Annotated in this window: 58 protein-coding genes, 1 tRNA gene and 1 pseudogene; 7 read left to right on the top strand and 53 right to left on the bottom strand. The window is 30.9% G+C overall.

Annotated features, from left to right (window positions below):
• Positions 1-193: 193 nt before the first annotated feature.
• The 3 genes from EI71_RS04110 to EI71_RS04095 all read right to left on the bottom strand — a co-directional run bounded on the left by EI71_RS04110 (position 194) and on the right by EI71_RS04095 (position 2,562).
• Positions 194-493 carry a type II toxin-antitoxin system RelE/ParE family toxin gene (locus tag EI71_RS04110; protein ID WP_119015984.1) on the bottom strand — a complete coding sequence of 100 codons (300 nt, stop codon included), beginning with the start codon at positions 491-493 and terminating at the stop codon, positions 194-196.
• Positions 483-740 carry a type II toxin-antitoxin system prevent-host-death family antitoxin gene (locus tag EI71_RS04105; RefSeq protein WP_211321030.1) on the bottom strand — a complete coding sequence of 86 codons (258 nt, stop codon included), beginning with the start codon at positions 738-740 and terminating at the stop codon, positions 483-485. The genes EI71_RS04110 and EI71_RS04105 overlap by 11 nt, the downstream gene beginning before the upstream one ends.
• Positions 741-1,608: 868 nt before the next feature.
• Positions 1,609-2,562 (bottom strand): pectin acetylesterase-family hydrolase, encoded by a 954-nt coding sequence (locus tag EI71_RS04095; protein WP_211321029.1) that lies wholly within the window; start codon positions 2,560-2,562, stop codon positions 1,609-1,611.
• A 322-nt stretch (positions 2,563-2,884) separates the two neighbouring features.
• Here EI71_RS04095 and EI71_RS04090 point away from each other — a divergent pair, with 322 nt between their 5' ends.
• Positions 2,885-3,400 carry a TetR/AcrR family transcriptional regulator gene (locus EI71_RS04090; protein ID WP_119015981.1) on the top strand — a complete coding sequence of 172 codons (516 nt, stop codon included), beginning with the start codon at positions 2,885-2,887 and terminating at the stop codon, positions 3,398-3,400.
• A 733-nt stretch (positions 3,401-4,133) separates the two neighbouring features.
• On the opposite strand, the gene EI71_RS04080 is transcribed toward EI71_RS04090, so the two are convergent.
• The 9 genes from EI71_RS04080 to EI71_RS04045 all read right to left on the bottom strand — a co-directional run bounded on the left by EI71_RS04080 (position 4,134) and on the right by EI71_RS04045 (position 11,833).
• Complete coding sequence (locus tag EI71_RS04080) at positions 4,134-4,898, bottom strand: EFR1 family ferrodoxin (RefSeq protein WP_119015979.1); 765 nt, start codon at positions 4,896-4,898, stop codon at positions 4,134-4,136.
• Between the two features lie 11 nt (positions 4,899-4,909).
• Positions 4,910-5,476 carry a TetR/AcrR family transcriptional regulator gene (locus EI71_RS04075; protein WP_162849753.1) on the bottom strand — a complete coding sequence of 189 codons (567 nt, stop codon included), beginning with the start codon at positions 5,474-5,476 and terminating at the stop codon, positions 4,910-4,912.
• A 129-nt stretch (positions 5,477-5,605) separates the two neighbouring features.
• Complete coding sequence (locus tag EI71_RS10335) at positions 5,606-5,884, bottom strand: hypothetical protein (RefSeq protein ID WP_211321028.1); 279 nt, start codon at positions 5,882-5,884, stop codon at positions 5,606-5,608.
• 12 nt (positions 5,885-5,896) lie between these two features.
• On the bottom strand, positions 5,897-6,121 hold the full coding sequence (locus EI71_RS10330) for a KilA-N domain-containing protein (protein ID WP_211321027.1): 225 nt from the start codon (positions 6,119-6,121) through the stop codon (positions 5,897-5,899).
• 623 nt (positions 6,122-6,744) lie between these two features.
• Entirely contained in the window at positions 6,745-7,791 is a 1,047-nt protein-coding gene (locus tag EI71_RS04065; RefSeq protein ID WP_119015977.1) for a Fic family protein, read from the bottom strand.
• Positions 7,792-8,238: 447 nt separating this feature from the next.
• Positions 8,239-8,994, bottom strand: a complete 756-nt coding sequence (locus tag EI71_RS04060; RefSeq protein ID WP_119015976.1) for an N-acetyltransferase — start codon at positions 8,992-8,994, stop codon at positions 8,239-8,241.
• 307 nt (positions 8,995-9,301) lie between these two features.
• A tRNA-Leu gene (locus tag EI71_RS04055) sits at positions 9,302-9,387 on the bottom strand.
• A gap of 53 nt (positions 9,388-9,440) precedes the next feature.
• Positions 9,441-11,144 carry an arginine--tRNA ligase gene (gene argS, locus EI71_RS04050; RefSeq protein WP_119015975.1) on the bottom strand — a complete coding sequence of 568 codons (1,704 nt, stop codon included), beginning with the start codon at positions 11,142-11,144 and terminating at the stop codon, positions 9,441-9,443.
• 50 nt (positions 11,145-11,194) lie between these two features.
• Complete coding sequence (locus tag EI71_RS04045; protein ID WP_119015974.1) at positions 11,195-11,833, bottom strand: hypothetical protein; 639 nt, start codon at positions 11,831-11,833, stop codon at positions 11,195-11,197.
• Between the two features lie 267 nt (positions 11,834-12,100).
• Here EI71_RS04045 and glgA point away from each other — a divergent pair, with 267 nt between their 5' ends.
• Together glgA and glgC are read left to right on the top strand one after the other, a co-directional pair.
• Positions 12,101-13,519 (top strand): glycogen synthase GlgA, encoded by a 1,419-nt coding sequence (gene glgA / locus EI71_RS04040; RefSeq protein ID WP_119015973.1) that lies wholly within the window; start codon positions 12,101-12,103, stop codon positions 13,517-13,519.
• 15 nt (positions 13,520-13,534) lie between these two features.
• Positions 13,535-14,779 carry a glucose-1-phosphate adenylyltransferase gene (glgC, locus tag EI71_RS04035; protein WP_119015972.1) on the top strand — a complete coding sequence of 415 codons (1,245 nt, stop codon included), beginning with the start codon at positions 13,535-13,537 and terminating at the stop codon, positions 14,777-14,779.
• Between the two features lie 38 nt (positions 14,780-14,817).
• Here the strand turns inward: glgC and EI71_RS04030 are convergent, their stop codons facing one another.
• From EI71_RS04030 to dinB, 3 genes are all read right to left on the bottom strand, one after another.
• Positions 14,818-15,705: a DegV family protein gene (locus tag EI71_RS04030; RefSeq protein WP_119015971.1), complete on the bottom strand. Its 888-nt coding sequence runs from the start codon at positions 15,703-15,705 to the stop codon at positions 14,818-14,820.
• Between the two features lie 2 nt (positions 15,706-15,707).
• A complete protein-coding gene (locus tag EI71_RS04025) occupies positions 15,708-17,021 on the bottom strand; it encodes a DEAD/DEAH box helicase (protein WP_119015970.1) in 1,314 nt (437 codons plus the stop codon).
• 87 nt (positions 17,022-17,108) lie between these two features.
• Positions 17,109-18,302 carry a DNA polymerase IV gene (gene dinB / locus EI71_RS04020; protein ID WP_162849752.1) on the bottom strand — a complete coding sequence of 398 codons (1,194 nt, stop codon included), beginning with the start codon at positions 18,300-18,302 and terminating at the stop codon, positions 17,109-17,111.
• Between the two features lie 83 nt (positions 18,303-18,385).
• Between dinB and EI71_RS04015 the strand changes: the two genes are divergently transcribed.
• On the top strand, positions 18,386-18,565 hold the full coding sequence (locus EI71_RS04015; protein ID WP_119015968.1) for a hypothetical protein: 180 nt from the start codon (positions 18,386-18,388) through the stop codon (positions 18,563-18,565).
• 43 nt (positions 18,566-18,608) lie between these two features.
• Positions 18,609-19,421 (top strand): Cof-type HAD-IIB family hydrolase, encoded by an 813-nt coding sequence (locus tag EI71_RS04010; protein ID WP_162849751.1) that lies wholly within the window; start codon positions 18,609-18,611, stop codon positions 19,419-19,421.
• A gap of 5 nt (positions 19,422-19,426) precedes the next feature.
• On the opposite strand, the gene recN is transcribed toward EI71_RS04010, so the two are convergent.
• The 5 genes from recN to nusB are packed head-to-tail and all read right to left on the bottom strand — an operon-like array spanning position 19,427 to position 23,694.
• Entirely contained in the window at positions 19,427-21,112 is a 1,686-nt protein-coding gene (gene recN, locus EI71_RS04005; RefSeq protein ID WP_211321025.1) for a DNA repair protein RecN, read from the bottom strand.
• On the bottom strand, positions 21,109-21,864 hold the full coding sequence (locus EI71_RS04000) for a TlyA family RNA methyltransferase (protein WP_162849749.1): 756 nt from the start codon (positions 21,862-21,864) through the stop codon (positions 21,109-21,111). Before EI71_RS04000 ends, recN begins: the two co-directional genes overlap by 4 nt.
• Position 21,865: 1 nt before the next feature.
• Positions 21,866-22,087 carry an exodeoxyribonuclease VII small subunit gene (gene xseB, locus EI71_RS03995; RefSeq protein ID WP_162849748.1) on the bottom strand — a complete coding sequence of 74 codons (222 nt, stop codon included), beginning with the start codon at positions 22,085-22,087 and terminating at the stop codon, positions 21,866-21,868.
• Positions 22,077-23,285 carry an exodeoxyribonuclease VII large subunit gene (gene xseA, locus EI71_RS03990; RefSeq protein WP_162849747.1) on the bottom strand — a complete coding sequence of 403 codons (1,209 nt, stop codon included), beginning with the start codon at positions 23,283-23,285 and terminating at the stop codon, positions 22,077-22,079. The genes xseB and xseA overlap by 11 nt, the downstream gene beginning before the upstream one ends.
• A gap of 16 nt (positions 23,286-23,301) precedes the next feature.
• Positions 23,302-23,694: a transcription antitermination factor NusB gene (gene nusB / locus EI71_RS03985; RefSeq protein WP_119015962.1), complete on the bottom strand. Its 393-nt coding sequence runs from the start codon at positions 23,692-23,694 to the stop codon at positions 23,302-23,304.
• 186 nt (positions 23,695-23,880) lie between these two features.
• Here nusB and EI71_RS03980 point away from each other — a divergent pair, with 186 nt between their 5' ends.
• Positions 23,881-24,606 (top strand): undecaprenyl pyrophosphate synthase, encoded by a 726-nt coding sequence (locus tag EI71_RS03980; protein WP_162849746.1) that lies wholly within the window; start codon positions 23,881-23,883, stop codon positions 24,604-24,606.
• Positions 24,603-25,469 (top strand): 4-hydroxy-3-methylbut-2-enyl diphosphate reductase, encoded by an 867-nt coding sequence (gene ispH / locus EI71_RS03975; protein WP_119015960.1) that lies wholly within the window; start codon positions 24,603-24,605, stop codon positions 25,467-25,469. The genes EI71_RS03980 and ispH overlap by 4 nt, the downstream gene beginning before the upstream one ends.
• A 137-nt stretch (positions 25,470-25,606) precedes the next feature.
• Here the strand turns inward: ispH and EI71_RS10030 are convergent, their stop codons facing one another.
• From EI71_RS10030 to EI71_RS10125, 33 genes and pseudogenes are all read right to left on the bottom strand, one after another.
• Entirely contained in the window at positions 25,607-26,446 is an 840-nt protein-coding gene (locus EI71_RS10030; RefSeq protein ID WP_147387557.1) for a hypothetical protein, read from the bottom strand.
• Positions 26,443-27,297, bottom strand: a complete 855-nt coding sequence (locus EI71_RS03965) for an RHS repeat-associated core domain-containing protein (RefSeq protein WP_483964152.1) — start codon at positions 27,295-27,297, stop codon at positions 26,443-26,445. Before EI71_RS03965 ends, EI71_RS10030 begins: the two co-directional genes overlap by 4 nt.
• A gap of 240 nt (positions 27,298-27,537) precedes the next feature.
• A complete protein-coding gene (locus EI71_RS03960; RefSeq protein ID WP_119015957.1) occupies positions 27,538-28,638 on the bottom strand; it encodes a hypothetical protein in 1,101 nt (366 codons plus the stop codon).
• 570 nt (positions 28,639-29,208) lie between these two features.
• On the bottom strand, positions 29,209-29,631 hold the full coding sequence (locus tag EI71_RS03955) for a hypothetical protein (RefSeq protein WP_119015956.1): 423 nt from the start codon (positions 29,629-29,631) through the stop codon (positions 29,209-29,211).
• Between the two features lie 3 nt (positions 29,632-29,634).
• On the bottom strand, positions 29,635-32,391 hold the full coding sequence (locus EI71_RS03950) for an RHS repeat domain-containing protein (protein WP_119015955.1): 2,757 nt from the start codon (positions 32,389-32,391) through the stop codon (positions 29,635-29,637).
• Positions 32,392-32,394: 3 nt separating this feature from the next.
• A complete protein-coding gene (locus EI71_RS03945; protein WP_119015954.1) occupies positions 32,395-33,783 on the bottom strand; it encodes a hypothetical protein in 1,389 nt (462 codons plus the stop codon).
• 110 nt (positions 33,784-33,893) lie between these two features.
• A complete protein-coding gene (locus tag EI71_RS03940) occupies positions 33,894-34,802 on the bottom strand; it encodes a hypothetical protein (RefSeq protein WP_211321024.1) in 909 nt (302 codons plus the stop codon).
• 108 nt (positions 34,803-34,910) lie between these two features.
• Positions 34,911-35,135 carry a DUF1146 family protein gene (locus EI71_RS03935; protein WP_119015952.1) on the bottom strand — a complete coding sequence of 75 codons (225 nt, stop codon included), beginning with the start codon at positions 35,133-35,135 and terminating at the stop codon, positions 34,911-34,913.
• Between the two features lie 42 nt (positions 35,136-35,177).
• Complete coding sequence (locus tag EI71_RS03930; protein ID WP_119015951.1) at positions 35,178-35,570, bottom strand: F0F1 ATP synthase subunit delta/epsilon; 393 nt, start codon at positions 35,568-35,570, stop codon at positions 35,178-35,180.
• The gene (gene atpD, locus EI71_RS03925) at positions 35,570-36,982 is read right to left on the bottom strand and encodes a F0F1 ATP synthase subunit beta (protein WP_119015950.1); all 1,413 of its coding nucleotides are present in this window, start codon (positions 36,980-36,982) and stop codon (positions 35,570-35,572) included. Before atpD ends, EI71_RS03930 begins: the two co-directional genes overlap by 1 nt.
• On the bottom strand, positions 36,982-37,857 hold the full coding sequence (gene atpG / locus EI71_RS03920; protein WP_119015949.1) for an ATP synthase F1 subunit gamma: 876 nt from the start codon (positions 37,855-37,857) through the stop codon (positions 36,982-36,984). The genes atpD and atpG overlap by 1 nt, the downstream gene beginning before the upstream one ends.
• An 11-nt stretch (positions 37,858-37,868) precedes the next feature.
• Positions 37,869-39,377: a F0F1 ATP synthase subunit alpha gene (gene atpA, locus EI71_RS03915; RefSeq protein WP_119015948.1), complete on the bottom strand. Its 1,509-nt coding sequence runs from the start codon at positions 39,375-39,377 to the stop codon at positions 37,869-37,871.
• A gap of 9 nt (positions 39,378-39,386) precedes the next feature.
• Positions 39,387-39,899, bottom strand: coding sequence for an ATP synthase F1 subunit delta (atpH, locus tag EI71_RS03910; RefSeq protein ID WP_162849743.1), 513 nt, complete (start codon positions 39,897-39,899; stop codon positions 39,387-39,389).
• A gap of 2 nt (positions 39,900-39,901) precedes the next feature.
• Positions 39,902-40,483 carry a F0F1 ATP synthase subunit B gene (gene atpF, locus EI71_RS03905; protein ID WP_119015946.1) on the bottom strand — a complete coding sequence of 194 codons (582 nt, stop codon included), beginning with the start codon at positions 40,481-40,483 and terminating at the stop codon, positions 39,902-39,904.
• A 50-nt stretch (positions 40,484-40,533) separates the two neighbouring features.
• Positions 40,534-40,812 (bottom strand): ATP synthase F0 subunit C, encoded by a 279-nt coding sequence (gene atpE / locus EI71_RS03900; RefSeq protein ID WP_245951353.1) that lies wholly within the window; start codon positions 40,810-40,812, stop codon positions 40,534-40,536.
• Between the two features lie 20 nt (positions 40,813-40,832).
• Complete coding sequence (locus tag EI71_RS03895; protein ID WP_119015945.1) at positions 40,833-41,519, bottom strand: F0F1 ATP synthase subunit A; 687 nt, start codon at positions 41,517-41,519, stop codon at positions 40,833-40,835.
• A 4-nt stretch (positions 41,520-41,523) separates the two neighbouring features.
• A complete protein-coding gene (locus EI71_RS10130; protein WP_162849742.1) occupies positions 41,524-41,925 on the bottom strand; it encodes a hypothetical protein in 402 nt (133 codons plus the stop codon).
• Positions 41,909-42,169 carry a hypothetical protein gene (locus tag EI71_RS03890; protein ID WP_119015944.1) on the bottom strand — a complete coding sequence of 87 codons (261 nt, stop codon included), beginning with the start codon at positions 42,167-42,169 and terminating at the stop codon, positions 41,909-41,911. Before EI71_RS03890 ends, EI71_RS10130 begins: the two co-directional genes overlap by 17 nt.
• Positions 42,169-42,792, bottom strand: a complete 624-nt coding sequence (gene upp, locus EI71_RS03885; RefSeq protein ID WP_119015943.1) for a uracil phosphoribosyltransferase — start codon at positions 42,790-42,792, stop codon at positions 42,169-42,171. The genes EI71_RS03890 and upp overlap by 1 nt, the downstream gene beginning before the upstream one ends.
• A 2-nt stretch (positions 42,793-42,794) precedes the next feature.
• Positions 42,795-43,241 (bottom strand): ribose 5-phosphate isomerase B, encoded by a 447-nt coding sequence (gene rpiB / locus EI71_RS03880; protein WP_119015942.1) that lies wholly within the window; start codon positions 43,239-43,241, stop codon positions 42,795-42,797.
• A 147-nt stretch (positions 43,242-43,388) separates the two neighbouring features.
• Complete coding sequence (locus EI71_RS03875) at positions 43,389-44,501, bottom strand: hypothetical protein (RefSeq protein WP_119015941.1); 1,113 nt, start codon at positions 44,499-44,501, stop codon at positions 43,389-43,391.
• Positions 44,502-44,579: 78 nt separating this feature from the next.
• Entirely contained in the window at positions 44,580-45,179 is a 600-nt protein-coding gene (locus EI71_RS03870) for a hypothetical protein (RefSeq protein WP_119015940.1), read from the bottom strand.
• Positions 45,180-45,181: 2 nt separating this feature from the next.
• Positions 45,182-45,847, bottom strand: a complete 666-nt coding sequence (locus EI71_RS03865) for a hypothetical protein (RefSeq protein WP_119015939.1) — start codon at positions 45,845-45,847, stop codon at positions 45,182-45,184.
• A gap of 13 nt (positions 45,848-45,860) precedes the next feature.
• Positions 45,861-46,964 (bottom strand): ABC transporter ATP-binding protein, encoded by a 1,104-nt coding sequence (locus EI71_RS03860; protein WP_119015938.1) that lies wholly within the window; start codon positions 46,962-46,964, stop codon positions 45,861-45,863.
• A gap of 15 nt (positions 46,965-46,979) precedes the next feature.
• The gene (locus EI71_RS03855) at positions 46,980-47,585 is read right to left on the bottom strand and encodes a hypothetical protein (RefSeq protein ID WP_119015937.1); all 606 of its coding nucleotides are present in this window, start codon (positions 47,583-47,585) and stop codon (positions 46,980-46,982) included.
• Positions 47,578-48,318: a hypothetical protein gene (locus EI71_RS03850; protein WP_119015936.1), complete on the bottom strand. Its 741-nt coding sequence runs from the start codon at positions 48,316-48,318 to the stop codon at positions 47,578-47,580. The genes EI71_RS03855 and EI71_RS03850 overlap by 8 nt, the downstream gene beginning before the upstream one ends.
• A gap of 25 nt (positions 48,319-48,343) precedes the next feature.
• Positions 48,344-50,716 carry a type 2 periplasmic-binding domain-containing protein gene (locus tag EI71_RS03845; protein ID WP_119015935.1) on the bottom strand — a complete coding sequence of 791 codons (2,373 nt, stop codon included), beginning with the start codon at positions 50,714-50,716 and terminating at the stop codon, positions 48,344-48,346.
• 10 nt (positions 50,717-50,726) lie between these two features.
• Positions 50,727-51,605: a carbohydrate ABC transporter permease gene (locus EI71_RS03840; protein ID WP_119015934.1), complete on the bottom strand. Its 879-nt coding sequence runs from the start codon at positions 51,603-51,605 to the stop codon at positions 50,727-50,729.
• Positions 51,606-51,621: 16 nt separating this feature from the next.
• Positions 51,622-52,686: an ABC transporter permease subunit gene (locus EI71_RS03835; protein ID WP_119015933.1), complete on the bottom strand. Its 1,065-nt coding sequence runs from the start codon at positions 52,684-52,686 to the stop codon at positions 51,622-51,624.
• Between the two features lie 20 nt (positions 52,687-52,706).
• Positions 52,707-53,498: a hypothetical protein gene (locus tag EI71_RS03830; RefSeq protein WP_119015932.1), complete on the bottom strand. Its 792-nt coding sequence runs from the start codon at positions 53,496-53,498 to the stop codon at positions 52,707-52,709.
• A gap of 194 nt (positions 53,499-53,692) precedes the next feature.
• Complete coding sequence (locus tag EI71_RS03825) at positions 53,693-54,820, bottom strand: class I SAM-dependent methyltransferase (RefSeq protein WP_119015931.1); 1,128 nt, start codon at positions 54,818-54,820, stop codon at positions 53,693-53,695.
• A 71-nt stretch (positions 54,821-54,891) separates the two neighbouring features.
• A complete protein-coding gene (locus EI71_RS03820; RefSeq protein ID WP_119015930.1) occupies positions 54,892-56,781 on the bottom strand; it encodes a YegP family protein in 1,890 nt (629 codons plus the stop codon).
• Between the two features lie 16 nt (positions 56,782-56,797).
• A pseudogene (locus tag EI71_RS10125) lies at positions 56,798-57,671 on the bottom strand (hypothetical protein); the annotation flags it as partial.

The following is a 57,671-nucleotide window of genomic DNA, read 5'->3' as shown; positions in this document are numbered from 1 at the left end:
CATGTTCTATTATTATAAAAGAAAAGCCTATGATAACAGTATTCATCATAAGCTATTAATTATATATAATTAAATTATTTCTTTTCTTGGTGGAGCACTCCTAAAGATAAAGAGCATACCGTCTCAACATGAGTCTTTGAAACCCACAAAAAAGTTATCTCATTAAAAAAGAATCAAGTAAAACACCTGATTCTTATAAAATTTTATTTTGCTTTGAGTATTTAAATCTTAAAAATATTATCTTATTATCATAAATTTTAAAAACAAGAATATAATTTTTAATTACTGCATGTCTAATAGAATCATCTTTAATTAAATAATAGTTACAATTTGAATAAGATAAAGGAAATGCACATATATTATTAATGCAAGCCTCTATGTTATTCATCAGGTCAATCGCAGCTTTTTTATTGCATAATTTATTAGAAATATAGTTTAAAGTATCATCTATATCTTTTATTACTAAGTCAGTTAACTCATAACTATAAATCATATTTCTTCTTTAACTCCTCAATGGCAGAAGGTCCATTTTTAATTTTACCATCATTGACATTTTGAAGTCCTTCAATAATAGCTTCATACATTTCAATTCTTTCTAATTTTTCTTCATATGTTTTAATACTCATTACAACCATATCACCATAACCATTTTTGGTTATAAATATAGGTTCATTAGTCTCATTACATAAATCGGATATTTTATTAGTATCTCTTAAATCCTTAATAGGTAATATTTGCATAAAAATACCTTCTTTCTGACATAATTATAGCATAATTATGACATAACTGCAATAGTTGTTTTATGTTTATAATTTAAAACCTATGGGGTGATAGAACATCTAATGATAACTAAGCGATTATCTCTATATTATGACTTTCTATATTTGAAAAAGCCTATGATAACAATATTCATCATAAGCTATTAATTATATATAATTAAATTATTTCTTTTCTTGGTGGAGCACTCCTAAAGATAAAGAGCATTTATTACATTTTTCCAACCCATTTTGATGGCATAAGTTGCATTTTTCCAACCACTTTTGTCATTTATATTGCATTTTTCAATACATTTAATAATACTTATTAATTATATATTCAATTAATCTAGAATTATTTAAGAATAAAAATGACCTATAACTTTTTGTAAATCATAGATCATTAACTTAAATTTAATTATATTATATATAATTACTTACTAGACTTATTTTTCAAAATTTTTCCGTGAAAGTAGGCATACCGTCTCAACGGGTTTACATTCATTCTACAGACCCCAAAATATTTGTAAATATATATCTACTAAATGAAAAAAAGGATTGATTTTTTTTGTATCAATCCTATTGTTTCTTAATGTATAATGACAACTATGGTAATACAAATGAAACACCCCTTAAATTTTGAAACACCCTTGAAACACCCTATTGCAAAAGGAATCAACAATAAATGGACAAGATTGATTATAAAAGTATTTAATCAATACATTTTTGCTTCAAGATAAGTATCATCTCATCAAAACGTTAAAACCAAACCACCAACGATAGAAAGAGGAATAATCCATCTTTTTTTGCTTTTTTTCTTAATTACTTTTTCTTCTTCCATCATTTGATTCTCCTACTTATCTAATAAGTTAAGACCATATGTTTTTACATTCCCATTAACGGCATCAATTAACCAATCTGCAACACTTTTCTCTGCTTCTAACTTAACTAAGAAATCGCTGGGAATAATCGTATGCTGCGTATTTTTTGTTGATGAATCAGCTTTATAGTCCCAAATATAAATACCAACATTAGGAATATTTGTTTGTAACCCATTAACCATATCTTTTAAATCCTTTTGGAATAAATCTCCATTGGCTTTACTTTTCTCCATTTTTCCATAATAAATGTAGGCTTGATATTGTTGTAAAGTGTCATCTCTATAAGAGCAATCGAAAAGGATTTTTACTTGATTGCCACGTTTTTCATGTAATGCGGTTAAGCTATCCAAAACAATATTGTTGGTTGATAATCGATCTGATATTTCTTTCGGACTCTTCCATAAATTTGTGGCGCTTTCTTTCCACCCGTCATATAAAAGTAAAGAACTATCAACGCAGACGGTAATATTATTTGCTTGTGGGAAATAGTTGATAACATCATCTGCGAGTAATGATGTTGCAAATCCTCCAGCGGAAAAACCAGTCACCAATAAAGAATCTGATTCTTCTACATATTTAAGAACTGATTCCATCAATAATGAATAATTCTTATATCCTTGGTGATATATCGTTTTTTCTTTACCATTTTCAGTGTATTTAAATTCAGCTGTTCCACTATGGAAATCTCCTGTTGCATATGGGACAATAACAAAATTCCAATCTTTGAACGGGTTGGCATCTGCGTCGCTACCGATTCCGCCTTTAGCTACGAAATCCTGGGCTGTCATATCAACAGCATAAAATTCCTTGCCGCGTTTAGATGTTTCCTCAGTAATACTTACTCCGCCACCAAAGAAATACACAACTGTCTTGTTTTCGCTGCCTTTTTTGAATATTCCATGCCACTGTTTTCCAGTAGAAGTCAAGGCGCCTTCAGGGCTGACATCATAATAAGTTCCAATATTAGGTTCACCTTTTAATTCTGGAAATTACATTAAAATAGTATTTTTTAGTAACACAAAAGCCACAATGCCAAGAGTGGCGATTACGCCAACAATGACTAATGGAATGATCCACTATTTTTTTCTTCTTTTAACTTGTTCTGCCATAAATTGCTCCTTTTTGTTGCGTTTGTTTGTATTTTATGCTACAATTGTATCATAACATTTGGATTTTATCTATTGTTTGAGCCTAAATAATAATAAAAGTACAAACGCGTATGTTTTGTATCATAAGGAGGAGAATCAAATGCCAAGAAGAAAAGATATAGTTGTTGTAGACCAATTGGAAACCGCCATATTTAATCTACTTAAAGAAAAAGAATATAAAGATATATCAATATCTGAATTATGCGATAAGGCCTGGGTATCAAGATGCACGTTTTATAGAAATTACAATGATATGGATGACATTATCTATCAATTTTTCATGAGAAAATCAAAAAAATGGTGGGATGAAAACTACAATACTTTTTTAAAAGAAGAAAAAAATGTGAGCGTAAGCCTTTTTCAATATCTTTTATCTTTAAAGGATGTAATCTTACTTATCTATCAGAAAGGTCTATCACATATATTTGAAAAGCACATTTTTGACTCTGCTATAAACGGGAGAAACGTTTTTGATAAAGAACAGTCTTATTCTTCAGCAAGAGTTTCAGGTTCAATAGTTGGTCTTACTAATGAATGGGTAAGAAGGGGCATGCAAGATTCGCCTGAATACCTTGCTAAGTTTTTAAATAAGGAAATTGAATACAAGACAATATAAAAAGTCCCAACCTTTTAGGTCGAAAGACAAATGACCTACTACTGTTTCCGTAGCCAAATGTGCGCTACCTTTTTTCCGTGGTCCTAAGCACGACACTATCAACGTGTTTGCATTAATTCTACTGACCACAAAATATTTGTAAATATATATATATATACTAAATAAAAAGATCAAGAAATCTCTTGACCTAATTATATCAAATTAAAATGTTTTAATGCATCTTCAATTGCATTTGCCTTTTCAGGAGGGCAATAAATATGTCTTGCATCATCTATAGTTCTATAGCTTTGCATATCTAGACCATGCTTTCTTTTTATTTCTGCAATATACACTGAATGAATATTTAAGCCATATTTAGACTTAACATATTCTTGTGATTTTTTTTACTTTAAATATATAACTAAAACTAGACAACCGCCTGATTTGTACATCTTGACGGTTTCGAGTGCCGTATCTTCTGGTGGACCAACAAACAATCAAAATCGGCATAGTTAAGCCATTTATTTAGTAGACTTATCATTTTTGGGGTCGGTAGAGCAATTGAACAACCGTCTCAACGTGTGATATGACATAATTCAATAGTCTATGTCAAGATGAGGAATACCATCTTTATCATAGTATCTTTCCTGATGCACAATACCACCTTTTCTAAATTGTCTATATTCATACAAAACTCCTAATTTATTTAAGTACTCAATTGTTAGTAACTATATCATAATTTTAAAAAACATATTTATTTTTTACAATATTTCTCAAATCTACATTGTTCATATACTTTCTTTCCAAGCAAAGTAATTGCCTTTTTAGGACATTGGCTAATACAACGATAACACATAGTACATTTATTTAATGATACTACCTTACCATTTTTAATTATTAAATTACTCATTGGACAATTTTTCACGCATAGTCCACATTCTATACAGTCATTATTAATTTTTAATTTTTTACTATATTTATTTGTTTTATTAAAAAAATATAAACGTTGTCCAAACAATCCCAACAAGTGTGAAAAAAAGCTAAGTCCTTCTTTTGGATATTTTTTATTAATAATGTTTTTTGATGCTATTTCTATTTTTTTATCAGCCTCCATTATTATTCTTTGATTTTCCTCAAATGTCTTTTTTAACATTTTACTATCTGCCACTGCGTCAGGCATATGTATTTGTAATCCACCAATAATCTTAGCTCCATATTTCCTTAAAATTCTTTTCGCACAACCTGTTCCATCACCAGAAAAAGCTCCCATTGTTGTTAATAAAAATATATTTTTCCCCTTCCATATATCCTTATTTTTTTTAATAAAATCCCTTACCATATAAGGTATATTAGAAAATTGAGTTGGGTAAGCCAAATAAATTGTTTTGTTTTCTTTTATCAAATTAATTGAGTCATTATTTTCAATAGGAACAATAACACTTTCTTTATCAATTAATGATAATAATTTTTCTATACAATGTTTAGTATTACCAGTACCACTTAAATAAACACCTAGCATAATACAACCTCCTAAATTTCGATTGAACATAATATATCTTCAATTTCTTTTTCTATATCATCACTAGAAATAATAGATTTTATATTATTAGCCTGTGATAAGCCATGAACCATAGCCCACATAACTATTATTTTATTATCAATATTTTTAGTACTTATTTCACCTTTATACTTTTCTTCCAATATTTTTGAGGCAACAGTTTTAAAAAATACAAAAGGCGGATATGTACTAATACCAATTGTCCTTCTTATAAATAAAAACTGATAATAAAGTGGATTGTTATAAAAAAAACAAATATAGCCTTTTCCAAGCTCAAGAATTATTCTTGAATTATCATTACAATGATCATATATATCTTTTAATACATTAGTTAATTTATTTGTAATATATTCTTGAATAGAATCTAAAAATGCTTCTTTATTTTCAAAATGAGCATATGGAGCAGCATTACTAACCCCTATTTTTTCAGCTAGTTTACGCATTGATAAGCTTTCAACTCCATATTTATCTATTAATTCTAATCCATTTTCTATTAAATCATTTTTTAAATTGCCATGATGATATTGTTTTTTTTCCATATTAGTTCTCCTAATCTTAACACTGCTTAGATTATACATCACAATCTTATCACTGTAAAGATTAAAAAATAATTTTTTCAATTATGACATTTTTAATTGCAGGTTTGTTGCACATTGAATGATATAATCTTACCATTCATCTTCCTCTTCGTCATAGTCATCATCAAAAAAAGATACATACCGTCTCATTCTTCTTTCTTTTTGATTAATTCCATCTTTAATTAATAATGAATTATGGTATTCAAGATTAGAAAGAATTGCTAGTTCTATAGTTGAAGCACAATCTCTAATATTTCCTTTCTTATTAGGATTGTTATCCTCCCATTCTTTTGCTCTCATACCAAACAAAGCAACATTTAGCATATCAGCTTCACTTGCATATATAAAAGACTTTTGAACTTCTGTCAATTCAACTGGAATTCAATATGTTTTGATTGCATCAGTATGAATCAAATAGTTAATTTTTGTTAATAATCTCTTACCTTGCCATTCAAGTTGTTCACTTTCTTCTACTTTTAGTCTTTGAAATTCTTTAATTATATACAATTTAACTTCGGCTGAAATCCAACTTGCGAATTCCAAGGCAATCTCTATGAGCAAATGTGCCACCATTTTTTCCAGATTTGACTCTAATACCAATAGCATTTGTTAGTTCAATCCATTTTTTTTGTGAAATTGTAAAAGCATTTTCTCCAGGTTTACTCTTAAACCCCTCGAAATCGGTGGGTTTAAAATTAATATTGTTTATCTGTTCCCATAATTTTAAAAACTCTAATGTATCTACTTTTCACATCCAATTTGCAATTACCGGATTTGTTTCACCATCGGTTTTAAATCTTGCAATATCAGTTAATGAGACATAATCATGTCATTAACACCTGTTACATTAATTATTTTATCTTTAACTACTATATTTTTCATTTTCTTACCCTCTAAGTTTATTATGCAATTGAGTAGATTTAAAGTCTACTTTGCCTTTTCAAAAAAACTATAGGCCATTATTATAACCTATAGTTTCATACCTGTTATTTGTGGAGCACTCCTAAAGATAATGTGCATACCGTCTCAACGTGTGCCTTTGAAACCCACAGAAAAGATATCACTTTTATAAATATGTATATGGAAATTTGTAACATACATATCTATTAAATACTGAAAGTTTTCAATTGCTTTTGGAAATAACTTTTTTAAGGCATCAATATATGTAAATTGTAATCTTTCTCCTAAAAATTCGACAATCTAGGAGAATAATTCTTTTTGTTAGGAGATTAATTCTTTCTTAAATACGCAGTTGATCTACCAGAACCAACTCTATCAATTACACCATCTTCTACTAATTCCTTTAGTACATTTTCAACCGTTGCTCTTCCAATTTCTGGGCATAATTCCAATATGTCTGATTTTGTAAATTTACCAAATTTAGTATTTATTGCATTCACAACCATTTCTTTTGATGTTAATTTCTTAGAAACTAAATTAACCCTTTCTTCAAAATCTCTATATGCAGCTAATATTGTACCTAGTAAATATTTTATAAATGGAGTTTCATCATTTGTTTCTTCCATCCAATTTTTTGATGATGAGCTTAATGCATTATAATACTCATTCTTAGTTATTTGAATCTTTTTTTCTAACGAGATGTATTTTCCTACTACGTAGCCACTTCTATATAATAAAAGGGTTGTTAGTAAACGAGACATTCTACCATTACCATCATTAAATGGATGTATACATAAAAAATCATGAATAAAAATAGGAATGACGATAAGAGGATCAATATCATAGTTAGATATAGCTTTATCATATTCATCACATATATCCCTAATGGCATCAGGTGTTTCAAATGGTTCTAATGGTTTAAATATGCATACTCTACTTCCGTCCTCTAATGTTGCATCAATTTCATTGGGTGTATTTTTGAATTTTCCACCATAACTAACATCCATAAAGGAATATAGTTCCTTGTGTAATTGCAAAATATAATTAGATCGAATAGGAATATATTCATAGTTTTCATGTATTATATTTAATACATTTCTATATCCTAATATTTCCTTTTCATCTCTATTTTTAGGAGTCGTTTTATCTGAAATTAATTGTTTCAATCTAGCTTGTGTAGTTCTAATTCCTTCTATTTCATTAGATGCTTCAGTGGACTGTCTTTTGGCAATTTCAACTAATCTATAAAGTTCATCAGGTTTTTGTGCCAAATACAATTGCTGTCTACCTTTGCATTCATGAATCAATCCAATATAATTAATAATTTCCTTATCCCATTGTCTATCTTTAATTTTAGAATAATCAAAAATTCTCATATTTTTCACCTACACATCCTTTTTTCTCCTAAATTATATAGAATTTTAGGAGATTAATCAAGATTTTAGGAGAATCTTTTACAGTTTTATAATCTACTTTTCCAAATAATAAATTGCATGTAACATCTTCATAGTCAGATAATAATCTTTTCTATTTAATTATATCTAGTATAATTACTTAGTTCTTTTCTTGGTGGATATCTTTTAAAGATAACGAACATACCGTCTCAACATGAATATAATGGCTACAAGTCGATAGGAATAGACAATCGATTAAACTTCAAGCATTTATCAATGAGATTATAGCTACCGATACATTAAATTTAGAATTTTACGATAAACTCTTCAATTTAACAATCATCAACATAAAAGTATATAAAGATAGCCACCTCGAATTCAATTTCAAAGATGGCTCAACAATAAATATTGAACTCTAGTTTTATAAGGCTAGAGTTTTTTATTTGACACTAGTTTTAAGAACTTTGTATCATTCATTTGTTCATTAGTTATATATTTACCATCTTTAAAAAGTGCATATGTAGTAATAGGTGTCTGAGCATTTTGAGCTTCTTCTTTAGTAGTTATATGAACTGCCTTAAATGGAATATTATGTTCTTTAGCAGTTGCTTCTACAATTGGCACATACTTACCATTAAAAGGACATTGATTTGTATAATATAGAACATAGCCAGATTCTTCAATACGAGGATGTTTTGCACATTCTTTAAACATTGGTTTTGATGCATTCTTGTCAAATGGGAAGTACCATAACTGTATTCCATTATCAGCTTCATCTGCTACTTCAAAACCTTTATACTTTAAATATTTTGGGTCAGCTAAAAATGGTAATTTCTTTTTGCTAGATAAGATGCATAAGCCAAGTTTACCTTTTGTCTTAGAATCTTTAATGCAAGCATCTAATAAATCATTTGAATAGCCATGACCTTTAAATGATCCTGATACCCATAAACAATCTATATACATGTAACCATTTGCATCTAATGGATTCCAGGCGTTTTCTGCTGGTATATATTCTATAAAGCATTTACCTCTTTCGATAGATTTTAAAAATACTAGTCCATCATCAAATCTATCTTTTAACCAATTCTTTTTCGATGACACTTGAATATCATTATTATTAGATATCGCACAGCATATATGTTCTTTTTCTAAATTATCTTTATTAACAATAATATATTCCATTTTGACACCACCTTTGAATAAATACTTCTAACAACATTATATCAAAAAATAGTGGTAATTTCTATATTGGTCACGTTTTTCCCATGTCATGTAAGAGTATACTTTAAAAATAATATATTCATATATATGCCTATATATAATAAATAGTAGTTTAACGATTAATAATCAGTTAACGATTTAATTTTATAAATAAATACTCTATATACTTATGGCTGAAATATTCTTTAAATAATTAATATTTGCAGTATTTATGCCTTAAAAAAGAAAAAATAGCCGATATTTTGGTATCAGCTATACTTAACTCTAATGGTGCCCAGAATGGGATTCGAACCCACACGGTATCACTACCAGCGGATTTTGAGTCCGCCGCGGCTACCATTACGCCATCTGGGCAAATGACAGGACTATTTTATCATTTATAGTCCTGTTTTTCAAGTTTTAATGAATTACATTTCATCTAAATAATTAATGCCTAATAATCTTAAACCTTCATTTAAAATTACACGAACTGACTTTGCTAAAGCAAAGTTAGTATTTCTAACTACTTCATCTTCTGCATTAATTTTTTCTAAGGAATAGAACTTATTAAAGCTTGAAGCTAAGGATAATAAATACTTAGCTACAACGCTTGGAGATGCTTCTTCAGAAGCCTTCTCAATTGTTTGACGGAAGGATGCAATTTGCTTAACAATTTCAAAATAATGAGGTTTTTCAAATAACTTAGCATCAATATTGTTTACATCAAATGTTTTATCTCTTAGGATAGATGCAATTCTTACACCTGTATACTGTAAATATGGACCAGTTTGACCTTCAAAACGAACCATTGCGTTAATGTCAAATTCATAATCTAGTGCACGGAAATTCTTTAAATCATTGAATACAACTGCACCACATCCAACCTTAACTGCAATTTCATCCTTGTTTTCCATATTAGGATTCTTTTCTTCGATTTGCTTCTTTGCAGCATCAATTGCCTGCATAAGGATATCATATAGCTTAACTACATTACCCTTACGTGTAGACATCTTCTTACCATCCTTTAATACCATACCGAAATTAACATGCATGATAGAATCAGATAAGTCCTGATATCCCATTTTAGATAATACACCCTTAAGCTGCTGGAAGTGTAGCTTTTGCTCACCACCTACAACATAGAATGCTTTAGAGAAATTGTATTCCTTCTTTCTCCAAAATACTGCAGCTAAATCTCTTGTGATATATAATGTACCACCATCGCTTCTTTTAATTAATGCAGGTGGAATATCATCGGATAGACGTACAACTAATGCACCCTGATCTTCTTCTAGAATCTTCTTTTCCTCTAATTCATTTACAATTGGTTCCATCTTATCATTATAGAATGCTTCACCATTATAAGAATCAAAAGTAACACCTAATAAATCATAGATTTGTTCAGATTCCTTTAAGGATTCTTCTCTAATCCATTTCCACATTTCTACATATTTAGGCTCACCAAGCTCAATCTTACGGAAGGCTTCTCTAGCTTCTTCTGCAATTTCAGGATGATCCTTTTCTTCATTATTTACTCTTACATAAAGGCTTGCAAGCTCATTGATTGGGTCTTTTTTAATTACATCAATATCGCCCCATTTTTCAATAGCTACAATCATCTTACCAAACTGAGTACCCCAGTCACCTAAATAGTTAATTGCAACTGTATTATATCCACACTTTTGTAAAATAAGCTTTAAAGAATTACCAATCATAGTACTTCTTAAATGTCCTACAGAGAAGGATTTTGCAATATTTGGAGAAGAATAATCTAATACAATAGTCTTACCATTACCAATAGTACTATTACCATATGCCTCACCTTCTGATACAGCATTTTGAATAATCTTTGCTGATAATTTAGCCTTATCTACAAATAAATTTACGAATGCTCCTGCATTAGATACATTTAAAATAGGTAAGTCTAAGGACTTAATTTCTTCAAGAGCCTCAGCTACAATTTCAGGCATAGGCTTTCTTAATGCCTTAACTACTGTAAACATAGGGATTGAGATATCTCCCATTTCAGCCTTCTTTGGTGTTTCAACAACGATGGAAAGCTCCATAGAGTATTTTTCTTTATAATAAGCTTCTAATTTTTCTTTTAATGATAATTTAATTTGTTCTATCATGATATTCTCCTTTAAAAAGTAAGGCTGAGATTAAACCTCAGCCAGAATAATTATTCACCTTGTTTAGAAAGACCAAATGCCTTTACAAACTGATTTTCCCAATTGTACTGATCAGATTCATTTGCAATCTGGGAATTATAAACAAGCTTACCATCCTTAAATACAAATAAAGCTGCATACTTTTCTAAGTCAATTGGCTCAGCATCTGTTCTACCTGCATTAAGCTTATCTTCCATAGTCTTAAGAGTTGTCTTATAGCTTTCTGTATTCTGTGTATCATTATTGATAGCATCCTGTACATAATCTGCATAATATAGATATACAGTACTTACTTCATACTGCTCTGCATATTCATTAATTTGATATAAGTATCTTAAATAATCTGCAGATGTTAATGTTCCATACCATACATATGTATAATCAGAGCTTTCTTTTTGGGAAACTAATCCATCATAAGAAATTGTCTTAAAAACATTCTTGTTTGTATCAATTGTATATACTGTTTGAGACTCAGATGAGTTAAATTGAGCGATTGCTTCATTTACAGCTTTAATATCTCTACCAGAGAACTTCTTTACAAGTCCTAAAGTTAAGGAAACTGCACCGATAGCTACAACGAATACAATTAAGAAGATTAACTCCTTTGTCCATTTAAATTTTACTTTATTTCTTCTACTTTTTGATGCCATATATATAAACTCCTTAATAGAATATATTCTATTCACAATTAAACATTATGCCTTATCATTATATCAAAATCTTATTACTAACGCAATAGAAAATTAGATTTTTTATCATTAACTTATTTCCGTAATAATTTGATTTTTTCGGATTGTTTTCGAAAAAAACACAATTATTTTTGTTCGCTTTTTTCGTAAATTTAACTTGAATGATATAGCAAGGAAGCATATAATTAAAAGTGAAGATATATAATATCTTAGGAAAGGGGTGCTACAATGAAAGTATTACTTGTTGCAAGCGAAGGTGCGCCATTCGCTAAGACCGGAGGTTTAGCTGATGTTATTGGTGCTCTACCTAAGGCATTAAAGAAAAATGGTGTAGATGTAAGAGTTATTATGCCATATTATAAATCCATAAAGGATCAAAATATTGCCTATTATAAAGGGTACAACTATGTAAGAATGGGTTCTTCTCCTGAATATGCTGGTATATTCCATGCGATAAGAGATGATATCGATTATTATTTCGTTGATTCAGACAAGTATTTTTCGAGGGAAAGATTATATGGTTATGGTGATGATGGAGAAAGATTTGCGTTCTTTGATTTTGCCGTACTTGAGGCATTAAGGGTTGTAGATTTTTTCCCAGATGTCATTCACTGTAACGATTGGCAAACTGGACTTATTCCATATATTTTGAAAAAGAATTATTATTCTTACAATGTTTATAATAGAATTCGTACAGTTTATAGCATTCACAATATCCAGTATCAGGGAATATTCCCAATGGATATGATGTCGATTTTATATATGCCATATTCTAATTCTATTGAATTTGATGGCTGTATCAATTTCATGAAAACTGCAATTATGGAATCAGACATTATCACAACTGTATCTCCAACATATAAAAATGAGGTATTAACTGATTTTTATGGATACAATATGAATAATGTATTAGGATTACGTTATTTTGATTTCCATGGAATTTTAAATGGTATCGACACCGATCGATATAACCCAGAAACAGATAAGTATATATTCAAAAAGTACTCTATTGCTACTTTCGTTTCTGGAAAGAAAGGAAATAAAAAGGCATTACTTGAGGAATTTGGATTAGATACAAAAGAGGATTGTCCATTATTTGGTATGGTTACAAGATTAGTAGATCAAAAAGGAATTGATTTATTAATGCCAATTATGGATGATATCATCGTAAATTCCAATGCTAAATTTATTCTAATGGGTAGTGGCAATCAAAATTACGAAGACTACTTCCGTTCATTAGAAGCTAGATATCCAGAACGCTTCAAAAGCTATATTGGATATTCTGATAGGGTTGCGCAAAAGATTTACGCAGGAGCAGATTTATTCTTAATGCCATCAAGGTTTGAGCCATGTGGACTTGGACAATTGATTGCAATGAGATACGGTACTCTTCCACTTGTTAGGGAGACGGGGGGATTAAAGGATACAGTTATACCATATAACCATTTTAATGGTGCTGGTACAGGCTTTTCCTTCACCAATTATGATGCAGGAGCATTAAAGGAAGTTATGTATTTGGCAATTGATACATATAACAACCATAAGGATGATTGGAAAAAGCTTATTAAGCAAGCCATGGAAATGGACTTTAGCTGGAATGCTTCCGCTTTAGTTTATATGGATTTATATCGCAAATTATCACAGTAGGGAAAGGGAATTATTATGAGTGAGACATTAGCATTAATCTTAGCTGGTGGACGTGGTTCTAGATTAGATATCTTATCTGAAAAGCGTTCTAAGCCAGCCGTACCTTTTGCAGGAAAATTTAGAATTATTGATTTTGCATTATCTAACTGTACAAATTCAGGAATTTTCCAAATTGGTATTTTAACACAATATTTACCATTATCATTAAATGAGCATATCGGTGTAGGTAAGCCATGGGACTTAGATAGAAGAGATTCATTTGTTACACTTCTTCAGCCAAACAATTCTTGGTATAACGGTACTGCAGATGCAGTAAGAAAAAATCTAGATTTCGTTAAGCGTTATGCTTCTAAATATGTATTAATTATGTCTGGAGATCAAATCTATAAGATGGATTATTCTAAGATGATTGAACAGCATAAGCGTACAGGAGCTGATTTAACTATTGCAGCGAAAATCGTTCCTATGGAAGAGGCTTCTCGTTATGGTATTTTGGAAACAGATGAAAATTTAAGAATTAAGAGATTCGTTGAAAAGCCTAAAAAGCCTGCTTCTAATAAAGCATCTATGGGTATTTATGTATTCTCTACAGATGCCTTAATTGAAGCCATTGAATCTCATCCAGATATCGATGATTTAGATTTCGGATTCCATCTAATTCCAGAAATGATTGAAAAAAAGAACGTATTCGCATACGAATTCTATGATTATTGGCAGGATGTAGGAACATATGATTCTTACTTAGAATCTAACCTAGAATTAACTGGTGATTCCGCACTTGATTTATATGATCCTAAATGGAAGATTTATACAAAGAGCGAGGATTTACCTCCAGTTAAGGTAGGACGTCATGCTTCTATTCAAACATCCTTAATCTCTAATGGATGTATCATTAATGGTGAGGTAATTCATTCTGTATTATCTCCAGGTGTAGTTGTTGGTAAAAATACAACAATTCGTGATTCTGTCATTTTAAATGATGTAATCATTGGTGATAACTGTAAGATTGAAAAAACAATCATTGATAAGAATACTGTTGTTGGTGATTACTCCATCATTGGAACAGGAAAAGATTTTACTCCAAATAAGGATAATCCAAAGCTACTTTCTAGTGGTTTAAATGTCATTGGTAAAAAGCTTATTTTACCTGAGGGCTTAATTATTGAAAGAAATGTTCGTATCTTCTCATCTGCTAAACCTAAGGAAATCACAGTAAAGCATATTACTTCTGGTGATTCCATTGGTACACCAAAGCTATAAAAAGAAATCCCTAGTTTTATTAAACTAGGGAATTTTTGTTATGCTCTTTTATCTGTAATTGTAAATACGGCAATTGTACCAGGACCACTATGAGCACCAATAACAGGTCCAATATTTGTTAAAACAACCTTAGAATCAAAATTCATTTCTTTATATTTTGCTTCCATATATTCTTTACAATATTCTGCATCCTCTAAAGAGTCAGCATGAGATATAATTGTAATAAATTTTTTAGATGTATCAATACCAGCTAAGGCATTTTCACAGGTAGCATTTAATGCTGCTCTTCTTCCATGCTTTTTAGATAATGCAACTAAATGACCTAAATTATCTACATGTAATACAGGCTTAATATTTAAAAGCTTTGCTGCAAAGGCTGCAGTTGCTTTAATTCTTCCGCCACGCTTTAAATACTCTAAGTCTGCAACAGTAAAGCTATGCTTTACATGAAGCTTTAAATCATCAGCGTACTTGCTGTTTTCTTCTAAGGAAGCTCCTGCCTTTTTATTCATAGCAGTCATCCATACTAATAAGCCTTCTCCACCAGATGCACATAAGGAATCAACTATTTCAATCTTTCTATCATTATATTCATCAAGTAGCTGTTCTTTTGCAAGTCTTACTGCATTACAAGAACCAGAAAGTCCACTAGAAAATGAAATATATAAAATATCTAATCCTTTATCTAAGAAAGGCTTAAAAGACTCCATAATGAAATTTACATTTAACTGGGCAGTCTTTGGAGTATGACCTTCAATCATCTTATTATAGAATTCATGAAGCTTTATTTCTCTTCCATCTAAATAATTTTTATATTCTTTTCCATCAATAGTAAAACATAAAGGTAATACTTCTACTCCTAATTCCTTCACCATCTCATCGGTTAGATCACAAGTAGAATCCGTAACAATAACATATTCTCTCATACTTATCTATTCTCTCTTTTCTTTTTCTTTTGATCATTTCTCTTTAAGCGGCTTGCTAAATCATCAATTTGAGCTTGGCGCTTTTTCTTATATCCTGGCTTTACTTTTTTAGCCTCAGGAATATATTTAGCAGCTTCCTTTTGATAATCTGTTTTTGGTTTTATTCTATCCGCTCTTGTATTTCTTCCCTTATAAGGTACAAGCTCCTCTTGCTTAAATTCATAATAGCTTGGTTTAATCTTCTTCTTATTTAAGGAATCTAAATACTCATCATCAATATCTTCATATAAAGAATAAACAATACCATCCTTATGCATTCTTCCTGTTCTACCAGATCTATGTAAATAGAACTCATAATCCTTAGGAAGCTCATAATTGATAATATGAGATACACCCTCAATATCAATTCCTCTAGCTGCTAAGTCTGTAGCAACTAAATATTGATATTTTAAGGCTTTGCAGTCATTTAAAACTCTTTTTCTTTCTCTTGGAGTTAAATCTCCATGCATAGCTCCAACAAAATAACCTTCAGCTGCAAGCTTACCCTGAAGTTCTATAACTGTTTCTTTTTTATTTGCAAATATAATACATAAATATGGTTGAATTGTTTTAAGTAGCATACTTAATACATCAAATCTTTCCTTATGCTTTAAAGGAATCCATATATGCTCAATCTTTTGATCATTTGTATTATTAATATCAACGAATTCAACATTCGTCATATATTTCTTTAAGTAAGGTAAAATCTTTTCTGCAATCGTAGCACTAAAGAACATGCATCTAGCATCCTTAACAACCTCTGTAATGCTATCTAAATCCTCTTGGAAGCCATTTTCAAATGTCATATCTACTTCATCTACAATAAAGTATTTAGAAGTATAAATCTTTAGTGCATTTGTTGTAATCGATAAATCCTTAATCTTACCTGGTGTACCAATAACAATTTGTGGCTGATTTAATTCAAGCTTATCAACTTCCTTTAATCTATCTGTACCACCACTATAAAGCTTAATATCTATACGATCAGGGCTAAAAGAAGCAATATGCTGAGCCATTTTATAGATTTGCATTGCAAGCTCCTTAGTAGGAGCTACAATTGTAGCTTGAACCTTATTTACTTTTTCTTCTAAATCTTGGAATATTGGAATTAAAAACGCATGTGTTTTTCCAGAACCTGTTTTGGATTTAGCTAAAATATTCTTTTCAGAAGTCATTTTATTAAATACAGCCTTTTGAACCTCTGTAAAGCTTTCAAATCTTAAATCCTTCAAGGCTCTTACAATATAATCCTTAAGCTCAAGTCCATCAAATACCATAACTTCGCCTCCTTCTATCCGTTACAAAATTAATAATTTTGTCAACAACTAATTTTCACCCTATTTTATATTTTTTCATTCAATAAATCAACCTTGTTTTTCTTTTTTTCGGAATAACGCAGTTTTGCCATACTTTTTTTGAAAATCCTGTATCATCTCATCAATGATGATTTCTTTTTTCATCACATCATCTACAGTAAACAAATTATACTCCTTTGGTAGCTTATCCTTTTCTATTAATCCAGATACACCAACACCTAGTAATCGATATGTCTTTTCACTATCTACATTCTCTTCTGTTAAATCCGTTACAACAGAATAAATTAAATCAAAATCATCACTATAATCATCTAATTTCGTTTGTCTTGTAATCGTTACAAAATCAGAATCTCTTAATGTTATAGTTACAGTTTTACATAAAGATTTCTCCTCTTTCATTCTTGCAACAACGCTTCTAGTCATTCCTCTTAATTCATATAGCATATCCGATAAGGATTCTTTATGTACATCATAGGTTTGGGATGTCGATATAGATTGGGATTTTGCATATCTATCTGGGTCAACAATATCACTAGATAAGCCAAGCACATGGCTTCTTACATATTGATATGTATTTATACCAACAAGATCTATTACCTTATCCTTATTTATTGGATTCATAAAATCATCAATCGTTTTAATTCCTGCATGAATTAAAATAGGACTTGTTCTTTTACCAATACCATAAATATCTTCTACCGATAAAGGCCCAAGCATATGTCTTATATTACCTTTGGTAATAACCGTTACACCTAGAGGCTTTTTCATATCGGATGCCATTTTAGCTAAAAACAAGGTATAAGATATTCCAATAGAGCATGGAAGGCCATGCTCTTTTAATATTCTTGATTGTATTTCTTTAGCTAATACTATTGGATGCTTATTCTTACAAGCTAAAGTCATATCACAATAGCATTCATCTATAGATGCAATCTCAAGCTTATTGGTATATTCTCTTATAATAGATAAAAACTTCATATGATATTGTTGATATATTTTATAATCTAAATGAACAATAGTTAAAGAAGGTAATATTCTTTTTGCTTCTATTGTTGGCATAGCTGAATGTATTCCATACGCTCTAGCCTCATAGGATGCAGTAGATAAAACACCCTTCGTTGTGTTTTCTCTTCCAATAGCAAAAGGAATGCCACGTAGCTCTGGCCTTAAAATGCATGCGACAGAGCAAAAGAATGCATTCATGTCTATATGAAATATAATTTTGGATGTATTTTCTTTCACTTGGCATCTTCCTTTTTTAAAAATTTTAGTATATAATCATAACGATATTTATTATAGCATTTTTTTGTAAGTAGGTGAAGAATATGGCACAAGATAAAAACAATAAGTATATTAAAGAAGATAAAAATAACGATAGCAAAAAGAAATATAAAAATCCTGTTTCTTCTAAGGCTGGAAAGATTATTATCGTTACTTTAGCACTTGCGATGGCATTAAGTGGAATTATCTCACTTATTATCATGGCATGCATGGGAAAGCTATAAGATATTTAGACTCCTTATGGAGTCTTTTTTTGTGAGGGATTATATGATTAAAATAATAACAATAGATTTAGATGGAACACTATTTGATGCAAAGAAAAATATATCTAAAGAAAATAAAGAGGCATTAAAAATATGCCATGATATGGGTATAAAAATAGTTATTTCAACAGGAAGACCATTATCTGGTGTTATGCCAACATTAAAGGAATTAGGCTTAACCACTAAGGATGATTATGTCATCATTTATAATGGCGCAAAGGTATTTAATGTAGGTACAGGAGAAACTATATTTAGCTCTTCTATTGATGGTAAAGTTGTTAAAGAATTATATTATGAATCTAAAAGATTAGGTGTACATTATCATGCATTTCGAATTAATGAAGAACTAATTACTGTAGACCATAACCCATATACTGATGTTGAGGCTACCATAAATCATACAATAGATCATATTTGTGATTTTGAGACTATCAAGGATGATGATTTATTCATTAAAGCAATGCTTGTAGATAATGAAGAAAATGTTACAAGAGTAATGAAGGAAGTTAATCCTAAATATTACCAAGAATATTCTATGCTTAGAAGCTCTACAATATTCTTAGAATTCTTAAATAAAAATACTGATAAGGGTAAAGCTCTAGTTGCCTTAGCCAATCACTTAATTATTCCACTAAAAGATACTATGGCTATAGGAGATGCCGGTAATGATTTACCAATGATTTTAGCTTCTGGTATTGGTGTTGCGATGGAAAATGCTTATCCCGAGGTTAAAGAAAAAGCAGATTTCATCACATTAGATAATGAACATAGTGGTGTAGCTTATGCTATAAATAAGCTTGTACTTAAAAAGGACTGATTATTTCAGTCCTTTTTTAATAATTCTCTTGCATGCTCAAGTGCGTATAAGGAAATAGAATCTCCAGATAGCATTAATGCTATTTCTTCTATTCTTCCCTTTTCATCTAAATCTTTAATTTCAGTTTTTGTTCTACCATTTTCTTCTACTTTGTAAATATGCTTATGATAGTCTCCAATCGCTGCAACCTGTGGTAGATGGGTAATACATAAAACCTGCATAGAGTCTGCGATTTTTTTCATTTTATTCGCTATTTTCTTTGCTGTTGCACCAGATACACCAGTATCTATTTCATCAAATACCATCAAAGATACATTACTTACCTTAGAGAAGAATGTTTTAAATGCTAGCATAATTCTAGATGCTTCACCCCCAGAAGCTACCTTATAAAGTGGCTTAAGTGGTTCACCCTTATTAAAGCTAATTAAAAAATCAATAGAATCTACTCCATCTTCTCTAAATATAGCCTTATTTAAGGAATCACTATAATCCACTTCATTAAATGATACTTTAAATATAGTATTTTGTAAATCTAAATCCTTACATTCTTTAATGATACCATCTTCTAAGCTTAAAGCGATTTTTTTCCTATAATCGCTTAAGGCGATAGAGTTAATCTTTAATGCATTAAAGCTATCATCTACCTTACATCTATATTCCTTTAATGCTTCATCATAGTTTTCTGCCATATCTATAGATAAAGTAATTTCTTTTAAATATAGAATTAATTCATCTACATTCTTTTTATATTTATCCATTACCTTAGATAAATCATTCATCTTTTCTATAGAGCGATTTAATTCATCCTCATCATAATCTAGGGAGTCTAAATTATCTCTTATAGATGATTTAATTTCATCACTAATGTAATAACAATCTAAAAGTTTTGATGCATTTTCTTTGTATTTCTCATCATATTCACTAATAGTCTCAAGTGCCTTTGCAGCTTCATATAATTGATCTATTGGTGATATATTTCCATCTAAATAGTTATATGCTTCACTTAAATTGTTTTGAATCTTATCAAAATTAGATAATCTTCCAATAACCTCTTCTAATTCCTTATCCATATTTGGATATAATTCTAATGCTTCTAGCTCTTCTTTTTCGTATTTTAAGAATTCTAATCTTTCATCTAAATTCTTTTTTCCCTTAACAACCTTTTCATAATCTTTTATTGCATCTAAATATTGAAATAAGCTTTTGGAATAGGATGCCATATATTTTTGATATTTAGAATCTGAAATAGAGTCTAGCATAGATAAATATATATCTGGGTTAAATAGTCGATAAGTATCATTTTGAACATGAATATCCGCTAAATATTTAGCAATCTGCCTTAATTGAGCTAATGTTACTAATACTCCATTTACCTTAACAGAATTTTTAGATGAATCCGATATTACTCTTTCTATTTTGATTTCTTCTTTTTTTATTCCGAAGGAATCAAAGATAGAATCTAATTCATTCTTGTAATCAAATATACCTATAACAGTTGCTGAAGTTTTACCATATCTAATCATATCAGAATCTGCTCTTGCACCTAAAAGTAGGGATATTGTATCAATGATTAAGGATTTACCTGCACCAGTTTCACCAGTTAATACAGTCATACCACTATTAAAATTTACAGTTAAATCTTCTATTATGGCGAAGTCTTTTACACTTAAGGATTTTAACAAGAAAATCACTCCTTTATAGCTTCTACTACATTAATCTTTGTTTTGATGTTTCTTTCAATTAAGCATAAGAATTCCTTATTCCCAGAACCACCTAATATAGGGGATGGAATAAGCTTAGATATTCCTAAGCCATATTGCTCTAAATCTTTCATAATGTTTTCAATGACATTAATATGAATCGTTCTTTCTTTCACAATGCCATTTTTCATATGGACCTTACCAACCTCAAATTGAGGCTTAATAAGACATACAAGCTTATTATCATCTGTAATAAATTTATGAATATCCTTCATTAAATATTCAATAGATACAAAGGATACATCCATAACAAAATAATCTATTTTTTCAGGGAAATATGGAATATCTTGAATATTGGTTTGTTCTAGGGAAATTACTCTAGAATCATTTCTTAATTTTTCAGCTAATTGGTTTGTTCCTACATCAATAGAATAAACCTTAGCTGCACCATTTTGAAGTGCACAATCGGTAAATCCACCTGTAGATGCACCAATATCTACAATTGTTTTCCCATTAAAATCTAGATAAAAGGATTGAATTGCAGCTAAAAGCTTATATCCTCCTCTAGATACAAAGGGGCAGATATCTCCTACTATTTTTATAGTATCACTATCTAAAACATCATAAGATGATTTTGTAATAATCTTATCATTTATAGAAATATGTCCATCATCTATTGCTGCTTTGGCTTTATTTCTAGATTCAAAGAATCCCTTTTCAACTAAATACTGATCTAATCTCATTTTATTCCTGGGTAAAATCCACAAGTCCAGATTCTGTCATTTTTTCTACAACTAGCTTTTCATTTGTGGATAGTATTTCATTACATTTTTTAGATAGCTCTAAGCCTTTAGTATATGCTTTAACGGAATCCTCTAAAGAGATATCCTGACGTTCTAAATCCTTTAAAATATTCTCTAGGGCAGTTATACATTCTTCAAATGTCATTTCCTTCTCATTTTCCATTTTCCAAAACCTCCATAACCTTACTAACAACAACACCATTTTTCATCTTAGTTGTCATTGTATCATCAATCTTTATATCTTTAACACTAGTAACAATCTTATCATTAACACTAGATATAGAATATCCCTTATCCATAATTGCTAAAGGATTATTAGAATCTAAGCTTCTTCTTAAGATTTCATATTGATGCTTTTTTGATTCTAATATTCTATATATTCTCATATTTAATCTTTCAATATCCGATTCTAATAATTCTTCTTTATGTCTTAAAATAGATAAAGGATTTCTAGATTCTAATCTTTTATCTAGCTGTGCCATCATTAATTGCTTATTATAAAGCATCTGACGTATTCTTTTTTCCATTTGCTTAACATTGCTTATAATGTTTTCCTTTAAAACTAAAACATTAGGTGTTGCAATTTCTGCAGCTGCAGTTGGTGTAGCAGCTCTTTGGTCAGCAACAAAATCTGCGATAGTAAAATCAATTTCATGACCTACTGCAGAAATTATAGGAATTATAGAATCATAAATAGCATAAGCGACTACTTTCTCATTAAATGCCCATAAATCCTCAATAGAGCCTCCGCCACGCCCTACAATTAATACATCCGCAAGACCATCTAAATTCGCTTTTTTAATTTGCATAGCTATATTATCCTTAGCATCATCTCCTTGGACGATTGCAGGATATAAGATAATATGCGCAAGAGGATATCTTCTTCCTACAGTGTTGATAATATCTCTAATTGCGGCACCAGTTGGGGATGTGATTACACCAATAGTTTTTGGGAATCTTGGGATTGGCTTTTTATGATTTGGATCAAATAATCCTTCCTTTTCAAGCTCTGCCTTTAGCTTTTCATACGCTAAATATAAATCTCCAACTCCATCGGATTTCATTTCACGAACATTAATTTGATATGTACCTGATGGTTCATATACAGTAACAACGCCTTTTACAAATACCTTCATTCCATCTTCTGGTTCAAATTTTACATTCTTCGCATAGGATTGAAACATAGTAGCTGATATTTGAGCATTTTCATCTTTTAATGTGAAATAAAAATGACCACGGGAATTATGCTTAAAATTCGATACCTCTCCTTCTAGAAGTACCTCTTCAAGATTATGGTCGTGGTCAAACTTATATTTAATGTATTTTGTTAAGGCAGTAACGGTTAAATATCGTTCTTCCATACAAATACCTCTTTCATTAATTCAAGTTTTTACTAATATTTTCTAATAAACGATTATTAAAGCTTGTTGCTTTATGATCTCCTTGATCAGAATACTCTTTAGTGATTTCTAATGCTTCATTAATGATAATCTTTTTAGGTGTCTTACCATCTAGCATTTCTGCAGTTGCTAGACGAATAATTGCCTTATCTACCTTATTTAGACGTGATAAGGTATAGTTTACTAAGGATGCTTCAATAATAGAATCTATTTTTTCTAAATTATCCTTAACTAGCTTTAAGAAATCTTCTACCATAGGAGAAACTTCACCTTCAACAACATTCTTTAATGATTCATCAATAGAAATCTCACTAAAATCTGCATTATATAAAATTTGCATACACAAAACTCTTGCTTCTCTTCTTGTCATAATTTACTCCATATTTAAAATCAAGTATATTGTATCACAAATAAAGAACTAATAAAAGAGATAAATATTGGTATATTTATCTTAAAAAATAGCTCTTTTTGCATCTTATTTATATAGGTTTTCGAAACTTAAATAGTATTTCTTTTATAGGTATGTTATAATCGTTTATGATTTAGGAGGACTATTATGGCAGAACTTGATATGACACGAATTCCAGAACATATTGGAATTATATTAGATGGAAATGGTAGATGGGCTAAAAAAAGACATATGCCTAGAATGTATGGCCATCGTCATGGTGCATTTACCTTAAGAGATATTGCAAAATATGCAGATTCAATTGGTGTTAAATATATGACAGTTTACTGCTTTTCAACAGAAAACTGGAAAAGACCATCGGATGAGGTTGGATATTTAATGAAGGCACCAAGCCAATTCTTTAAAAAATTCTTTAAGCAATTAGTTACAGATACCAATATTCGTTATGAGGTAATAGGAAGAAAGGATAGAATTCCTGCAATTCTATCCGATACTTTAAATAATGCAGTTGAATCAACTAAGGATCATACAGGTATGGTATTAACCTTATGTATTGATTATGGTTCCTATGATGAAATTACTACTGTTGTAAAAGAAATTGCTTCCTTAGCTAAAGAAGATAAAATTAAGGTTGATGATATTACACCAGAGCTTATTACAAATCATTTATTTACAAAAGATTATCCAAAGCTAGATTTATTAATACGTACTTCTGGTGAATGTAGATTATCTAATTTCTTATTATGGCAAGCAGCCTATAGTGAATTATATTTTACAGATACATTATTCCCAGATTTCAATCCAGATGAATTAAAGAAGGCTTTAATTGATTTCCAATCTAGAGATAGAAGGTTTGGTGGATTATCCAAATGATCATCCATAAAATAGAACCTCAAGGATATTGTGGTGGAGTAACCCATGCCATTAAAATGGCAATGGATGCAGCAAAGAATGATTCTATTTCTAAGCCTATTTATATGCTAGGACAAATTATTCATAATTCTCATGTAATTTCTGATTTAGAAAAATTAGGAATTATAACTATTGAAGAAAAAGGATTATCTAGATTACTTCTTTTAGATAAAATTAATAAGGGGACAGTAATATTTTCTGCTCATGGTGTTTCTCCATTAGTTTATAAAAAGGCTAAAGAAAAAGGACTATCTATTATAGATGCAACATGTCCATATGTACTTTTAGTACATAATAAGATAAAGGAGCATCTAGATTTAGGATATGCTTGTATTTATATAGGCACAAAAAATCACCCAGAATGTGAGGGTGTTATAGGAATATCTGATAAGATTCATTTTGTAAGTACTATTGAAGATATTAAATCCTTGAATATCAAAAATGATAAAGTTTATGCTACTAATCAAACCACATTATCTATTTTTGAAACAAAGATAATATTTGATGAAATCAAAAGAATATATCCTAATTCTATCATTGATGATAAGATATGTAATGCAACTACAGTAAGACAAATGGCTATGGAAAATCAACCAGATGCTGATTTATGTATTGTAGTTGGCGACAAAAAATCATCCAATACAAAAAAGCTTTATTCCGTTTCTATAGAAAGAGGAATAAAGACTATTCTAATTGAAGATTTAAAATCATTACCAAAGGAATCTTTAATTGGTGTTAAAAAAATAAATATATCTAGTGGTGCATCTACTCCATCCTATATTGTAGATGAGATCATAGACTATCTAAAAAGCCTAGAAAACTAGGCTTTTTATTATGAATAATATTTTATTTTTTTAATTTACATATATTACGAGATATCACCAAAGAATGATTCTAATAGATATAGTATAATCCCAAAATATAAAATCTACTCTTTTATTATTCCAATATTGGAGTTTTCTTACTTTTTAGAAATTATAGCATCTAAAGGATAACATTTTTGATTTTCAAGATAAAACATTATCGTTTTGTCATCTTTGTAGCCGTTTATAATTTTATCAACAAAAGAAATTGTTTCCATTTGAAAATCATATTTAATTACAACTGCATAAGTATAGTTAACATAAACTAGTATATAAATATCCTCTCCAACAACTAAAAAATTATGCATTTCCAATTTTTTCTGAAGACCCAATAATTTTTCTATAATATCATTTTGTTGATAATGATCTAAAGAAAAATACTTATATAATCCATTATCTACATCAGTAATTTTTAATTGTTTTTTATCATATTGAACTGCTTGATACTTATTATCATTGGCAGAAAAATACTCATCATAAGTAATGGTAATTAAATCATTTTGGTTAATGTCATAACTATAAAATTCATTTTGCCCTTCAATATAGAAATTTCCTTCATTATAATAATTCCATCGTACTCGTTCATCTTTTTTAAACAAGAAATATGAGTTTCCATCACTATCAATTACATAATAAGAATACGTATGAGATTTCCTTTTGGAATATATTAAATAATTCTCATTTACATATTCTACATATATATCCTTTTTATCAATGTATTTTTCTAAATTTAAATATTCATTTTCATATATTATTGATGAATCAAAATATTTATATATAAAATGATTATCATTGGGAATAGATGATAAGTATTTTTCAATAATTTCATTTTGACTATTCTCAATTATAACACCAACTATGATGATTGTAGTAAAGTATAAAACAAGTATCGAAAGAATACTAAAGAAAATTATTAAAAACTTTTTTTTTCTACTCAATAACAAAACCCCCATATCCAAAAATCAATCAGTGCAAAAAGAGGATTTGAAGCAGTATATGCCCGTTCCATTTCAAACGAAAACCAGTCATGAGTATCATTATAAATTGTAGGTCCAAAATCAACAGTTTGAGCCTCATTTTTTAAACTTTCAACAGTTTTTCCGAAAACTGAGTCAACACCAACGTATTCTAAAATACTTAATCCTGTATATGCCACATTATGAGCAAACCATTCAAATTCCATACCAAACGAAGTCCCTTGTATGACATCACGTGTATCAGGATTTATATGATTCAAATAAAATGAGTACCCCAACCGAACCCATGGAGTGTGAATTTCGGATGAATTTACAATTTGTACATTGCCGCCAGTACTTGTAGCTTTTACTTTGCCAGCTACTAGTTTACAAACATCATTTATTGTAGCAACTACAGCAACAGCGATTATAAATGCTAGAATCCACCAGTTTCCATTCTCATCTACCCTATTTATAGGATCATTACCACAATATGCATATAGATTTAATCCAATAATACTAGATGAATCTAGGTATTCTATAGAATCTGGTGTAATAAATCTTAATAATACAGGATTATAGAATCTACTCTTTAGATAATATAATTCTATATCTGTATCATAATAATATCCTTTATATCTAAAATTAGATATTATTGTTCCAGTTTGATTTATGATGTTACCGAAAGAATCATAATCAAACTTAGATAATAATGTTCCATTATCATCCATTATTCCTATGATATTACCTAAGATATCCCTTATATAAAAGTATACAGTATTATTCTCCTTATATCCATATAATTGATTATTATTATCATAGAAATAGCTAATTGTTGTGTTACCACATACTTCCTTTATTAACTTTCTATTAGATTAATTGTAACATTTAAAGAACCTATTTTGTGTGTAACTGCCTCTTGGTAATTCCTTAATCCTTGGTTTAGGGTTACTGACATATTATTCATCTTCTTTCTATCGTATTATTTATTAAATTATAACCTGAAATTAAAAGTAATTAAATAATTGAGGAGTAAAAATATAAAAAATCTCCAATAAAGGAGATTAAATATATTATTCATGTAGTTTGTTATATAGGTGGATTGCTTTTTCTTGATTATCCTTATCACAATCAAAGAATAAATCACCATTATCATCCTCATAGGCATTATATACATAAAGTAGGCCTATTTCAAAGAATGTTTTACTTACAGGTTCTTCTAATTTAAAACCTTGTTCTTTATTAAAATATACAGTTACATATTCATCTTCTACTTCAATATCATCTATATAATCTGGATTAATAATATAGTGATATCTTTTTGTAAATTCATCAATGGTTTTACCATCTACTGCAATTCTATTTGTAAGTTCTTCTGGTAGTTGCCCTATATAATCTTCAATGTCTTTCATGGTGTATTCAGATTCCTTAAGTACACCTACAGTAACATTAACCTTATATGCCTTATCATCAAAGAATATGCCAAATTCATTTTTAATTGTAATTTCTCCATTAAATCTCTTTAATTTATAATTATCTATATGACCTAAAGTAATCGTTCTTAGCATAAAGAAATCATCCATTTGGATAAAGTCTTTACATACTTTACCAAATTGGTTTAAATCCTCTTCATCATAAATCATATAACGATTTAAGTCATATTCATCATTTAATTCTTCTACCATAAATTCAAAGAAATTTAATGTATCACTATCTAAGAAGCCTCTTCCTTTATCCTCGCTATAATTAATAGAAAGCAATAAACAAAAATCTACCAATACATTTAAATCAAAATCTAATCTTTTTACACTCTCATAATAAAACTGAAAATAGGATTTAAACATATTCTCTACTTTTTCCATTAAGTCATCATCACTTGTTAAAAGTATATCATATGTATCTAAATATTCCTTTTCACTACATGGTTCTATATTAAAGGATGTTAAGAAATCCCTAAATACATCATATTCATGGTCATCAATAATATTAATAAATCTAATCGTAAGAATATTTATCATTTGATATACCTTTGGCATAGTAATGAATTCTTTTTCTATAAATCTATTGAAATATGAAATAAACTTATCTGTATTATATTTTAATAATAAGCCTAATTTCTCATCACTTTTTTTATTGTATTTTTCAAATAAATCCCTTGCATTCATAGCATTCATCTTCTTTCCACCATGTATTTATTTAATTATAACCTTAAATAGAAAGCAATAAAAGATTATGAGGATGAATTATGGCTTAAAATTGAAATAATAAATCATTAAAACAATTCTTGACTTATATTTCATGAAATCCATTAATGATATACTTTAGTGACTCATTAGAATTGTAAATAATATTAAAAAAGAAACATAGAAATCGTTCTATATTCCTTAGTTAATACAAGTGTAATGTAAAACCAAAGAAAAAAGGTATAAAAAAATTTCCTTTTCCTATACCTTAATACAATTGTTATTTTTCTAATATTTCAATAATCATTTTTTCTAAAACGTCAATTGGTAACATTTTAGAATTATAATTCTTTATATCATCAATATATTTGTGATTAAGTATTATTTCTCCTCTATCATTTATAAAATTGTATTTTTGCCCTTTGTACTCAAATGAACAAACAATATTGCCAAAAATCTTAGGATACTATTCAATCTCATAATTAGATATACCATATTCTTGAAAAATATTAGTTAATCGTTGTTGGATATTGTTCATATTATTACCTAAAACATTACTGTTTATATGATCTTAATCTCATAATTTTCAGCAATCAATTTTTTAACATCTTTTTTTGTTAAATAAACAACTAAACTTTTTGCACCATCATTAATATATAATTTTGGAATAACTAGAGATGGCTCAATAATAGATATATAAAACTTAACATATTTGAGACTAAAATTATAAAAATGCTTATTACTATAAAATATACTTCCTTCAGCAAATCTAACACAGTATTTAGTTTTTCGTAACAATATTCGTGTTAGAAATCCAATAACTATCACTATAATACCGCTTCCCGCTAAAACTAGTGCATGAAAATTAAATGACTTATCAATTGAAAGCGTTAAAACAAAATAAATGGAAGGAACAATAAATAATATACATCCAATCATATTAAAAGTTCCTTTTATAATAGAATCAAACCTATAACGTTTCATTATTTACCCCTCAATTAATGCTTTCAAAACAGCTAAAGATATTTTAAATCCTACAGTAAACATATTTTCAATAAGTATTCTATATAATAAATCACCTTTTTGTGAAAGTAATCTAGTAAACACTGTATTATGAACTCCAGCATAACCTCCAAGTGCTCCCCCGAGAACAGATAAAGCACCACTTACTGCATTCATACCGCCCTCTAAGAACATATTACAAACACTATACGATTCACTTCTACTAATTAGTGCACGTGTAGTATATCCTGCCATACCAGTTGCAAAAGCAAATCCACTTCCGATGCCAACCGCACTACCCATAGATAGTGATAGACCGGTCGAAGAAAATAAACTAGCTGTAGTTCCTCCCAGAGCAGCCGCACCTACTCCAGCTCCAAGAACAGTTGCGACACCAATACCAAAGCCTGTAACAAAACCTCCTAGAGTACGGCCAAGATAATCAGTCCAATCGCCATTAAAGAAAATCCCATCTTCTTTATAATCTTTATATATCGCAGTGCCTAAACCTATTCCTGCACCAATACCACCAGCAATAAGACCACCAATTAAAAGTGCAGTAGCTGTAATTGCAAACGTTCCGTCTCCGTCCACATACATCACTGGATCATTACCACAATATGCATATAGGTTTAATCCAATAATACTAGATGAATCTAGGTATTCTATAGAATCTGGTGTAATAAATCTTAATAATACAGGATTATAGAATCTAGATTTTAAATAATATAATTCTAAATCTGTATCATAATAATAGCCTTTATATCTAAAATTAGAAATTACTGTTCCTGTTTGATTTATGATGTTACCAAAGGCATCATAATCAAATTTAGATACTAATACACCACTTTTACTTAAAATACCTATAATATTACCTAATACATCTCTTATATAGAAGTATACAGTATTATTTTCTTTATATCCATATAATTGATTATTATTGTCATAGAAATAACTAATTACATCATTACCTTTAACTTCCTTTACTAGTCTTCTATTATCATAATAATAATTTGTAGTAGTTGTAGTATTATTTTCTACAACTTCTTTTTTTATGATTAAGCCTTCTAAATCATGGGTGAAATTAATAGTCTTATTATTTTTAGTAGCTGTTACTAATCTCTTACCCTGATAGAAGTAAGTATAACCATTAAATGTTTTCATTAAGAATGGATGAGTAGTATCATATGTGATTGAATTATTATTATATGATACTAATCTAGATATATTATCATAGATATATGTATTTGTTCCATAAGATAATATATTACCATTATTATCATAAGTTAATGATTTATTATCATCTGATGATAAATATCCCAATGCATTATATGAATAACTATGATTACCAAATGTTGAATCTGTAATTGATGTTACTCTTCCTAAGGAATCTAGACTATAATTTCTTTCATGATAAACATTAAAAATCTTTATAGTTTCCTTATTTACTTGTAAGGATGTATAGGTATTATCACTACTTCTATTCTTATAAGAATAAGTATGTCTTAATATTCCTATGGAATTATTAAATATTCTTTTTTGTTCCATTCTTCCAAAGGAATCATAATAATAGTTCTTATGATATTCTTCTAAAGTAGAAATAGAAGATGGAATTGATGTTACATATTCCTTTTTATATGCTACATCCATAATCATTCCCATTAAGGCATTATTACCATTACTATCTGTTCCTAAATATACTTTAGTATTTGTAAATGAAGTCGAAAGCGGTAAAGAGCGTGTAAATGTACTATTGTTGTAAAATACGGTTATACTTCTTGTATTATTATTTACTACCTCATTATAGGATAATCCCATTGTAAAAGAACCTAGACTTTGGATATACCCTGTATCAAACGTATAATAATCATACTTTAATATAATATGCTTATTCTGATTTCTATAAATAGAGATACTTAAACCAAATTCATTTTTAATTGTTAAAAAATACTGAGTATCCTTATCTTCAAGTATAACGCCCTTAAAGAATACTGTTCCGTTATTTCGAAAATTAAAATCATATACGAGCTTATTACCATAAGCTAAATAACAATATCTTTCATAATAGTCAGTATAAATAAAATTCTTAGCTGCGTCATACATTAAATCTTGATTTACATCAAATCGAACAGGCATAATTCCATTTATAGATTTTAAATTATTCTCTAGTGGAATCAAATCATAATCCATATTTAAATCCATATATGTATTTGTAGATACATATGGTTTACTTTGGAAGTTTTCAAATCTGCGATTATAAATATAATTCTTTGTATATAAATAATAAGAATAAATATATCCTTCATCTACGTCATCTTTACCAAGCATTAAATTGGATATTCCTCCCTGGAAAACCTCAGTTTTTACACCTTCATAGTATTTATATCCAATATGATAAGTAACTGGTGTAGTTATAGGAGCACTAAGAGGACCTTCTATTATTTCATCATTTAATTCAAATAAAAGCTTTCTTTCATTTCCATCATCATAATACTCTAATCCGAAATAATACCAAGAATTGCTTATAACTGTTTTATTCATCCATACGTTTATATTATCCTCTGGATGACTATTATATTCTATTATTAAATGTAGACGATCCATTAAGTCAAGAAATACTCCGATATATACATTATTTTGATTTATAGTCAGTAAATGTGAAAAACTTGATTCTTCTTGCTTAAACCAGAATCCTATCATTATCTTATCACTTGATGTATATGATAACGTATCCGTTGGCATTATTTAAGGAATATAATTATCTTCAAATCTTTCAAATGTAAAAGTGTAATTAGGTAGTTTTAAATCATTTTTATATTTAAGCTTATAGTTTTCTCTATATTCTCCTACATATCCTTCTTTTTCAAATTGATGTAAGATAGCTTCTTTTGACGTATTAAAAGATTTTTGAATAGAATTATAAGAATGATATTCCTTGTGATTTCCTAAAGTATATAAGATATCTCCTACTAAAGAATCTGAATAATCATATCTTGCATTTAAGTCTCTTATATTCTTTTCTTCTAACTTATCTTCATCATCATAAATATATTCTTCTAATGTATTATTATATAAATCTTTGATTTCTTCTATTCTATCCTTTGTATCATATTCAATAGAATAAATAGTAGAATTATTATATTTTATAGAAGTTAGCTTATCTACATCATATATAAATGAAAATCCATAAGAGGAAGATGCTATTCTTCCATAAGAATCATAAGAATAAGAACCTATTGTTTCATTATTAATAGATATACTATCCAAATTATCTTTTATATCATAAATAAAACTATATGTGTTTCCATTTGAAATGGATACACTTGAAATCATATTCTTTGTATTATATCCATAAGTAATTGTTTTATTTGTTTTAGTTATAGATAATATATTTAATAAAGAATCATAGGTATATGTAGTTTCTTTTAATAATGAATCTTTTTTCTTATGTAAGAAATGATTTGTATCATATATACATTCTTCTTTTATTTTATTAGAATTATTACCTAGTAATTCTTTTGTTAATAATTGATTTGATGGTGTATATGTATTATTTATATCTAATAAATATGGTTTTTCTTCTTTTATGATGTTATTTCTACCATCATATCTATAATTGGTAGATGGTAGATTTGTACCTATACTACTTTCTACCAAATTATTATCATAACTCATATCTCTTTTTAGATATTTAGAATCATAATTTGTTAAATTAGAATCTGTATATGTATAGGTTTTTACTCCTGTATTCTTTATTACAGAAAGGCTACCAACTATAGCTTCTACATTTTTTAAATAAAAAGCTAGTGTCACATATGTAAAGGTTTCATCTGCCACAACCTCTATTGATATCATTTGATATCCTTCATTATAATTTAAATCAATACTTCTTGCATGAAGCTTTCCTCCTAAAGATAAGGCTGCATTAAATTTATTCTCATATCCACCATTTAATACCTTTGTATAAAATATAAACTGTATTGTATCTAAGTACTTACCATTTAGAGGAAATGTGTACATTTCATAACCATCAATTCCTTCAAGTTTATACTTATTAGTTATAAAATCATAATTTGAATCTGTTTCTGTGTAAGAATATCTACTTATATCGTTAGACTCTGTAAATCCACTCAAATCTACTTGTAATAAATTAGGTTTTGGATAAAGATAAGGATATCTATTTTCTTCTTTAATTCTTTTTGTTATATAATCATAACATTTTTCATTTATATATCCTAAAGAATCTAAATAAATGTCGGTAAGCCATTACTGAAATAGTATTTGATTGTTTTACCAAAGATATCTGTAATTGTTGCTATAGTATCACTATAGGATAATGAAGTAATATTTGTTGGATAATATGAATCACAAAAAGATATTACTTGATTATCATTATTAAGTGTATAAGTATAACTATAATTCATTATTTCATCTTTTACTACTAAAGAGTTTGTTGATTCTGTAATAGTATAGTATTCTATAGTGGTTTCTATATTATTATCTACTACTTTAGTTTCTACACCAGATAGTTTATTATTTGTATATGAAAGATATGTCTTATATTTTATTACATTATTTTTATAATAGATTAAATTTGTTATATAAGACCCATTATAAGAAAAGTATATTTCATCTCCACATACATTATCTATTTTCATTGGAATATTTGAAGATGATTGAATATTGATAGTCATACCATTCTTATAAAGAATTCTATATGGAAGGCTATAATTACATTCTAAATATTCTATTTTATTTCCATATTTATCGATTAATGTATATAAATCTCTTCCAGGGTATGTATAGGATATATAAGAATCTGTTTCTAAATTCATATTATTATATCCAGAATAATGATCTATCATTCCATCTGGATTATGAATATAAAAATCATTCCCATTCTTATATAGTGTTGGGAAGTAATTTAATTTAGTTCCCCAAAATACTCCACCACTACTTCTTAATTGATAATTATAGATAAGAATTGGTGACATAATATGTACACCAATAGTATTCAATGTGGGTATTTGTATTAGAATATTTGAAGCAGATGGACATAAGTTAATTGTGACATTTAAAGAACCTATTTTGTGTGTAACTGCCTCTTGGTAATTCCTTAATCCTTGGTTTAGGGTTACTGACATATTATTCATCTTCTTTCTATCGTATTATTTATTAAATTATAACCTGAAATTAAAAGTAATTAAATAATATGATAATAAAAAAGTAATAAATGAATAAAAGCCCGTAAATACGGGCAATTAAACTGTAAATTGTGTAGAGGATACTAGTCCCATAATTCCTGATGTAACTAAATAGGCTAGTGCTAAGGCTATTAATATTTGGCCAATACGTATTGCAACTACTTGGCCTTGCTTAAATAGCTTTTCAAAGTTTGTATGTAAAATGACAAAATAGGAAATTACAAATGAAAATAAATATACACATGTAAAAATTAAATTATATACGTTTATTGCAAATATCATGTTTACCTCCAAAAAAATGCCATAAAAATGGCATTTCTTTTTTTATAATTGGCCTGCTCCACTCTTTTTTATATTTTCGTGAAGCTCTTTTTCCATTTGTGTGAAATCTGTAGATTCTTGTCTATTCTTTTCAAGTCTTTCCTTACGAATCTTTTCAAGATTTTCTTTTGCTGCTTCTGCAGTTCTACCAATAATCGCCTCTTGTACTAATACAACAGCCTCATTATTGTTAAATTCAAAGATTCCACTTTGGATTACTACATAAAATTCATCCTTACCCTTAACAAGCTTTACATAACCTGTATCCATAACAGATACAACGGGAACGTGATCCTTTAATACAGCGTATTCTCCATCCGTATCACTATGTACCACTACATAGTCTACTTCTTCGTTATATAATACGCCTTGATGTGTGGAAACAACAATTCTCATTATTTTGTTAATTCCTTAGCCTTCTTGATGGCATCATCAATTGTACCAACCATACGGAATGCTTCTTCTGGTAAGTCATCATGTAATCCGTCTAGGATTTCCTTAAAGCCTCTTACGGTTTCAGATACTGGTACATATACACCTGGAATACCAGTAAACTGTCCACCAATAAATGTGTTTTGGGATAAGAATAGCTTAATTCTTCTTGCTCTTGCTACTACAAGCTTATCTTCATCAGATAATTCATCCATACCTAAGATGGCAATAATATCTAATAATTCATTATAACGCTGAATAATCTGCTGAACTCTTCTTGCAACCTGATAATGCTCCTCACCAACGATAGATGGTTGTAATGCTCTAGATGTAGATGCAAGTGGATCTACAGCTGGGTAGATACCTTCCTCAGCAAGCTTACGGTTTAGATTTGTAGTTGCATCTAGGTGTGTAAATGTTGTAGCTGGAGCTGGGTCTGTATAGTCATCTGCAGGTACATATACTGCTTGAATGGATGTAATAGAACCATTCTTTGTAGAAGTGATACGCTCCTGTAGCTTACCCATTTCTGTAGCTAGTGTAGGCTGGTAACCTACAGCACTTGGTACTCTACCAAGTAAGGCAGAAACTTCTGAACCTGCCTGAGTGAAACGGAAGATATTATCGATGAATAATAATACATCCTGATGTGCTTCATCTCTAAAATGCTCAGCCATTGTTAAACCAGTTAAAGCAACTCTCATACGAGCTCCTGGTGGTTCGTTCATCTGACCAAAGACCATGGCAGTCTTTGAAATAACTCCTGACTCTGTCATTTCATGATATAAATCATTACCTTCACGTGTACGCTCACCAACACCGGCGAATACAGAAATACCACCATGCTCCTGAGCTACATTATGAATTAATTCCTGAATTAATACAGTTTTACCTACACCGGCACCACCGAATAGACCAATCTTACCACCCTTAATATATGGTGCTAAAAGGTCAATAACCTTAATACCAGTTTCAAATATTTCAACATTGCTTGCTAATTCCTCAAGCTTTGGTGCCTCTCTATGAATTGGCATACGAGGTACAGTAGAATCAATTTCACCCTTGCGGTCGATTGGCTCACCAAGTACATTGAATACTCTTCCTAGTGTAGCCTCACCTACTGGAGTTTTAATTGGAGCGCCTGTTGCGAAAACCTCCATTCCACGAGTTAAACCATCCGTAGAATCCATGGCGATACATCTTACCTTATTATTGCCAATATGTAGAGCGACCTCAATCGTTAAATGAATTCCAATGCCGTTGTTCTTTTCCTTTGGAACATTAATTGTTAATGCTTCATTAATTGCTGGTAATTTTCCAGCTTCAAATAAAACATCAACAACGGGTCCCTTAACCTCAACGATATGTCCAAACATTACTCGTCGCCTCCTATCGCATTTGCACCACCAATAATGTCGATTAGCTCATTTGTAACGACACTCTGGCGGGCTCTATTATATAGTAACTGAAGCTTTGCAATGATTTCATCCGCATTGTCTGTGGCATTTTTCATAGAATTCATTCTAGCAGAATGCTCTGCTGTTTTCGCATCTAGAATAATACCATAAACCATATCCTCAATATACATTGGCAAAATCAAATCCAATGTCTTTTCGATTCCGGTTTCATATACAAAGTCAATTTTATTTGTTGCCTCATCAAAGCTCTTAATTGGTAAAAGCTCTTGGAAGGTAACTTCTTGTGTTAAGCTATTCACATAATGGTTATATATGATAACTAGCTTATCAATTTCTTCATTTAAATATGCCTCTACAAACTTTTTTGCAAGTGGGGCAATATCTACAAAGGCTACATCATCTCTTACATAAGTTGGAGCATCCTCAAGTAAAGGATATCCCATTTTCTTTAAATAGAAATGACCCTTTTTACCAATAGCTGCAGTAATATATTCATCCTTAGATTTGTGGGATTCATTGATCTTTTCAGTTAATGCCTTTTCTATAGAAGAATTATATGCTCCCGCAAGACCACGGTCGGATGTAATAATTAAATAGGCTGTTTTACTAACCTCTCTTTTAGAAAGTAGTGGATGCTGATAATCCTCACCAGCCTTTTCCACAATCAAAGAAACCATATCTGAAATTCTTTTCATAAAATCCTTATAGGACTTATATGTTTTTTCAGCTCTTTTTACCTTAGACTGTGAAACAGTATACATTGCTTTTGTAATTTGAGCTGTACTCTTTGTAGAATTAATTCTTGTTTTAACCTGACGTAGGGAGTTTGCCATAGACTCACCCCTTACATGAATTTCTTATTAAATTCAGTTAAATATTGATCCATCTTAGCCTGATCAGGTAAGCTCTTCGTTAATCTTAATGTTTCAGCTAAAGCCTTACCTTCTTTAGATGTTTTCATATCTAAATATAAGGATTCCTCATATTTAGCTAAGGATTCTACAGGAATGGAATCCAAGAAGCCATGAGTTAATGCATATAAAATCATTGCCTCTTCTTCCATGTCTAATGTCTTATGTAAATCCTGCTTTAATACCTCTTGAGTTCTCTTACCTCTATCTAGCTTAGCCTTTGTTACTGCATCAAGATCAGAACCAAACTGAGTGAAGGATTCAAGCTCATGATAGGATGCTAAATCTAGTCTTAGTGTACCAGATACCTTCTTTACTGCCTTAGTCTGGGCAGCACCACCAACTCTTGATACAGATAAACCAGCATTAATTGCAGGACGAATTCCTTTATAGAAATAATCACTCTGTAAGAAAATCTGACCATCTGTAATAGAAATTACATTTGTTGGAATATATGCAGAAATATCACCAGCCTGAGTCTCAATGATAGGAAGTGCTGTAATAGAGCCTCCACCTAATTCATCATTAAGCTTAGCCGCACGCTCAAGTAATCTGGAATGTAGATAGAATACATCTCCTGGGAAGGCTTCTCTTCCTGGTGGTCTATGTAATAATAATGACATTTCACGATATGCTACCGCATGCTTAGATAAGTCATCATAAATGATTAATACATCCTTGCCCTGGAACATAAAATATTCTGCTAATGTAACACCAGAATATGGTGCTAAATAAAGCATTGGGGCAGGATTGGATGCAGATGCAGAAACAATAATAGAATATTTCATTGCATCATTATCCTTTAAAGTTTCATATACATTAGAAACTGTAGATTCCTTTTGACCAATTGCTACATAAATACAAATCACATCTTGATCCTTCTGATTTAAAATTGTATCTACCGCAATAGAAGTTTTACCAGTTTGACGGTCACCGATAATAAGCTCTCTTTGTCCTCTTCCAATAGGAACTAGGGCATCCAAAACCTTAATACCAGTTTGTAATGGCTGATTAACACTTTGTCTATCCATTACACCTGTTGCCTTTTGTTCAATTGGACGTCTTCCATTTTCTTTAATTACACCTAAACCATCAATTGGCTGTCCAAGTGGATTAATAACACGTCCAATGAAATCCTCACCAACAGGGATTTCAAGAATTCTACCAGTAGACTTAACTAAGTCTCCTTCTTTAACCTTGTCACATTCACCAAGTAGGATTACACCTACACAGTTCTCTTCAAGGTTTTGAACCATACCATATACGTCATTTGGGAAAACTAAAAGCTCAGAGGCCATAGCCTTGTCTAGTCCGTGAACTAAGGCAATACCATCACCAACCTGTACAACATGTCCTACATTTTCTGTTGTAATATCTTCCTTATAAGCTTTAATTTGTTCTTTAATAAGTCCAGATATTTCAGATAAATTAATATTTGCCATGTTTCCCTCCTATAAAGATTCTCTAATCCTATCTAGGGTACCCTTTACAGATGCATCTAAGGATTTTTCATCTGTAATAATTTGTACTCCTCCGATAAGATTTGGATTAATTTTATTTTCAATTTCAATTGTTTTTCCAGGATATTTTATAGATAAAGACTTCTTTAAATCTTGAAGCTGTGCTTTTTTTAATTCATTTGCAGAAATAATCTTTACTCTTAATACATTATTATCCTGTAATACTAAGGTTTCATATTCCTTAGCTATCACTCTTATACGATCAAAACGATTATGATCAATTAAAACATATAAGAAATGAATAAATACTAAATCTAATGAATGATAAACCTTATCAATAATCTTCTTCTTTTCATCTTTATTGACAAAAGGAGAAGACATAATTTCTAAAAAGTTAGGCTCTAATGTTTCACATACTGCATTAAAGCATTCTGTAAACACAGATACCTTATTATTTTCCTTTGCTAAATCAAAGACTGCCTTCGCATACTCAAATTCAACCACCCTTAGCAGCCTCCTTTAAGAATATCCTCAACAACATCTAAATACTTATCCTGATCGATTTCTCTTTGAACAATCTTCTCAGCAGCCTTAAAGGCAATATCGACAATTTCTTTTTTGATGTCATGCTCCATATTCTTCTTTTCTTGTTCTAGCTCAATCTCAAGATTTTCCATACGGCGCTTTGCCTCTTCCTTAGCGGAATTAACAATTTCCTCTCTCTTAAGATTAGCTTCCTTTTCTGCTTGGTCTAGCATTGCTTTTACATCAAGCTTAGCCTTATCAAGCTCAGCCTTTAAATTCTCTTCAACTAAAACTGCATTCTCTTTAGCAATTTTAGCTTCCTCTAATTCCTTATCAATTGCGGCTCTTCTAGTCTCAATGATATTTGTAATAGGCTTCCAAAACAAGAAACGGACAGCAATAAATAAAATAAAGGTGGCACAAAGCTGTACGATTAGGTCTGTAAAATCTCCAGGAAGTGCTTTTAGCAATTCCTCAGGGTTTGATATAAGAGCTATAGGACCTAAGCCTTCTGTAATTGCAGCTTTAATTGCTTTAACAGCACTATCAATACTTAAAAACATATTGTTTTGCCATAGCTACAATGTAGCTTCCTTTCTTTTTATTTTTTGTCTTATGCAGCGAATACAATTAGAATTGCGATAATTAAACCGTATAGACCAGTTGTTTCAGAAACAGCCTGACCAATTAACATTGTTGTACGGATATTACCTGCCATTTCAGGCTGACGTGCCATTGCATCTACAGCGTGTGCAGCAACATTACCTTCACCAATAGCTGCAGCGAAACCTGTAAATACAGCTAAACCAGCACCGATATATCTTAAACCATCACCTACGCTCATTTCAGCTAGGAATGTTAAAACAGTATTAAAAATAGTCATGAAATTCATAATTTTTTTCTCCTTTTAAATTATTTTGAATATATTTTTTCTTCATCTTTAATCTTCATAGAAGTAAAGATAACAGACAGAATGACAAATACTGCAACCTGAATAATCGAGAATGCAATATCGAACAATAAATTGATAAATGGCATTGGTATTACAGCCCAGCCTCCAAACATTTGCTTAATCAATATGGAAATAGCTGTACCAGAAATGACATTACCAAATAGACGTAATGCTAAGGATATTGGTAGAGTAAACTCTGAAACAATATTCATAGGAAGCATTACAGGATTCGGATCTAAGAATCCTTTAAAATATCCTAAAACTCCATTCGATACAATACCTGTAGCTTGAATTACAAAGAATGTACATAACGCAAGCGCAAAGGTAATGATTACATAAGAGGTTGGATTATCTAATAAGTATACCGCGGATATGTTCGCAAAGAATATATAGATAACCAAGGTTAAAAACCAAGGGGAATAGGATTTCCATCTTTTTCCGATATTCTCTTTTACAAATCCATTCAATAGATCAACAATCCATAAAAATGGTACCAACCACAAAGGTGTTTTTTTCAAAGGATCCACTTTCTTTAATATAAAGAATAATATTAGAAAGAAAATGATTAATGCACCAATGATAATTAAGGATGCCTGTACAGGCCCCTTCATATCCTGCCAATAGGTACCAAGTGAACTCCAATTCAAGATTTCACCTTCCTTCTTTTTTAATTAATAAAATTACAATAAATACAACCTTAATCGTTAATACTCCACCAATAACCATCAAGGATATCTCAAGATAACGATCGGAGTGATTTAATCTAGCTAATATAAATACTAATGCTAGACCTATAACAACAACAAGTATTCTAAGACCATACCACAAAATTGCATCCTTCTTAGGGTGAAATAAGGCTTTTTCAAATTCATTGTTTTGAATTCTAAAAAATCTTTTATTTTGAATAAGCATTAATACATGTGTAATAATACCTATTGTTGCCCCTATAGGATAATACCACCAAAGTAGCCCACATACACCTAATATAGTAGATGTAATAAGGATAATAAGGAAGGATATTGAAAAGAGATATATATTATTCTTCTTTTCCATTATCATCTGGCTCCTTATTTTGGCTTTTTTTCTTTTCTTTTTCATCTTCCTTTATAAGATATAAAAGATAGCTAACAAATGAAAATAAGCCAATTAATAATCCTAAAACGGCTAATATTACTGGCCATACCGATTCCTTATTGATTAACCAACCAATAAGAAAGCCAAGACCAGTGAATGCAACCATTGAGAATATTCCTTGTGTGGCTAAGGTGTAAGTCTTTGCCGCTTTATCAAGCTTCACTATCTAGTTCCGAATAAACGGTCTCCACAATCTCCAAGGCCTGGAACGATATATCCATTCTCATTTAGCTTCTCATCTAATGCAGCTAAATAAATTGGAACATCTGGATGATCCTTTTGTAGTGTTCTTACACCCTCTGGTGCAGCAACTAAACCTACATAACGAATATCCTTGCATCCTCTTTTCTTTAGCATTGTAATTGCAGAAGATGCACTACCGCCTGTCGCAAGCATTGGGTCAACTAGTAATACAATGGAATTCTTAACTGTCTCTGGGAATTTTGCATAATACTCATGAGGCTCTAAAGTTTCTTCATCTCTATATAGACCGATAAAGCCAACCTTAGCTGTAGGAATCATACTACGAATTCCATCCACCATACCAAGTCCAGCTCTTAGAATTGGTACAATGACAACCTCATTTGCAAGCTCATACTGAACGCTTTTGCAAATTGGAGTTTCAATCTCCACTGGCTTAAGTGGAAAATCTCTTGTGATTTCATAAGCCATAAGACCTGCAATCTCATTGACATTCTGATAGAAATCCTTTGTAGTTGTTTGTGTCTTTCGAATATTTGTAAGCTTATGCTTTATTAAAGAATGGTTTAAAACTGTAACACTCATGTTTAAAACTCCTCCTCATATTTACTAATCTTAGCAATTCTTCTTGCATGTCTCTCATTAAAAGAGAATTCTGTTTCAAGCCAAGTATCGACAATCTCTTTTGCGTAAGCATCACCTGTATATTTTGCAGATAGTGCTAAACAATTTGAATCATTATGCTCTCTTGTAAGCTTTGCAGCATCCTTATCCATAACAAGAGCACATCTTACACCCTTGACCTTATTGGCAATGATAGACATACCAATTCCTGTATAGCAAATAACAATACCACGATCACAAACCTTATCCTTAATATCCTTTGCAACTAAATATCCATAATCGGTATAGTCACAAGAATCCTTTGTATAAGTTCCACGGTCTATGATTTCATGTCCCTTTGCCTTTAGATATGCAATTATAGAATTCTTAAGTTCTAAAGCAGAATGATCACATCCAATTGATATTTTCATAGACGAATATCCTTTCTTAAATAATTTTAAAACCATCAAATCAATTATAACACGAATACATATATATTCCGAGATTATAGAAAACGTTTTTATTTATATTTCATATAAATATAAAAGAGGAACTTTATAGTCCCTCCTTGTATAAATTTACTCTTCTTCTATTAAAACTAATCTGAATTCATTTGTTTCTGTATTAAAGTAAATATCATAATACGCATTATCATTCACTTTAAACATCTTAGTTACTCCAAAATCTATAGTTTCTCCTAAAAGTAGGGAATCACTATCTAGCACTCCATAAGGAGCACTATCCTCTGTATCCTTATCATTCATTTTTAATACATAATAATACTGGTTATTTAGAAGATAATAATTCCTTAGAACCACTTCATTAGAATCTTGAGTTTCTTCCATCTCTTTATTTCCACCACTATATTCATATTGATGGAAATAATATGTATAATGAGGGATTTCTTCTACTAATTCAATAAATACATCTCTACCATATGTATTAAATGAAATGTTATAAATACCATCAGTTAAACACTGTAAATACATAATATCATCTACCATATAGGAACGGAAATTACTGTTTGCTTTTCCCATTGTGAAATAAACTCCATTCATAAAGTGTATATTCAATAATGAATCCTTCTTTAACCTAACGTTATTAAGTTCATATAAATTCTCATTTGATTCACTTTGAATCATATCTGTTAATTTAGATTCATAATTAAATTGAACAACCAATTCTTCCCTTCCTGATACAGAAAGATATAATCCGTTTAATGTATAAGTTAAAGATATAGATGCATTTGATACATCATTATGAATACTACATCTTTCGGTAATGTTTGATGTTGTATCTGGGATAAATTTATGAACTATTCTATTATTCTTCTTATCTACTATTCTAAGCCCATCATCTCTTAATAAATTTAAGTCCTTTGCTTCCCATGAAATATGATTATCATCTTCTTCTAAAACTATAAAATCTGCCTTAGTTTCATAATTCACACTTAAAGAAATCTCTTTTGAGTATTTATTTAATACAATAGTATCTACTTCATTTTTATTTGCATCAAAATACTTATGGCAATCCATACATTCATAATATGCTATATTACCATCCGTTAAAAATGTAGGATTTACTTTTTCATGTAATGCACCAAAATTATGAGCATGTTCACCACAAGATGCTAAAGAAATAGAAAATAAAGCTATAAAAGCTAATAATATAAATTTTAAACTCTTTTTCATAATTACACTCCTCAAAAACCAATAAGAATTATATAACAAAGGCCATGAAAATGCAAAAAGCCCTCAAAAGAGAGCTTTTTATACCATCTGTATCATTCTTCTGTATCTTAAATACTGATATAGCTTTACAAGATAATTTTTTATAACTAAGAATACTCCATCAACTAATATAAAGCCTAAACCGTAGGAGAATGGTTCAATACCAATTCCTCCATTATCTAAAAATGATGGAACAAGCTTATAGTAGCTAAATAGAGAAACTAGCACAAACATAATTATCATTGTAACAATACAGTATACTAAATAGGCTAAGAATCCAAAGAATCCCTTTAGATTCAAAACCATCCATTTCTTTGTATTATTTCTTCTATTGTTCATTAGGTGGGCTAGATGCTTAATACCATAGTTTAATAGAATAGCTAAAAATAAAGATACTAATATAATTGCTTTAATTGTAATCGCATAATCCTCATAGATATCTTGAGTTTCTTTAGAAAAATCAATTCCTAAATCTAAACCACCGATTAAAATGAAGAAAACGGCAGCCGCAGCTGCCCAGAACTTCGCAAATGTAATGATAACCCCAGATGGGATTTTCGAGAATTTGTCTACTTGGTAAGGTTCAATCTCACCATATTCATCAAATTCTTCATTTTCTTCCGTTCTATTTTTCTTCATAATTATCTTTCGTCGCCCTTCTCGTATGCACGATTATAATGAATAAAGCCTAATACACATGCAACTAAAGATAATGCATCAGCGATGAATAATACAATCATAGATTTCATATAATTGCCTTCGAAATTAGCCTCATATCCACCGCCAGCTAAATCTAGCTTATATAATGTTCCGTTAACTTCAATACCTGAATCATGATATTGCTTAAAATATGTAATTGCATATACATAAGCAATAGTTAAGCCAATCATAACAACAGTGATAATTGTAGCAGAAACTACAGAACCCTTGTTTTGCTTACTATTGAATGCAAGTGCAATAAAGATATTTAAAATACCAAGTAACATTAAAATGAAGATAACTACACCTGTATAGTCATAAGGCATACCAGGTAGGTTTGCAGTATACTTAACAAGCTCTTCACCAGATTGATCTACATAAGAATATGTATAAGTAAGCTGCTGAATTGTTGCAGCATGAACGGATAGGAATAAACCAATGATTACTCCACCGATACCTAATAAGAATGCAGGAAGCTTCATCTTGTTATATTTAAAGCTTTCTACAATACTTTTCATAACTGTCTTAAGGTACTTGCCGAAGTTCTTAAAAGCCTTACCAGCTTTTCCTTCCTTCTTAGGGACCTCTTCATATCTACTTTGATCCATAATAGGTACCTCCTTATCTGATTCTCTTTGTTGTTTCTACATCGAAGAAATGTGCCTTCTCCATATCTAAAGCGAAATCAGCTTCAGTCACTTCAATTTGGTTTCTCTCTGTTACCTTAGCAACAAAAGGATCCTCACCAAACTTAGCATAAACTAAATTATATGCGCCTAAATATTCAGTATAATCGATACTCATATGAACTGTAGAATCCTTGAATTTTGCAAGGCTCTTTTCATCAATATATACATATTCAGGACGAATACCAAACTTAACCTGTTTTCCAGCATAAGAACCTAAAATTTCAGTCTGATGCTCAGTAAGCTTTAACTGTACACCTGTTGCATCATGAGTAAAATACTCTAAGTTTGCATCAATTGTACCATCAACAATATTCATTGGTGGAGTACCGATGAAACCAGCAACGAATAAATCCTCTGGCTTATCAAACATTTCCTTAGGTGATGCAATCTGCTTAACATAACCATCCTTCATAACAACAATTCTTGTTGCTAGTGTTAAAGCTTCAACCTGGTCATGTGTTACATAAATGAATGTAGTATTTAATCTTTCATGTAACTGCATTAATTCTTTTCTCATGGAGCCTCTTAGCTTAGCATCTAGGTTAGAAAGTGGCTCATCTAATAAGAATACTACAGGGTTACGAACTATTGCTCTACCTAAGGCAACTCTCTGACGCTGACCACCAGATAGCTGCTTTGGCTTTCTATTTAGATAAGGAATTAAGCCTAAGATATCAGCAGCCTTCATAACTCTTGCATGAATTTCAACTGGGTCAATCTTACGAATAGTTAATGAGAATGCCATATTATGGTAAACAGTCATGTGAGCATATAATGCATAATTTTGGAATACCATTGCGATATCTCTATCTGCAGGTGCTACGTTGTTTACCTTCTTATTATTAATTAATAATTCACCGGAAGAGATTTCCTCTAAACCAGCAATCATACGTAATGTTGTGGATTTACCACATCCAGAAGGACCACATAATACGATAAATTCACCCTTCTGAATTTCGATATTAAAATCATATACTGCATGGAAGCCATTTGGATAAACCTTGTTGACGTCCTTTAAGATTACTTCTTGTGCCATATTTTGATTCCTCCCTTACTTTGTTTCCTTTAAACTGTCTAGGTATGCTGATAACTTCTTAGCCTTTAAGAAGCCAATTACACCACCGATAATCATTAAGATACCAGCAGCAACTAATAGAATAATTGCCATTAATCCTCTAACTGTACCATCAGCTGGTAACCAGTTAACCTGACCATCGGAGTTAATGATTGTTGCGCCTAAGAACTTTGCTGCTTCATTCATTGCATCAACGTCATTTGCAGCCTTTGCAGTTGTATAAGCACTATAATTTGTCATCAGCTGTAGAGGAATCCATAGAATACGGAATAAGCAAATAACACCTAAACCAATTAAGTAGAATGAACCTCTTACCTGGTAAGTCTTTGCTTTTTCGCAGCATAGGAATCCAAATAACAGAATAAATACATTTAGAATAATTTTAAAGATGACCTGGAAATTTTCAGGATTCATACTATTCATACAAATAAACGCTGCAAATAAGCTTAAAGCTACACCAGATAAACCTAGGATATAAGCCAAACGATTATTTCTATATCTTAGCATTTCGATAGAATTCTTTGTGATTTCCAAATCGGACATCGCATTAAATGATGATTTCTTTTCTAGTTCATTAATCATTATTCTCTACCGCCTTACTTAAAATTTCTTGTCTTCTTTCCTTAGTTCTCTTAAACTTAGCAAATGTTAAGATTAAGATAAATAAGGCGTATACAATTGTAACAATGACACCAATCATATACATAACTAATGTAGTACTTGTAACATAGAAATAATTTGCTAAGGCATCTTTAGCCCCTGCGGCACCTGCTTGCTCTGCAGCCTGGTAGGCAGCCGTTCTCATATCAGAATTTTGGAGTACAGCTACAGAATTAAATAATTCCATATTAGAACCTAAGGTTCCCATTGCACCAAGTAGCTGAATAATTACAACTACACCAAATCCAACAGTAGCAAGTGTTGCAAGTACACTCATTACTACATTTGTACCATAATAAATCTTTCTCTTGTGGTTTTGGAATAAGAATAGTACCAATGCGGCAACTATAATTACCATACCAAACGCAAGAATTACATTGTTTACAGTATTCAAGTTTTGCTGGAAATTGTAAACAACTTCTTTATGATTATCGAAGTTATCTCCGATTAATTCATAATAATCATATAATAATGTCTGATCTTGATTTATAGCATTTGTCATTTCTCTTGAGGCATTTTCAATACCATTAGAATCAACATTTACATAAATCGTATTATATTGTGTTTTAAATGGTAATGCAGATAGAACAACAGCTCCACCTAAGATCAGAAATATTAAATGAATGAGTTTCATATGTTTCAATAATTTTTTCATTTTTTAACCTCCGATTTTAAGTAGTTTAGTTCTTTTTTGCATAACTTGGAATGCATTCATCATCTAAAGATCTAGCTAATGCCCATAAGGACTCACTATCATAAGAAGCCATTTCAGCATATGTAGCCTTATAAGTTGTCTTCTTACCATTTGTAGCAGTCTTAATGGTATAAATATTCTCATCTATTCCTTCATAGATTCTAGTTGCTGTACCTAAATCATAAGAAGTACAAATTAGGTTAACCCAACCTTCGTTCTTCTTAATCTTATCCTTAGCCCAGAATCCAGAAATGCTATCCCATAATCCCTTAGTATCTGTAACAGATGTTACAAACTCTGTAGGAACACTTCTACACCATGTATACTGAGATGCTGTTGCTGCATCTATAGCATTAGATGTAGCGTGCATTAATACACCAGCTAAAATCGCATTTTCAATATTCTTTAAACCAACACGTCCATTGGAATTTGTAACCTGTAGATTTAAACCAGAAAGACGAACATAACCAACACCATGAGTAGCACCAATGTAGCCTCTCATGAAGCTCCAGAAATCTGCCTGTGAGCATACAAGCTCAAGTCTTACATCATCGCTAATAATTGCATTTTCTTCTCCTGTAATCAATTCAGCAGTTGCTTTTGGAGTTATTTCTTTAGTCTCTTTATTGTAGCTATCTTTCCAATATGCTTCTGGACCATAGTTTTGGATTAACTGACCTAAACCAGAATACATGAAATCCATAATACGAAGTGCTGCTTCTTTGTTATCAGCGCTTGTAGGAATAGACCAAGATGTTGTTTGAAGTGATCTATTAGATTCATAATAACGAGTTAATGTCTTATTTGTAGTAATTGTTGCACCATTCTCGTCGTATAAATGCTGCTTTGCTGTATTTCCTGCAGTTGCCCAATAAGTTCTTGGAGGTAATACAGATCTAATGCCCTTAGTATTTGCTTTTTCAGACTCATTTGCCTGAGCAATAATAGATGGATCATCATACATCATGAAACCATAACCTGCAGAAGTTTCAGTATCCTTCTTGAAGAAACGGTCATAATATCTTGTAGATGTAGATGTAGCACTTGATACATAGAAATTATCAAGGATTAATCCTTCACTATAAATAGCAGAAATGTAATTTAATACATCATAAGAAGCAAATGTTGTTTCAAGAGCATTTAATGTACCATCTGCTGCGAAATAATAATTTCCATTTTCAGAATCAACACCCTGAACACCCCAAAGCTGTGCTAAATCATAAATAGATTCAATTGCAGAGCTTGTTTCACCTCTTGGGAAGAATACTTCAACCTCATTATCTTCACTACCTGTAATAACACCTGGGTTAGCCTTAATTACTCTCATTAAAGCAATAAGCTCATCTGTGTTATATGCTGCAGCCTCAGAAATATATAAATCTGCTGGAGATTCATATGTACCATCTGCAAATAAGCTTGCATACTTTTCAGTGATGTAAGTCTTTAACTGAGTAAGTAATTCCTTACCAGTACATCCATCACCATTTAATAAATCATTTTGCTGAGTAATAATATTTGGTTTCTCTACAAGTGCATATGATGTAGCTACACCATTCTTAGAAACCTTAACAGTTCCTTCCTCTTCAGTAATGAATGGAGTATATGAACCACTCTTTAATACATTAGCATCTGGATTAGTTCCACCATTCTTTTTAGAAGTATCACCAGCATCAGCATCAGCAAATAGCTTTGTTACTATTTCAGTATCCATAATGAATGTATTTTCAACATCATTATTACCATCTAAGTATGGAGTATAGTAAATATGCTTACCACTTACCATAATAGACTGCTTAATAGAAGGATTAGCATCTAAGTATGCCTTTAAGTAAGGCATCTTGGATTCGCCTTCTTCTGGATAAATCTCTGGATATAAGTCAACTAATGTACCAGAATTACCAGCCTTCTTTAAGTTATCTGTAGAGTTATAGAATAAATCAATGCTTCTAGATGCATCTGTTTCACTCTTATAACCTGCAGTTGCAATAGAATTATAAGCATTATCAATAGATGTTGCTGTATAACCACATGCTTCATGAATATCTGTTTTTGTTAATTCAGCAATTCTTGCCCATGTAGGTAATAATGAACCCTGAGTATATGTCTTATTATCAATGGAGTTAAACCATGAAGCACCACGGAATGTAATTCCAGATTCACCTTCATAGTTTACATAGATATCGACATCTTCTTTATCTAGCTTAGCGTAGTCTACTGTTTCTGTATAATCAGATAAAACATAAGTACCACTATCAGTACCTTTCTTATAGCTTCCTTCTGGAACTGGATCAGAACCACAGCTTGCTAAAGCTAAAACTGCAAGAGCAGAAACACCAGAGAATAATATTTTCTTCTTCATGTTGCTCCTCCTATTCCTTTACACCGCCGACATTAACGCCGGATGCAAAATATTTTTGAATCTTTGGATAAATTAGAATAACTGGAACGATAGAACATACGATGAATGCATATCTTAAGGAATATGTAGAATAGCTTAGCTTTCCACCACCGGATTCCTCAATGTTCGCAATTGTCTTATCCAAATATAATTTAATAAATGGTGTTAAAGGTAAATCATTTTCACCTAATAACATCTGTGCCCATAAATAACCATTCCAGAATTCTACAGCATAGAACATTGCTACTGTAACAATAGAGGATTTGGAAATAGGAATATAAACTCTAGTTAAAATCTGGAATTCAGTTGCTCCATCAATTGTAGCAGCTTCTTCTATTTCCTGAGGTACACTCTGGAAATAATTTCTTAAAAGGATGATATTAAATGCATTAACACCTAAAGCAAAGATGAAGAATACACGGCCATTTCCTGAGAATAATCCATCACGGAACATTACATAATTCTGGTAAGTTGGAATAATACCAGCACTGAACCATAATGTTACTGTTAATAAGAAGTTAAATCCACGACCGAAAATTAATCTTGTCTTAGATAATGCATATGCACCGCAAATACCAACTAACATGGAAATTGCTGTACCATAAATTGTAATATAGAATGCATTACAATATGCTAACCAGAATTGCTTATTCTGGAATACATCAACGTATGCGTTAAGCTGGAATCCCATTGGGATTACATTAACCTTACCATCATCTACAAAATCCTTAAAGGAAATAGAATTCATAACAATGAAGATAAATGGATATAAACAGCATAAAGCAAATATTGTTAATAGAATATAAGCCAAAAGCTTAAATACTATTTCGGATTTGTCTAATCTTTTCATCGCTTTACCTCCAAAATTAGAATAATGACGTAGAGGATACACGTCTACTGATTGCGTTAGCACCTAATACTAGGAACATCGCAAGAATAGAGTTGAATAAGTCTGCAACGATACCTAGCTGCTGAACTACTTCAGCACCAGTTGCACCAGCTGCCTGACCGGACATACGATATACGAATGTAGATACAACGTCTGCAGTTTCCCATGCGTTAGAATAATTACCAACCAATAGAATAATCTGCTCATATCCAACACTTAGAATTTGACCGATTCGCATAATTAGCATGATTACTAAAGTAGGAGCCATGCCTGGGAAAGTAATATAGCGAATCTGCTGTAACTTAGAAGCACCATCAATACGAGCTGCTTCATAATTTGTTGGAGAAATAGCTAAAATAGCTGCAAAGAATACGATAGAGTTATAACCAGCATCCTGCCATACACCACTAATCTGATATATTGGTCTGAAATATCTAGGATAACTCAAGATACTCTCTTGTAAGTATGAGACTTCTCCTGCCTCATTTGTTACGTTCAACCATCCAAAAGTCTTACACATGTTATATACCCAACCACCTGCGGCTGTAGCACCACCGGCAACTATAGTACCTTCACACCATAAGCTGATGATTGTTGTTACTACTGTTAAAGAAACGAAGTGTGGTAAGTATGCGCATACCTGAACGATGCTACGATACCAACCAGTCTTAATTTCACTAAATAGTAACGCTAAAATAATAGGAATCGGGAATCCTATAATCAATCCATACATACTATTTACGAAAGTATTACGGAATGCTCTCCAGAACATAGATGATGAAGTTCCAAAGAAAATCTGGTTAAACCAATATAAACCACACCATTGGTTATTGTAAACCAAATCGTTATCATTACCCCATTTGAAACCGGTCAAAAGGCCTCTAATTGGTAAGTATTTAAAACAGAATACAAACGCAATCATAGGGATTAAAAGGACATATAATCTCCAGTCTCTCGCTAGGGCGTGTAATGTACGTTTCCATTTTGTACGTTCGACTTCATCAACAACGTCTTGATTAGTTTCAACAACTACATTTTGCATAAACACACCATCCTTTTCTACTACATCGATGAATCTTGATCTTCTTTTTTAATATTTGATTCATCCTGTTGAGATTCTGCCTCACTCTCATCACTGAAATTGAATTTCCCGAACGATTTCATATACTCGAGTTCAGCCTCTCTTTGTTTTTTATCGTCAATGAGCTTATCTATTGCATTATTTAAAGCTCCTTGAGACCTAAGTACTAATGAGCCAACCACTCCAACGGCAAGTCCAAATAAATTGTAAACAAAGCCGAATTCAACATAGCTAGCTAGGTTTTTCACAAGTTCTACTCTATTTCCATTTTCATCTTTTGAAAAATATGTAACAGGAATGTTTGCTACACTAGTTAATCCTCCTGTTGTAAAAATTCTATAGAAGATGAACTGTACTCCACAGTAGAGAATATAATCAACAACTAAGATTAATAACATTTGCCAGGTAGTTTTCATAATCTTATTTGTTTTGTGATTTCTAAATACGATAACATTTAATCCAATGGTAGATAATCCAAGTAGCATAGATAGGATTAACTGCCAATTTGAAAAGTTATAAAATGCTGCATAATACGTTATTTCACTAAATTGTCCACCGATAATAGTAGATAACACCAAGAATGGTATAGGAATTAACCCCCATAATTTCCATCTTGCTACTGCTACAAAGACAATTAATAATGAAAACGAAATGGTTGGTGCAGCGTCTAAAACAAAACCAATAAATCTTGCGACTAAGCCCTCAAGTAAGCACCCAATAAGCGTAAGTACAATAAGATCTATTGCCATATACTTTACTACACTTTTATTCATATATGTACACCTAATAATCAATCACCAAATATTTATATTTGCTATTTAGGGCGCACTACCCCCATAATAGCGTTTTCATATAACTCATTTTAACATTTGTATATTCAATAGTCAATAGAACGCCCTGGATTTTTTGTGCAAATTGCCCAAAAACGAAAATAAAAGAAAATACTGGAAGGAACTCCAGTATTCTACTACTCTTTTGTAAACAAAAGACTATAAAGTGTTTGTTTAATTTTATACTCTTCTAATAAAGCTTCAATTTCCTCTTTTATCTTTTCATTCTTAGAGTTATTTGTCTTTACTGCACGTATAAGCAAATTCTTTGGTGAATTTTCAAAATCAACAAATTCCATTACTTGTGTTTTATATCCATAGTATTGTAAGATATTCGCTCTTATAGCATCTGTTAATATAGCTGAAAATCTTTCCTTTAAAATTCCATATTTGTTAATTAAATGGAAATTCGATGAATCTAGCTCTAAATTAATTTCATGCTGGCAGCATGGAACAGAAAATATATATTTTACATTCATAGTAATTGCATGATATAAGGCATAATCTGTTGCAGTATCACAAGCATGCAATGTAACAATCATATCAATATCATTATTTTCCTTATATTTTGCGATATCGCCTTTATAGAATTTTAACCTTGTATAACCATATTTTTCTGCAATTTCATTGCAATGATCAATAACATCTTCTTTTAAATCTAAGCCAGTAATATTAACATTCATCTTTTTTATTTCTACGAAATAATAATAAAGAATAAATGTTAAGTAGCTCTTTCCGCAACCAAAATCAATAATATTTAACTCTTTTTCATCTTTTATAGAATCATCAATTATTTCTAAGAATCGATTAATTTGTTTAAATTTATCATATCCCGCTTTAGTAACTTTACCATCTGGTGTTTGAATTCCTAAATCTACAAGTGCAGGAACTAATAGGCCATCCTCAAGAATATAATTCTTCTTTTTATTGTGGGATAGTGGAACTAAAGAAACCTCTTTTGATTTTCTTTTATTTGATAAGACCTTACCTTTTGATGTGATTCTATAGCTATAAATATAATCCTTTGTGTATAATTCTGCATTATTAAACTCTTCTGTTAATAATCGAATAATTTCTAAAGATACTTCTTCACTTTTCAAATTCTTATGGAATACCTGCTTATCCGTATAGCAAGCTAACTGTAATACTTCTTCATTTTTAATAAGAATAGTATCTAATTTTACCTTTTCATTCTTTTGATTTTTATCTTTCTTTCCAGAAATTATACCTTTGATTATTCCATCTGGAATATTTATATCTAACATATGAATCACCTCAAAATAGATAGAAGAAAGGGGGACTATCCCCCTTTAATCTTTAATGTTAAAGTTTAGAATTACTTCTTTGACTTAGCTGCATCCTTCTTAGCTTTAGCTTCAGCCTTAGCTAATTGATTAAGATCGACAACCTCTGCCATCTTATAGAAGGATACTACAGAGTTTGCAGCAGAAACAGCACTTGTCTTAGTTTTATAAGATTCGCCTACAGCAGCAACTCTATTAGATTTTGTATATAACTTATACTGATAATGACCAGTCTTATCCTTAATAGACTTGAATGTTCCTTCAGCTACATATTGTTTGAACTTTTCGATAGAAGCTAATGTAGATGCTTTAGATGTATAGCCTTCCATTTGAACTAGAATTTCACCATTAGATGCTTTTAAATCCCAGCTAAATTCACCATTAGATTCTTCAATTTCATACTTACCGCCAGTTTTATCTTCATTAGATGTAATCTTAACTGCTGTTGCGGAAGCTAAATCGTCATCCTTAAGTTCAATATCAACAATATCTGCCTTAAGTGCAAACTTCTTGAAGGATTCAGTTGCATTCTTAGCACCTGATTCTTGAGCATAATTTGCAGAAATTAATAATACTCTATGATTACTTGATGTCAATTTAAATTTAAATTTGCCCTTCTTATCTGCAAATACACGAAGCTCTCCTGTTTCAATATTCTTCTTAACAGTATTGATTGCTCTTAATACACCATCTCTAGTTGAATAGATTTCTGATGTTGCTAAAACCTCACCATTAGATGCCTTTAAGCGATATGCATAGCCATCTGCTGCCTGATATACTTCGTATTTACCATTATATCTACCTGTCTTTGGTTGATCCTTAGTTTCAGCCTTCTTTACTGCAGGTCGCTTTGCTGCCTTCTTTTCTGGTTCTTCTGGCTTTGGTTCAGTCTTCTTTTCTTGAGGACGCTTTGCAGCTTTCTTCTCTGGTTCATCCTGCTTTACTTCTTCTTGTTTAGCTTCAAGAGCCTTCTTTTCTGCTCTCTTTTCCTTAGCAGCCTGCTTACGAGCTTCCTTCTTTGCAATTTCTTCTAAATCAACAAGTTCAGCAAGCTTATAGAAAGCTACTACAGAATTAGCTGCAGAAATCGCAGCAGTCTTTGTGGAATATGCCTCACCAACTGCAGCAACACGATTTGATTGTGTATATAGCTTAAATAATGAATGATTACTCTTATCTTTAATAGCCTTGAATGTTCCTTCAGCTACATATTGCTTAAATTTTTCAATAGAAGCTAATGCAGAAGGTTTAGATGTATAGCCTTCCATTTGAACTAAGATTTCACCATTAGATGCCTTTAATACCCAGCTATAATCACCATCATCTACATCAAGTTCATACTTACCGCCAGTTTTATCCTCATAAGATGCAATCTTAATCTTAGTTGCATGAGCTAAATCATCATCCTTTAGATCAATGTCTACAATATCAGCCTTAAGCGCAAACTTTTTGAATGATTCTGATGCTCTTTGAGCACCTGCTTCTTGTGAATAATTAGAACTGAATACTAATACTCTATGATTCTGTGCAACAAGCTTAAATTTAAATTTACCATGTTTATCAGAGAATACACGGATTTCTCCAGTCTCAACATTCTTCTTTACTGTATCGATAGCCTTAATTACACCATCTCTAGTTGTATAAATTTCAGATGTAGCAAGTATTTCACCATTAGATGCCTTTAAGCGATATGCATAGCCATCTGCAGCAGGATATACTTCATACTTACCATTATATCTGCCTGTTTTTGGCTTTTCAGGAGTAGCAGCCTGTTTAGCCCTTCTACGGTCCATTTCTGCTAATCCCTTTTCGTATTTTGCCATAATGGCATCAATTTCATCACTATCTTTAGACTTTTTGATTCTTTCGATATCAGCAAGTAATTCTTCTTTGTTAATTAAATTCTTTTGTAACTTAGCCATGATCCTTACCTCCTGATTATTCCTCAATGTATTTTAATAGATCATTTAATCTATTTACAGATTCTTTTCTCTTCTTAGCAAGTGATGGCTTCTTTGCAGTAGAAGTTGCCTTCTTAACTGCAGGACGCTTAGCTGCTTTCTTTTCTGCTGGTTTTGATGTAGCAGGTTTCTTTTGAGGTTTTGGTGCTTCCTCTTCCTGAGTATCAGTTTCCTCAGTTTCTTCAGGAGCTTCTTCCTCTTCAGTTGGTTCATCCTCAACTACTTCTTCAGTTTCCTCAGCTTCTGGCTCTTCTTCAACTGGTGCTTCTTCAGCAACTTCTTCAGCTACTGGGGATTCTTCCTCTTCGACTGGTTCTTCAGCTTGTTTAGGTTCCTCAGCCGCTTCTGATTCCTCTTTTGGTTCCTCTTGCTCCTTCATTGCTCTAGCACGAGCTCTTAAAGCAGCAATTCTTTCAGCACGGATTCTTGCAGCCTTTTCCTCTTCAGTTTCTTCTTTAGGTTCTTCCTCTTCAGCTTCTGGTTCTTCAGCCTCTGGTTCCTCTACCTCTTCAACTGGTGTTTCTTCAGCGACTTCTTCAGTTTCCTCAGTCTCTGGTTCTTCTGCCTCTTCAGCTGGTGCTTCTTCAGCAACTTCTTCATTTTCTTCAGCTACTGGTTCTTCTACATCTTCAGTTGGTGCTTCTTCGGCAACTTCTTCGGTTTCTTCAGCTTTTGGCTCCTCTGCCTCTTCAGCTGGTGCTTCGTCAAGAGCTTCTTCAGTTTCTTCAGCTTCTGGTTCCTCTACCTCTTCAGTTGGTGCTTCTTCAGCGACTTCTTCAGTTTCCTCAGCTTCTGGTTCTTCTGCCTCTTCAACTGGTGCTTCTTCAGCAACTTCTTCAGTTTCTTCAGCT

Origin of the sequence: Anaeroplasma bactoclasticum (genome assembly GCF_003550015.1) — a bacterium.
Taxonomy (GTDB): domain Bacteria; phylum Bacillota_I; class Bacilli_A; order Acholeplasmatales; family Anaeroplasmataceae; genus Anaeroplasma; species Anaeroplasma bactoclasticum.
The sequence above is the reverse complement of the archived record's forward strand: the minus strand, read 5'-3'. Positions and strand labels throughout refer to the sequence as shown.

Excerpts from the sequence above, each read along its gene's own strand:
- EI71_RS04110 (WP_119015984.1), bottom strand. The coding sequence starts at position 493 with ATGATTTATAGTTATGAGTTAACTGACTTAGTAATAAAAGATATAGAT.
- EI71_RS04105 (WP_211321030.1), bottom strand. The coding sequence starts at position 740 with ATGCAAATATTACCTATTAAGGATTTAAGAGATACTAATAAAATATCC.
- EI71_RS04090 (WP_119015981.1), top strand. The coding sequence starts at position 2,885 with ATGCCAAGAAGAAAAGATATAGTTGTTGTAGACCAATTGGAAACCGCC.
- EI71_RS04080 (WP_119015979.1), bottom strand. The coding sequence starts at position 4,898 with ATGCTAGGTGTTTATTTAAGTGGTACTGGTAATACTAAACATTGTATA.
- EI71_RS04075 (WP_162849753.1), bottom strand. The coding sequence starts at position 5,476 with ATGGAAAAAAAACAATATCATCATGGCAATTTAAAAAATGATTTAATA.
- EI71_RS10330 (WP_211321027.1), bottom strand. The coding sequence starts at position 6,121 with ATGCTATTGGTATTAGAGTCAAATCTGGAAAAAATGGTGGCACATTTG.
- EI71_RS04065 (WP_119015977.1), bottom strand. The coding sequence starts at position 7,791 with ATGAGAATTTTTGATTATTCTAAAATTAAAGATAGACAATGGGATAAG.
- EI71_RS04060 (WP_119015976.1), bottom strand. The coding sequence starts at position 8,994 with ATGGAATATATTATTGTTAATAAAGATAATTTAGAAAAAGAACATATA.
- argS (WP_119015975.1), bottom strand. The coding sequence starts at position 11,144 with ATGATAGAACAAATTAAATTATCATTAAAAGAAAAATTAGAAGCTTAT.
- EI71_RS04045 (WP_119015974.1), bottom strand. The coding sequence starts at position 11,833 with ATGGCATCAAAAAGTAGAAGAAATAAAGTAAAATTTAAATGGACAAAG.
- glgA (WP_119015973.1), top strand. The coding sequence starts at position 12,101 with ATGAAAGTATTACTTGTTGCAAGCGAAGGTGCGCCATTCGCTAAGACC.
- glgC (WP_119015972.1), top strand. The coding sequence starts at position 13,535 with ATGAGTGAGACATTAGCATTAATCTTAGCTGGTGGACGTGGTTCTAGA.
- EI71_RS04030 (WP_119015971.1), bottom strand. The coding sequence starts at position 15,705 with ATGAGAGAATATGTTATTGTTACGGATTCTACTTGTGATCTAACCGAT.
- EI71_RS04025 (WP_119015970.1), bottom strand. The coding sequence starts at position 17,021 with ATGGTATTTGATGGACTTGAGCTTAAGGATTATATTGTAAGAGCCTTG.
- EI71_RS04015 (WP_119015968.1), top strand. The coding sequence starts at position 18,386 with ATGGCACAAGATAAAAACAATAAGTATATTAAAGAAGATAAAAATAAC.
- EI71_RS04010 (WP_162849751.1), top strand. The coding sequence starts at position 18,609 with ATGATTAAAATAATAACAATAGATTTAGATGGAACACTATTTGATGCA.
- EI71_RS04000 (WP_162849749.1), bottom strand. The coding sequence starts at position 21,864 with ATGAGATTAGATCAGTATTTAGTTGAAAAGGGATTCTTTGAATCTAGA.
- xseB (WP_162849748.1), bottom strand. The coding sequence starts at position 22,087 with ATGGAAAATGAGAAGGAAATGACATTTGAAGAATGTATAACTGCCCTA.
- xseA (WP_162849747.1), bottom strand. The coding sequence starts at position 23,285 with ATGGAAGAACGATATTTAACCGTTACTGCCTTAACAAAATACATTAAA.
- nusB (WP_119015962.1), bottom strand. The coding sequence starts at position 23,694 with ATGACAAGAAGAGAAGCAAGAGTTTTGTGTATGCAAATTTTATATAAT.
- EI71_RS03980 (WP_162849746.1), top strand. The coding sequence starts at position 23,881 with ATGGCAGAACTTGATATGACACGAATTCCAGAACATATTGGAATTATA.
- ispH (WP_119015960.1), top strand. The coding sequence starts at position 24,603 with ATGATCATCCATAAAATAGAACCTCAAGGATATTGTGGTGGAGTAACC.
- EI71_RS03960 (WP_119015957.1), bottom strand. The coding sequence starts at position 28,638 with ATGAATGCTATGAATGCAAGGGATTTATTTGAAAAATACAATAAAAAA.
- EI71_RS03955 (WP_119015956.1), bottom strand. The coding sequence starts at position 29,631 with ATGAAACGTTATAGGTTTGATTCTATTATAAAAGGAACTTTTAATATG.
- EI71_RS03950 (WP_119015955.1), bottom strand. The coding sequence starts at position 32,391 with ATGCCAACGGATACGTTATCATATACATCAAGTGATAAGATAATGATA.
- EI71_RS03940 (WP_211321024.1), bottom strand. The coding sequence starts at position 34,802 with ATGAATAATATGTCAGTAACCCTAAACCAAGGATTAAGGAATTACCAA.
- EI71_RS03935 (WP_119015952.1), bottom strand. The coding sequence starts at position 35,135 with ATGATATTTGCAATAAACGTATATAATTTAATTTTTACATGTGTATAT.
- EI71_RS03930 (WP_119015951.1), bottom strand. The coding sequence starts at position 35,570 with ATGAGAATTGTTGTTTCCACACATCAAGGCGTATTATATAACGAAGAA.
- atpD (WP_119015950.1), bottom strand. The coding sequence starts at position 36,982 with ATGTTTGGACATATCGTTGAGGTTAAGGGACCCGTTGTTGATGTTTTA.
- atpG (WP_119015949.1), bottom strand. The coding sequence starts at position 37,857 with ATGGCAAACTCCCTACGTCAGGTTAAAACAAGAATTAATTCTACAAAG.
- atpA (WP_119015948.1), bottom strand. The coding sequence starts at position 39,377 with ATGGCAAATATTAATTTATCTGAAATATCTGGACTTATTAAAGAACAA.
- atpF (WP_119015946.1), bottom strand. The coding sequence starts at position 40,483 with ATGTTTTTAAGTATTGATAGTGCTGTTAAAGCAATTAAAGCTGCAATT.
- atpE (WP_245951353.1), bottom strand. The coding sequence starts at position 40,812 with ATGAATTTCATGACTATTTTTAATACTGTTTTAACATTCCTAGCTGAA.
- EI71_RS10130 (WP_162849742.1), bottom strand. The coding sequence starts at position 41,925 with ATGGAAAAGAAGAATAATATATATCTCTTTTCAATATCCTTCCTTATT.
- upp (WP_119015943.1), bottom strand. The coding sequence starts at position 42,792 with ATGAGTGTTACAGTTTTAAACCATTCTTTAATAAAGCATAAGCTTACA.
- rpiB (WP_119015942.1), bottom strand. The coding sequence starts at position 43,241 with ATGAAAATATCAATTGGATGTGATCATTCTGCTTTAGAACTTAAGAAT.
- EI71_RS03875 (WP_119015941.1), bottom strand. The coding sequence starts at position 44,501 with ATGAAAAAGAGTTTAAAATTTATATTATTAGCTTTTATAGCTTTATTT.
- EI71_RS03870 (WP_119015940.1), bottom strand. The coding sequence starts at position 45,179 with ATGAAGAAAAATAGAACGGAAGAAAATGAAGAATTTGATGAATATGGT.
- EI71_RS03865 (WP_119015939.1), bottom strand. The coding sequence starts at position 45,847 with ATGGATCAAAGTAGATATGAAGAGGTCCCTAAGAAGGAAGGAAAAGCT.
- EI71_RS03860 (WP_119015938.1), bottom strand. The coding sequence starts at position 46,964 with ATGGCACAAGAAGTAATCTTAAAGGACGTCAACAAGGTTTATCCAAAT.
- EI71_RS03855 (WP_119015937.1), bottom strand. The coding sequence starts at position 47,585 with ATGATTAATGAACTAGAAAAGAAATCATCATTTAATGCGATGTCCGAT.
- EI71_RS03850 (WP_119015936.1), bottom strand. The coding sequence starts at position 48,318 with ATGAAAAAATTATTGAAACATATGAAACTCATTCATTTAATATTTCTG.
- EI71_RS03845 (WP_119015935.1), bottom strand. The coding sequence starts at position 50,716 with ATGAAGAAGAAAATATTATTCTCTGGTGTTTCTGCTCTTGCAGTTTTA.
- EI71_RS03840 (WP_119015934.1), bottom strand. The coding sequence starts at position 51,605 with ATGAAAAGATTAGACAAATCCGAAATAGTATTTAAGCTTTTGGCTTAT.
- EI71_RS03835 (WP_119015933.1), bottom strand. The coding sequence starts at position 52,686 with ATGCAAAATGTAGTTGTTGAAACTAATCAAGACGTTGTTGATGAAGTC.
- EI71_RS03830 (WP_119015932.1), bottom strand. The coding sequence starts at position 53,498 with ATGAATAAAAGTGTAGTAAAGTATATGGCAATAGATCTTATTGTACTT.
- EI71_RS03825 (WP_119015931.1), bottom strand. The coding sequence starts at position 54,820 with ATGTTAGATATAAATATTCCAGATGGAATAATCAAAGGTATAATTTCT.
- EI71_RS03820 (WP_119015930.1), bottom strand. The coding sequence starts at position 56,781 with ATGGCTAAGTTACAAAAGAATTTAATTAACAAAGAAGAATTACTTGCT.